Source organism: Microbulbifer sp. 2205BS26-8 (assembly GCF_030731025.1).
Lineage (GTDB): Bacteria > Pseudomonadota > Gammaproteobacteria > Pseudomonadales > Cellvibrionaceae > Microbulbifer > Microbulbifer spongiae.
This window is the reverse complement of record NZ_JAVAMR010000011.1, coordinates 1-57671: the sequence shown is the minus strand read 5'-3', so window position 1 is coordinate 57671 and position 57671 is coordinate 1. Positions and strand designations below refer to the sequence as shown.

The following is a 57671-nucleotide window of genomic DNA, read 5'->3' as shown; positions in this document are numbered from 1 at the left end:
TTGTTATCCGGCTGAAATCGAAAATTTATTATTGAGGAACCCATTTATTACAGAGGTCGCAGTAACAAGCATTAAGGATGACCGCCTAGGTAGCGTGGGTGTTGCACATATCGTGCTAAAGGAAGAGGGGAAACCGTCTCCCTATGAACTCCGCAACTGGTTTCGGGAACATATGGCCAATTACAAAGTACCGCGAGTAGTACACTTCGTTACATCGCTGCCGAGAAATGCCTCTGGAAAAGTACAAAAATTCCTTCTCGAGCAATAGGAAACGTTAAGGGTAGTTAACCTGAAAGTAATCGCATCAGTAGAGTCCCGCCGTACACGGATGTAGCTCACGCAGGGCTCTTACCATCTGAAACCCCACTACACGGTATTGGGGAATTATAAGCCGAAATGCATAGTTCAGGATAATTATACACTGGTGCATCGGCAGTACAATTTACGATTCCCTACGGATTTTGTTTTTTTAACGGTCTATGATGGACACATTGACAAAGGCAGCCCCAGCCCTTCGTTCAACACAAAACCTGGCTGGATATTAATGAAACCCATGTTTTCTGCATTCAGGTACCTATGTTATGAAAACACAAGAATTCCCAAGTGGTGCTGCATTGATTTATGGCGGAAGCGGCGGTCTCGGTAGCAGCTGCGCCAAACACATTGCCATATACGGTAGCGATATTGCCATTACCTATAAAAGCAGTATTGAAAAAGCATGTCAATTTTCTGAGCAAATCAAATCTATGGGTCGCCAGTGCTCGATTCATCGGGCCGATGTTTCCGATGCCGCCAGTATTAAAAGCGCCTTTGATTCCGCTGTTAAAACACACAACCGAGTTCATACTGTGGTTGTGGCCGCAGGATCGGACATTGCCCAGCCGTTTTTTAGCGACATCACTGATCAGCAGTGGGAGGAGGTGATCAACAACGATCTCAACGGTTTTTATCGGATAGCCAAAACAGCCATTCCTCATATGCGCGCTCAGGGTGGCGGCAGCTTTGTACACATCTCTTCCGCGGGTTTGATCCGAACCCCGCCCAAAGATGCGTTATCGGTTGCCCCGAAAGCCGGCATTGAAGCCATCATGCAACACATTGCCAAAGAGGAGGGTGTCCACAATATTCGTGCAAATTCGGTTGCAATCGGTGTGATTGAAGCTGGCATCTATCTGCGCCTTGAAAAAGAGGGCATCTTTGACGAACAGTGGAAGCAAGCTGTTAAAGCTTCACTTTGCCTGAAACGCTTCGGCAAAGCCAGGGATGTAGGCGAAGCTGCCGCTTACTTTGCCTCGAACCGCGCAAATTACGTCACGGGGCAGATGATCTGCGTTGACGGCGGCTACAGTGTCTGAGCAGTCCACTGACCTAAGCCTTTCCCTGTCCGAGCTTATTCCTGCAATTCCACCGCTAGCGCACTGGGTTTAGCGAGACCGTTTAGGTGGTGTTTGCCATTCACCCTAGCATGGAATTCTTTTGCTTTTTCAATGGGATTATAGAACTGTTGATACCATATCCTCCCCAACCGGAAATTGCGCTCTACCGGTAGCGCCATAATTTGTAATGCCGGCTTTTTATTCGCCCATATTTGCAAGTCCTGCGCAAAAGCGGCAAGCGCACCTTCTTGTGCCATTTTTGCATTTGCGATGTCTTGCTCTCCGGGATTGACACCCGGTGCCAGAGAAAGATTATTGTGCCAGGCTTTAACCATACCCTTATCAACCGGGGTATGGAAAATAAACTCATAACCGTTGTTGTCACCGAAACGCTGCCTAGACAACAAAAGACCCGGACCGGTATACCAGGTTAAAGTTGTTAGGTAAGCGCGGTACATCCGGTGGTATCCTCCCTGACGCTGGTAATATTTGTGGCCTATATATTCGTTCTCAAAATACTCACAGGGGGCACCATGAGTTGGGCCCAGATGATGCGCATCGGCCATATTATCGATAATCTCTTGCGGATGAATGGCTATATCACCCAGATGGTCGTAGCATCCATTGATCCATTGCGAGTCATGCCACGCTTTCAAATCCGGGGCCTGGTAATCTGGCTCACCCCCAGCAGGATCGTGCCACATCATAATTGCACCCAGTGTTTCAACAACAGGGTAGCTTTTAATTCTAGCCTTGGGACACGGGCCGTCAAAGTAGGGAATATCATCAACCTGGCCCTCCGGATTATAGCGCCAGCCGTGATATGGACAACGAATTGAGTCTCCCTCCAGCTGCTCATGATTGGTCACGATGGAGGCGCTGTTGCTTTTGGCCAGGTGTGTTCCCATATGCAGACAATAGGCATCCAGCAGCACTAACCGGCCGCTTTCGCCTCGATACAGCGCAAAGTCCTTTCCAAAAAACCGCACACCCTTGGGGCCATCATCCAGCTCACTTGCCTCAGCGATCATAAACCAACCACGCGGAAAGATGTATTCACCCAAATCAAATTCTTCTACGAGCGCCATATTTTTCTCCGATTGACTATTTACGAAACTGGTGATTACTTAGGTTCACTGCCATAGATCCGGAATTCCGGGATCTGTCTTCTGGATAAAACGCTTGAGAAAATCCCGCGTGTCCGCCACTTCTTCAGGAGAAAATCCATCCAGCAATTCCTCTTCAATCGCTTTCGACTTTGCCAGCAGGCTGACATAGAGTTTACGTCCTTTTACGGATAGGGAAAGTTTGATTTCGTCCAGAGTTCCCTTCATCGTCTCCACAATCAATCCGCGCTCCAACATATCCTGCAGCATCCCATGACTAGGGCTATATCCGGTATGCTCCATGCGATCATGCAAGTCCTGAAAAGAAAGACTACCGCCCATACCAAACAATGTCAGAGCAAGATATTCTTCTTTATTCAAATTACTTTTACACAAGTCTTTTTGCAGCTTATGGGCAGCCTGAAAATGTGAACGCGATAGCAAGTATAAAAAAAACTGATCCGAGAAGGTACCTGCCGCAATATTAACGGCTTCTCCGGGTTTCTCGTTGCTATTTTTGGTTTTAGCAAGGGCGTATTTACCGCCATGAAAAACTAGTGGCAATTCTTCAACCCGGTCACACTCCAACACCTCGCCCACAAAAATAATATGATCACCACCTTCGTATTGATAGCTTGTTTTACACTGGAAGCGTGCAGCGTACTTAGACAAAATAGGCAAGTTGCCTATCCCTCTCCTCCAGTCGATACCAGCAAACTTATCTGCCCCCCTGGAGGCAAACTGATTCGAGGTATCCTGCTGGCTGGCTGCAAGTATATGTACACAAAAATACCCGGCGTTTTGAAAAGAAGACAGCGACATTGCATTTTTCGCCAATGACCAAAGCACCAGTGGCGGATCAAGTGACACCGAGTTAAAGCTCGACGCCGTGACACCAACCGGATTATTTCCCTGATCAATAGAGGTAATTACCGTAACACCCGTAGCAAAACTGCCTAAAGCCTGACGAAATTCTAATGGATCTATTGTACCCATGGCTAATATTTCACAAATATTTGAGTAGTAGTTTATGCAAGCACTAAGTATACTTGTAATTAATGGTGAATCTTGTTTTTACAATCCGCAGCAGCGCCAACACAGCCATATTCTTAATCCGGCAATTATATAGTGTTGGTTGAGTACGACCATGCAAAAGAAAATGCACAAAAATCACCATCACTACATGGCCGCTGGGTGGGTATGAAAAGATATCAGTTTCCCGGAAAAACTGTGCTGATCACAGGAGGTTCACGGGGCCTCGGCAAGGGCATTGCCGAACAATTTCTCAACGCTGGCGCCAATGTAATCATCTGTGCCCGTAAAAAACCTGCCATGCTGCCATCCACCAGTGGTAGATCCGCTCTATTTCACTCCACCGATGTACGGGATCCTGAGTCAACACAAAGACTGATTGATTTCACCCTGAGTATGACCGAGCGGTTGGACATACTGATCAATAACGCCGGGGGCAGCCCCGAGATTGATGCAAAAAACGCTCCACCGCGATTTACGTCCGCAGTTATCACCCTCAACCTCACTGCGCCTGCAGTGCTAAGTCAGCAGGCATATATGGCAATGGTTGATACCGCAGAGCGTGGTTCTATTATCAATATTGCCAGTATATCCGCCGCTAGACCCTCCCCTGGTACTGCCGCCTATGGTGCCGCCAAAGCGGGCCTGGTAAACCTGACACAATCACTGGCTCAGGAATGGGCACCGGCTGTTCGCGTAAACGCGGTCATTGCAGGAATGGCAAAAACCGAAGCGGCCTTTGGGCACTATGGCGGCGCAGAGGGGATTACTAAAATTGAGGAGCATCTGCCAATGAAACGTATGGCTAGCGCAGATGATATTGGCAAAGCCTGCTTATACCTGGCATCGGATGATGCAGCTTATATTTCCGGCGCTTCGCTTGCAGTACATGGCGGCGGCGAGCCACCCGCGTTTTTATCTCTCCAAGGTGACCCTTAGCAGCACATGGAGAATTACTCCAACCCGAATGAATGTGCAGAAAAGTATGGGCAATTGAATCGTTACCGGGGGCCGCTGGCCACGAAGCAACAGATGCTTGAGAAGGTGTATTCCGTCGTCGCTGTGAACACCAAACATGGCGGCAACCACGCAGAGTGATCTACCGAGCAAACCGACAGCCCACCGCAGCCACAATCCCTGAACAGGGGACATCAAGCCGAGTTGGCCCTATTGCAGCACTCCGCTATGCGATCGTAAAAATCCCCAGCCGGCACCATCCGTTGAAAATCAGCCAGCCGTGGGGATATCCGCAAAGTCGGGCCGCGGAAACCCTGCCCACAAAGGTTTCACGGCGCAGTGAAAACCGCAGACAACGGAACGGCAAGGCGCTCCCAGGACAGCAGAGGCCTATGAGTGCAGGCCCAGTTTTATGCCCTGAACTCCGCTTCTACCTGCGGCTCGGTATCCGCATTGTAATCAATACCCTCCACCCCAAACCCGAACAGCTTGAGGAAGTCCTCCTGGTAGCCCTTGAAGTCGGTCAAGTCGAAAAGGTTTTCGGCAGTCACTGCTGGCCAGAGTTTCTCGATCTTGGCCTGGGTCTCCCGGCGCAGTTCCCTATCGTCCATGCGCAGGCGGTTATGCCCGTCCAGACGCGGTGTATCGGTATAGAGCCCTTCGGTAAAGAGGCGATACAGCTGCTCGATACAGCCCTCATGGGTCCCCTCCTCCTTCATCACTTTATAGATCAGGGAGATATACAAGGGCATGACCGGGATAGCAGAACTGGACTGGGTCACCAGGGCTTTGAGCACTGCCACATTGGCGGCGGCGCGGCCACTCGTGCTGATCGCCCTTGCCGCACGGTCCAGGTCCTCCTTGGCTTTGCCGATAGTGGCATGGCCGTAAATCGGCCAGGTGAGCTTGTCACCGATATAGGTGTAGGCCACCGTTTTGCAGTTCTCCGCCAGTACTCCGGCATCACCGAGGGCCTGCATCCACAGCTCCCAGTCCTCGCCACCCATCACTTTCACTGTAGAGGTGATCTCCTCCTCAGAGGCAGGCTCGACGGTGATATCGGAGATTTCCAGCTTGTCAGTATTGAGGTTTTTGGCGGTGTAGGATTTGCCAATAGGCTTTAGTACCGAACTGTACAGTGTACCGGTTTTGGGATCGGTACGGCGCGGCGAAGCCAGGCTGTAAACAACCAGGTCCACCTGCCCCAGGTCCTCTTTAATCGTCTCGATGGCCTGGGCCTTCACACTGTCGGAGAAGGCATCACCATTAATGCTCCTGGCATAGAGTCCCGCCTTGTGCGCCTCGGCCTCAAAAGCAGCGGCATTGTAATAGCCGGCGGAGGCAGTGCGTTTGTCTGTTGGTGGTTTCTCGAAGAAAACCCCCAGGGTTTTGGCGCCGCACGCAAAAGCGGCTGTAATTCGCGAGGCCAGCCCGTAGCCGGTGGAGGCACCGACAACCAATACCCGCTTGGGGCCCTTCTCAATGGCCGGCTGCGACTGGATATACGCAATCTGTTCGCGCACGTTGGCTGCACAGCCCTGTGGATGGGCATTGGTACAAATAAACCCGCGTACTTTCGGCTGGATGATCATCCTTACTGTCTCTCCCTTCGCAGTTGGGGAATCGTGGTTTTGTAACCGCAGATACGCCAATGGCGTACCGGGGCAACGATGACCGAAATACAAGCGTACCGACGCCTGGGCCATCTCGACGCGCCATTCTAATGGTTGTGGCTCGGGAGTCCCATAGCGGCGATTCACCGCAGGACCCCGGCTTGTCCAAAATATCCGGGCCACCGGCCAAAGCAGCCATCTGCCCTACCGCCCAACCCCGCACCAGGAGGCAGTCACAGTGTGTTCAGGGGCAACCCATTGCACACAATGGTGTATGCTGGCGCGTATTTAATTTTCTGCAGTGGGGTTTCCACCGGTATGCTCGCGCTCCGCCAACATGGGTTCCACCTGTCTTTACTGGCTGTTTTTGCCCTCACCTGGGGCTGGTCCGCCTGGCGGCCCCTGCATCCGGACGACTGGCTGCTGGAAAATTACCTGGTGTTCGCTGCGCTGCCGGTGATTTTGGTCAGCACGCGTGCTTTTCCGCTCTCCAGGGTGTCCTATACGCTGATTACCCTGTTTATGTGCCTGCATGTGATCGGCTCCCACTATACCTACGCGGAAGTGCCCTTCGGCTTTGCCCTGCAGGAATGGATCGAAGCCGAACGCAATATGTACGATCGACTGGTGCATTTCAGTTTTGGACTGTTACTGGCCTATCCGATACGGGAGATACTGGTGCGTCTGGCGGGCCTGCGCGGCTTTTGGACTTACTTCTTTCCAGTAGACGTGACCTTCGCCCTGTCTTCCATCTATGAAATCATCGAATGGCTGGCAGCCCGCACAGTCTCACCGGAACTGGGCATAGCTTACCTCGGCTCCCAGGGAGATATCTGGGATGCACAAAAAGATATGCTGCTGGCCGGACTGGGCTCCATGGTTGCGATGCTGGTGGTTCTGGCCCTGAACCTGTGGTGCAATGCCAGTGCCAGGAAACAGTGCAGCAACCGGTATATACCGGCGGACAACCAGGCCCCGGGCGAGGCAACACCGCGGCGATGAGCGCGCTGGTGCCTAAGTATCATTTGCCCATCGCATGTTTCAGTGGCAGGCGGGTTGTCTGCTTCATGGTTTCCATCACAAAACTGGAACTGACATCAAACAGGTCGGCCTTGATCAGTTCCTTGTACAGACGGTCATAGCCGGGCATATCGGTGACTACCGCCTTTAGCAGATAGTCCAGATCCCCACTCATGCGGTGGACCTCCAGAATCTCCGCAATCCCCTGCACCAATTCACCAAACCGCGTCGCCCATTGATCATTGTGCTGGTTGGTACGGATAGAGATGTATACCGTCAGCGGCAGGTTTAACTTGTGCTGGTTCAGAAGCGTCACCCGCTCCGCAATGACGCCGTCCGCCTCCATCCGGTGAATACGTCGCCAGCAGGCGGACTTGGACAACCCTACCCGCTCGGCGACCTCCCCCACAGAAAGGGTCGCATCCCGCTGCAGCCACTCCAGAATCTGTCGGTCCTGTTTACTTAATCCCATCACCCACCCCTTCACCGCCCACAACAGCCAAAACCTATACGTCTCATAATAGATAACAATTATATCTCATCGTTTCTGATAACAGACTTCTTTGGCACAACGTTTCGATTATCACCAAAAAGCAGGCACTTACAGACATATTGTTTCACCCCGAAAGCCCTAGAATAAGGTCGTTCAAACGGGGGCAATAGACTATGACGACGCTGATTAATCACATCCGCAATTCGGTGATCGGTGATATGCAACCGATCGATACCCCTTTTGGCCCGAAGCCACTGATCTATGCGGACTACACCGCTTCCGGGCGATCCCTGACTTTTATTGAGGACGCGATTCGCCAGTGGGTATTGCCCTACTACGCCAATACACACAGCGAGACCTCATATACAGGTGCACAGACCACCGCCCTGCGCGAAGAGGCGCGCGAGGAGATCCGGCGCACGATCAATGCCGGCTCCGAGCACAAGATCATTTTCTGTGGTTCCGGCGCCACCGCCGCAATCAACAAACTGATCGATATCCTCAATCTGCGCTTGCCTGCGGACCTGAACCGGCGGCACGGCCTGCAGGACAGTATCCCCGCGAAGCGACGGCCGGTGATCTTTATCGGCCCCTATGAGCACCACTCCAACGAATTGCCCTGGCGGGAGAGCATCGCCAAGCTGGTTTCCATTCCCCTGAACAATACCGGCACCCTGGATCTGGATGCCCTGGAGAGGCAGTTGCAGGCTCACGCCGGCCACTCTCTCAAGATCGGCAGCTTTTCTGCTGCCTCCAATGTGACAGGCATTGTGACCGATGTGGAAGCCGTGACCCGCCTGCTGCATCAATACGGTGCCCTGTCCTTTTGGGACTATGCTGCGGCCGCGCCTTATCTGGCCATCGATATGTGCGGGCGGCAGGATGCCCAGGGCAACAGCGGCAAGGACGCAGTATTTATTTCTCCCCACAAATTTGTCGGCGGGCCCGGCACCCCGGGGATACTCGTGGTGCATAAGCGGCTGCTGCAAAACGCCGTACCGGCGACACCGGGAGGGGGCACGGTACTCTACGTCACCCCTGAGGATCACCGCTACCTGACCGATCCCGAGCGCCGGGAGGAGGGAGGCACACCGGCCATCATTGAATCCATCCGCGCCGGCATGGTCTTCAAGCTGCAGCGCGCAGTGGGCATTGATGAGATTACCCGGCGTGAAAAAGCACTGGTAGATCGGGCCTTGGCGCATTGGTCCAGGGAGGAAAATATCGAGATTCTCGGCAATCCAGACGTACCGCGCCTCTCCATTGTCTCCCTGCGCATCAAATGGCGCGGTGGCGATTTGCACTACGGCTTTGTGGTGGCGCTACTCAACGATCTTTTCGGTATCCAGGCCCGCGGTGGATGTTCCTGCGCCGGTCCTTACGGCCACACATTGCTGGGTATCGATATGGCCTATAGTCGCGCGCTGGAAGAGCAGATACTCAAGGGGCAAAAGCTGATGCGCCCCGGTTGGGTACGCCTGAATTTCAACTACTTTATCAGTGAGGAGGTGTTTACCTACCTGCTGGAAGCCGTATCACTGGTGGCGCAGCACGGCTGGAAACTGCTGCCTTACTACTGCTACGATGAAGCCCAGGGCGTTTGGCGCTTCCAGGGCAAAAAACCCCTTTCCACCTCCTGTCTGGCGCAGCAGGACTTCAGCGACTTGGCAACAGTGCCAATAGAGACGAAACCGCCGCTGTGCGCCCTGGAAAAGTATCTGGCCCTTGCCGAGCGGGAACTGTGTCGCAAGCATCGCAAAGGGGAACACTACGATTTGTCACTTCCTGAAGACGCGGAAAAACTGCGCTGGTTTGTGAGCCCCGCGGAAGCCGCGCTAGTACTGTAAGGGGGAACCCCTATCGCAGCAGCAGCAGCGGCTGGCGGGTGTTCAGCAGCATTTTGGCGGTAATACTGCCCATCAGCAGGTCGCGCAGGCGGTTGTGGCTAAAGGCCCCCATGACCGTCAAATCGATCTGATATTCCATCTGGTAGGCGATCAGGGCCTCGACCGTATTGCCCTGCAGGTGGCTGGCACTCACAGCCAGGCCCCTCTCGTCCAGATGCGCACTGGCCTCCGCCAACAGCACTTCCGCCGTTTCCGCAGGCCCCACATTCACCAGGTGCAAAGACAGACTGTGGAAAAGCGCACTCCCGGCGACCAAAGACAGCGCTTTGCGCGCCGCTTCGCTACCATCGTAAGCGAGCATCACCCGATGTGGAGGTTGGAATTCCCGGTTCACCACCAGGATCGGTTTGTGTAGGGAGCGCACCACCGTTTCCAACTGCGCCCCCAGGCCCTGCTCGGAATCGCCATGCTCCTCGCCGCGAATACCCAGCACCAGAACGCGGATGCCATCCTCCAGGTCCACCACAGACTCCGCAAGACTGTCGTGGCGCTGGCAGGTCATGACCTGCTCGAGCCCGGCTTCCTCGACGCGCTTGCGTGCGGCCTGCAACATTAATTTGCCCTGTTTCACCAGCAGCTGCGCGCGCTCCTGCTCCAGCGCGGTCAGCTCTTCCAACAGCTCCTCCTGGCTGCCAAGGCCGATACTGCCAGTAAAGTCCGTCACCGCAGGGACATTGCTGCGCTCGATGTTGTGCAACAGCTTCAACGGTGCCTGCAGATTCCGCGCCAGCCAGGCCGAATAATCACACACCGCACCGGTGTAATGGGAACCGTCGATACAGGAGAGCACCAACGGTGGGGTGCCACCATTACAGGTTGTCTTATTGTTCTTCTCACTGCTGCTAACGGCCATCAATGTCCTCCAAGAACCCGTTCAATTTCCTCGGGTTTATCGTGTACGCCGAACCGGTCGACGATGGTTTCACTGGCTTCATTCAATCCCACCAGCGTCACTTGTGCGCCCTCGCGACGGAACTTCAGTACCACCTTGTCCAGCGCATACACGGCGGAAACATCCCAGAAATGCGCCCGGCTCAGATCGATCACCACCGTATCCACCACTTCTTTGAAATCAAAGGATGCACTGAATTTGTCTGCGGAATTGAAAAACACCTGCCCTATGACCTTATAGGTGCGACAGCTTTTCACCGCATCGAGCCTGCTGCTGACATACATAAAATGGCTGACCTTGTTGGCGAAGAACAAAGATGCCAGCAGCACGCCGACAAATACACCATAGGCCAGGTTGTGGGTCCACACTACCACAATCACTGTCGCCAGCATCACCAGGTTGGTGGACAGGGGGTGGCGCTTCAGGTTGCGGACGGAGTCCCAGTTAAACGTACCGACAGACACCATGATCATTACCGCAACCAGCGCCGCCATGGGAATCACCGCCACCCAGTCGCTGAGATAGACCACCAGTGCCAACAGGCCGATCCCCGCCACCAGAGTAGAGAGGCGGCCGCGGCCGCCGGACTTCACGTTGATCACCGATTGCCCGATCATCGCACAGCCGGCCATCCCACCCAGACTGCCCGCAGCAATATTGGCGATGCCCTGTCCCTTGCACTCGCGGTTTTTATCGCTCGGAGTGTCGGTGAGTTCATCGACAATGGTCGCTGTCATCAAAGATTCCAGCAGTCCCACCACCGCCAAACCGGCGGAATAGGGGAAAATAATCTGCAGGGTCTCGAAGTTCAGCGGCACCGCCGGCCAAAGGAACACTGGCAGGGTATCCGGCAGCGCGCCCATATCGCCCACGGTACGGATATCCAGGTCCATGATCACGGCAACAGCGGTCAGTAAGAGGATACATACCAGCGGTGAAGGCACAGCCTTGCCGATCACAGGTATATACGGAAACAGATAGATAATACCCAGGCCCGCAGCCGTCATGGCGTAGACCTCCCAGGAGCCCCCGGTCAGCTCGGGCATCTGCGCCAGGAAGATCAAAATGGCCAGGGCGTTCACAAACCCCGTAACCACCGCACGGGATACAAAGCTCATCAGACTGCCCAGCTTCAGATAACCGGCAATGACCTGTAATACCCCGGTGAGCAAAGTCGCTGCCAGCAGATACTGCAGGCCGTGCTCCTTCACCAAAGTGACCATCAACAGGGCCATGGCCCCGGTGGCCGCAGAGATCATCCCCGCACGCCCGCCCACAAAGGCGCTCACCACAGCAATACAGAAGGAAGCGTAGAGGCCGACCCGTGGGTCCACCCCGGCAATAATGGAGAAAGCGATGGCCTCGGGAATCAGTGCCAGTGCCACCACCAGGCCCGCAAGTACATCTCGACGGATATTGCCGAACCAATCGGCCCGGGAGGAAGAAAACAGCGAGGGGGGGAACATAAAATGCCGTACAGCTAAATGGAGCAGAAAAAGGCCGCGCACTTTACCACAAACCACCCGCCCCCGCATGATCCCCAAGTGGCCACCCGGGACTGTCGGCACCATTGAGGGCATCTGTCTCGGTTTGAAAAATCCTGTCCGCTCCCCGGACAGGGCGGACAGCGGACACCTTCGGCGGACACCCCGGCAGCTACAGAAAATAGCTGTTGACTTATCAACGCATTAAAAATCAATCAGTTATAGAAAATTCACAAGCTGGCATAGCGATTGCGTGCTCCCATGCAAAGCCGCTTTTACGGATTTGCATCCGAAGCAGAAATGCACTGCATCCAAATCCATAAAGCAGACACAACCCCGTAGAGCAATAACAAGCCGCAATGATCAGAGACACTTCCAGGCAAGATACAAAAATCGAAACCGCACCGTTTTGGAAAAACCCGAAAACCTATCGAGCTTCCACCCTGCTCGGTCTCACCGCAGCGTTTCTGGCCTGGGGTATTGGCGCCTGGCACAGCTCTGGCTCGGTGGATAACACCCTGTCCCTGTCACAGATCAATATTGCCCAGGTAGAGCGCGGCGACCTGATTCGCGACCTGGTCGTCCAGGGCAAAGTGGTTGCCGCCAACAGCCCCACCCTGTACAGCCCCGCCCAGGGCATTGTGAAGTTCGCGGTAAAAGCAGGGGACACCGTGGAGGCAGGCCAACTCCTCGCCTCGATTCACAGTCCGGAACTCTCCAATCAACTGGCCCAGGAGGAAGCGCAGTTCAACCAACTCACTGTGGAGTTACAGCGGCAAAAGATCCAGGCCAAACGCCAGCGGATGGAAAACCGGCAAAAGGCAGATCTCGCCAGGGTCAACCTCACCGCTGCCAAGCGGGAATTAAAACGCGCTGAGCTTTCCATGGAAAAGCAGATTATTTCCCTGCTCGATTTTGAAAAAAGCAAGGATGATATGGCCCGTGCTCAGTTGGAATATGAGCAGGCCGTACAAAATGCCGAATTGGAAAAAGAATCCCTGAATTTTGATACCCAGACACTCCAATTACAGGTCTCTCAGCAGAAGTTACAGGTAGAAGAATTGCAACGCCGCGTGCGTGAGTTGAGCATCCTCTCACCCGTGAGCGGCACCATCGGCAGCCTGGCCGTACCACAACGCAGTGCGGTTGCGGCCAATACTCCCTTGATCACAGTGGTGGATCTCACCAGTTTCGAACTGGAAGCCGCAGTCCCTGAGAACTATGCCGATGACCTTGGCCTGAATATGGCAGTCGCCATCAATCTCAGCGGCAAGGAATTACCCGGCGAGATTACCGCCATCTCACCCGAAGTCATCAATAACCAGGTCATCGCAAGGGTGCGTTTTACCCAAGGACAACCCGGGAACCTGCGTCAGAACCTGCGCCTCACCGCCCGTATCCTGCTGGAAAACCGCAACGGCGTATTGCTGGTAAAACGGGGAGGATTTCTCGACCAAAGTGGTGGCCGCCATGTCTTCCGCCTGAATAATCAGCAACAGGCGGAGCGGGTATCCATCCAGGTCGGTGCCCTGGGATTGAAACAAGTGGAGATTGTGTCCGGACTGCAGGAAGGGGATCAAATCATTATCTCCGCCGCCGAGGAACTGGAAAACGCACAGCTGGTTGCCTTGAAGGACTAACGCCGCGAAAAAATTTCACCGGTGGGCGGCCGCGCAAATGTGCAACCCCCCAAAGACCCAAAAAATTCTGTTATCAACAAGGAACATCGCCATGCTCAAAATGCATAACATCCGCAAAAGTTTCCGCACCGATACCATCGAAACCCACGCATTGCGAGACTTCAGCCTGCAAGTCAAAGAAGGGGAGTTTGTGTCCGTAACCGGTCCCAGTGGCTCCGGCAAGACCACCTTCCTGAATATCGCCGGACTGCTGGAAACCTCCACGGGTGGCCAATACCTGCTGGATGGCGAGGACGTGAGCAACCTCAATGATCGCCAGCGCTCGCGCCTGCGCAATGAAAAAATCGGCTTTATTTTCCAGGGTTTCAACCTGATTCCCGATCTGAATTTGTTCGACAATATCGATGTGCCGCTGCGCTACCGCGGATTTACTGCCAAAGAGCGCCGCAAGCGTATTGATAAAGTACTGGAGCAGGTGGGCCTGTCAGCCCGCGCCAGACACCTGCCGGCGCAGCTCTCCGGCGGACAGCAGCAGCGTATCGCCATCGCCCGCGCCCTGGCCGGCGAGCCGCGCTTTCTACTCGCGGATGAGCCCACCGGCAACCTCGACTCCCTGATGGCGCGCCAGGTGATGGAACTGCTGGAATTTATCAACGAATGGGGCACCACCATCGTCATGGTCACCCACGACCCGGATCTGGCCCGTCGCACCCACCGAAATATCCAGATTGTGGATGGACAGGTCTGCGATCTGCGCCCGGTCACCCAGCAATCCGACGCCGTCAGTGCTTAGGGAGCCCACAGAATGATTGTCTATTATCTTTCCCTGGCGCTGCGCAGCCTGCGCAGCACGCCGATTTTGAGCAGCCTGATGGTTGCCGCCATCGCCATCGGCGTGGGCGCCTCGATGACCGTGCTCACCCTCAACTATATGATGTCGCGAAATGCTCTGAAGCATAAAAACGATGTCCTTTACGCGGTGCAGCTGGACAGTTGGGACCCCAACGAAGAAGCCTTTGACACTGCCAATGAAATACCCTGGCAGCTGACCTACCGGGATGCCCAGGCACTGCTGCGCTCGGATATTCCCACCCGTCAGGTCGCCATGCATCGTTTCGGTTTTACTGTTGAATTGGAGGACTCGCAACTGCGCCCCTTTGTGGCCCAGGCACGGGTGAGCACACGGGATTTCTTCACCCTGTTCGATACCCCCTTTCTGTATGGCGGCACCTGGGACAGCGCGGCGGACCAGTCGCCTGAGCAGTTGGTGGTGCTGTCGAAAGCCACCAATGACAAACTCTTTGCCGGGGAAAACAGTGTGGGCAGAAGCATTACCCTGAATGGCGAACCTTTTACCGTGGTGGGGGTGATCGATCACTGGAACCCCGCTCCCAAGGTCTACGACCTCAACAACAGTCCCTTTGCGAATACGGAAGCCCTGTTTGTGCCTTTCGGTTTGCACCGACGGTTTGAAATAGACACCTGGGGCAATGACACCGGGTGGGCCAGTGGTCCCAGATCAGAGGGCTATGAGGGCTTTCTGCAAAGCGAATCCGTGTGGATTCAATACTGGGTGGAGCTGCGCGATGGTGAGCAAAAACAGCAATACGAGACATTCCTCACCGCCCATATCCAGGGTGAAAAAGCCCAGGGGCGCTTTCAGCGGCCACTGAAATTCGCCTTGAGCAGGCCCTCCGAATGGCTGCGGCTCAACAAAGTTCTCAGAGACGACAGCCGCGTGTTGGGGTGGGTCTCCCTGGCCTTTCTGTTGGTGTGCGTCATTAATGGGGTGGCCCTGCTGCTGGCCAAGTTCCTGCGCAAGGCCCCCGAGGCGGGTGTGCGCCGCGCTCTGGGGGCGAGCCGCAGCGCCCTGTTTATCCAGCACCTGATCGAGAGTGCCGCAATCGGAGTCATAGGCGGTATTGCCGGTATCCTTGTCGCTTTGGTCGGTATCCGCGCCAGTCGTCATCTGGCGATGGGATGGATCGACACTGTGGCTTCCATGGACTGGCTGATGATGCTCGCCGCTATTGGACTGGCATTATTCGCCAGCCTGCTCGCTGGTTTCTACCCGGCCTGGCGCATCAGCCACACCAATCCCGCCATTTACCTGAAAACCCAGTGAGGCCTGTCCATGTTCGAATTCAAACCGATATTATCGACCCTCTGGCACCACAAGGTCTCCGCGCTGTTGATTGCCCTGCAGCTGGCGCTAACCCTGGTCATCGTGAGCAATACCCTGCTGATCGTCACGGATCGCATAGAGAAAATGGCGCGCCCAACCGGCATGGATGTGGAGAATATTCTTACGGTGAATTTCCTCGCGATCCCGCAGGATTATGATATGGCCGGTGCGGTGCGCGCCGACCTGGACATGCTGCGCACCCTGCCCAGTGTGGTGGATGCCACCCCCAGTCACCAGATTCCGCTTTCCGGTTCCGGCTCCGCGAACGCATATCACACCCAGCCGAACCAGAAAACCGGGGGAGCAATTGCCAATTATTACAGGACCGACCTCCATTTTATCAAGTCGCTGGGCCTGGCCCTGGTGGCCGGGCGCAATTTTACCCAAACAGACATGCAGGTTTTTGCCCCCAATGAGCAACGGCAGGCTCCTGTTATTATTGTTACGCGGCAACTGGCGGAAACGCTGTTTCCTGGCGAAGATGCCCTGGGCAAGCCCCTGTACAACGGTAACAGTCCCATGGAGATTATCGGTATCGTGGAGCGCCACCTGGGCGCCTGGCCAGACTGGTCATCTGCCGGCAACGTGGTATTTTTCCCAGCCCTGCGAACCACTCAATCCATGAACTATCTGGTACGCACAGAGAGCGGTGAGCGCGACAGGGTCTTCAAGCTACTGGCCGACAAGCTCGCGGAGCGGGACCCGGAAAGGGTAATCAAGGTGAATACTTTGTCGAATCGTATGGCCCGTAGCTACGCCGGGGACAATATGATGGTCAAGGTCCTGTCCACGGTTGGCGCCATGCTCGGCTTTATCGTGGCGCTGGGCATAGTGGGGCTCACCAGTTTCTGGATAAACCAGCGCACCAAACAGATTGGGGTGCGGCGGGCCCTGGGGGCCACACGCACCAATATCAGCCGCTATTTCCTATTGGAAAACAGCCTGATTGCCGCTACCGGTATCGCTCTGGGCGCCGCCGCCGCCCTGATCGCCAACCAGTATCTGGTGCGGGATTATTCACAGCCGGTGCTGACACTGTTACCGCTGGCCGTCTGTGCACTGGTGATTTTATTGGTCAGCCTCTGCGCAGCCCTGGCACCGGCCCTGCGCGCCGCCAATATTTCCCCGGCAACCGCCACCAGAAGCGTGTAGCCCCGATACACTATGGCAGCGGCAGCCAAACAGGCTGTCGGAATATTGAAACAAGCAGTTGCCGACCACCCCAACCATCCCCTCTGAGAGGTTTGCCATGTTCGAACCCATGTCCACTTTTCCCACAGCAGAACGCGCTAGATGCTGTTTGCGCGGTGATACAGAACAAAACCCGATCATTGCCCAACCGCGATCCCCCAGGAGTTGACTGGAGAAAAAGACAATATGGACCGACACTTTTTCGAGACAGTTTTCAACCACGGCAACCCGGCGACATCCCGGAATCTGGCCAAAGTTCCCCACCCCTGTCCGCTCGTTGCATAATGGGCAGACTGCAGCCACAAGCTGACGCCTATGGATAAAATACTGATTATTGACGACAACAACGGTATCCTCTCCGCGCTGAGGATACTGATGTCCCTGCACAACCTGCAGCCCCTCTGTGCCATCACACCCCAGGCCGGCCTGCAGTTATTGCGCGAGAATCGGGATATCCGTCTGGTCATCCAGGATATGAACTTCACTGCCGATACCACTTCCGGCGAAGAGGGCCGCGCGCTGTTTTTCGCCATCCGGGAAATCAATCCGGATCTGCCGATTATCCTGCTCACTGCCTGGACACAGCTGGAGATGGCGGTGGCACTGGTGCGCTCGAGAGCGGCAGATTACCTGGGCAAACCCTGGGACGACAACAAGCTGATTGCCACCATCAACAACCTGTTGGAACTCGGCGAGTTGCAAAGGCGTCAGCAGGTGTCCCGGCAGCAGGCCCTGGATGCAAGAAACACGCTGGCGAAAACATTTGATCTCCAAGGCGTTATCTATCGCAGTGAAAAGATGCAGAAACTGCTGGAGATGACCACTCAGGTGGCCGGTTCCGAGGTACCGGTACTGATTTCCGGGCCCAATGGCGCCGGTAAGGAAAAGATCGCAGATATCCTACAAGCCAACTCCCGAGTGCAAGATGGCCCCTATATCAAGGTCAATGTGGGCGCCCTGCCGGAAGAGCTGATGGAGGCGGAACTGTTCGGCGCCGAGCCCGGCGCCTACACCGGAGCCGGCAACCGGGCCCGCGAGGGACGGTTTGAGGCCGCCGATGGCGGCACTCTGTTTCTCGACGAGATCGGCGAGCTCTCTGCCAGCGGACAGGTAAAGTTGTTGCGTGTACTGCAAACCGGGGAATTCCAGCGCCTCGGCAGCAGCCAGACCCGCAGGGTTAAGGTGCGGGTTATCAGTGCCACCAACAGCGACCTGCCCAAAGCCATTGTCGGGGGCAGCTTCCGACAGGACCTGTTTTACCGCCTGAATGTCATCGAGCTACGCTTGCCACCACTGTGTGAACGCCCCGAGGATATCGCTCCACTGGCAATGGGATTTTTAGCGGAAAACGACAACACCAGCAAACTCTCCCCGCAGGCGCTCACGGCAATGACCCGCTATAGGTGGCCGGGCAATGTGCGGGAGCTGCAGAATGTGATGCAGCGCGCCTCGGTTTTGTGCCCCGGGGACACCATCGACGAAACGGTGTTGGCACTACCTGCACAGCCGGCCATCGACCGGGTTGAGATCAGTTTTGAGCCCAGCCGCGAGCTGCTGCAACAGACCCTGGCCCGCTGTAACGGCGTTATCGCCCAGGCCGCCCGGGAACTGGGCATGAGTCGCCAGGCACTTTACCGCCGCCTGGAAAAACACGGTATCCCCTACTGATGCCGAAGTTGTTTTCCCTGGAAGGGCGCCTCGTCGCCACCGCACTACTGGGGCTGATGGTGGGCACTGCCATTCCCTGGCTGTTGTTGGCACTCGGCTTTGATCCGCGCTTTTCCTGGGCCCTCGGCCTGCTGCTGGGTATCCTTGTGCTTATCAGCCTTATACGCCTGGTCCTGCGCCCGTTGACCAGCACTCTCAAAGCCTTGCGAGGCGGGCTGCTCAATTTTCGCGATGGCGACTTCTCCATTTCCCTGGTGCCACCAAAAGACCGCGAGCTGGGTGAGATCACAAGCCTGTACAACGACATCAGTGAGCACCTTAGGCGCGAGCGCGCCCATATCTACCAGCGCGAACTGCTCCTTGATACCGTGATCCAGAGTTCCCCGCAGGCCCTGTTACTTGTGGACCAGAGCGATCATATTATTTACTCCAACAGCAGTGCGAGAACACTTTTGAACCGGGGCAGACCCATTCAGGGCCTGCTGTTACAGAAACTGCTCCCTAACAGCCCCAAAGAAATTGCCAGGGCCATTGAGCACTGGGAGAACGGCCTGTTTAATTACACCGATGACAATGGTATCCATTCCCTGCATATCGGTAACAGCACTTTTGTGCTCAACGCCCACAAGCACCGGCTGATTGTGTTGCGGGAAATGACCCGGGAATTAACCCGCGCGGAAGTGGCCGTGTGGAAAAAAGTGATCCGGCTTATCAGCCATGAACTGAATAATTCTCTGGCGCCAATATCATCTCTGTCACATTCCGGTAAATTGCTGACCACACAACCGGATAAGGCCGCTGCACTGGAAAAGGTCTTTGATATTATCGCCGAGCGCTGCGAACACCTCACCGAGTTTACCCAGGGCTATGCCAGCTTCGCCAAACTGCCAGCACCCAGTTGTGAAACTGTAGACTGGCTACAGTTAATAGGGCGTATAGCCCCCCTGCAACAATTTACGCTATCGGGCACACTGCCGGAGCGCCCCGGCTATTTTGATCCCATACAAATTGAACAAGCGCTGCTGAACCTTCTCAAGAATGCCCGTGAAGCCGGAAGCGATAACAAGGATATTGAACTGCACATTGCCACAGACGGGCTCGGCCAACGGTTGGTGATCGCAGACCGAGGCTGCGGTATGAGCGAAAAGATACTGCACCAAGCGCTACTTCCCTTTTTTTCCACCAAAGCGCATGGGGTTGGTCTGGGCTTAGCCCTGTGCCGGGAAATTGTCGATGCCCATGGCGGTTATATTCAACTTCTCAATCGCTCTGGCGGCGGTGTGCAGATCACCCTGTGGTTGCCCTGGGCAAAGCAAGAAAGCTGAGAGATCTTTCCCCTAGCGGTGCCCTTCGCGTGGGCTGATAAAGCTGAATGGAGTCATCAGTGCCAGGCTGTGACCGAGAATCAATGACCAGCAAGGGAACATCGCTTATAGGCTACTGTCCCGAACTTCTGCCTTGGCTTCCTGGCAATCGGCAGAGGAGAAAGAAGCGGGGAAGACATGAGGTCACAGTGGTTGTATAACAATCTCCCCCCCTTTTTAAGCATTGTATGACCAGTGTTCAGCTTGGTTTTCGGGAGAATAGCCAGGGCGCTGCCCCTTGCCCCGTGCACGTCTTTCCGGTACCCCTGCGACAGTGCTGCCTGCAGCGATCCAGCTTTGCGCAGCCACGGCGGCATCGGGATGGAACAGAACAACGCTGACCCGCCATCTCGGCTGCGCTTACCTCCCCGCTGTGACAGCACAGGAAGGTAAGCGTTGTCGGTGCTGCTTGGGGCTGTATCGACTTTCGAGGCGTTCACACTGCCGCTCAGCGCTCCGGCTTCTTATCGGAGCGCGGTTTGAATGGTCTGATAATGGCTGGGGGCTTTTCGATTGGCCCCTCCTCCAGCGCACGGGCTTCGTCCAGTGGGTAGGTTTCGTCCAACCATTGCAGGAGACACACGGCGCGCATCACCCGGTTGCCCCTGCCGGGCGCAATATGCAGGTCTATCGCGTTCTCTTTGATGGCGACCAGCGTGAAGGTGAAATAATCCCCCAGCTCCACCGGCTGAAACAATCGACAGGGTAATATAGGCATTTTTATAGGCTCCTTGAGTCGCCTGTGACGGAAAGGTGCAGAAAAAAAACAGCGCTTTGTGCGGTTTCTCCCGCCGCAGGCGTAGTCCATGTGGAAAAAAACAAAGGGAAATATGCAGGGCGCGCAGCCAGAGAGGCGGTGCGCGGCTGAAGTAAAAGACCACACCAATCATCACGCAACGCCACAGCACACTCCGCCGCCGGGGGCAGGAGTGACCCGGAATACATGCCTTCAAAAAGACCTTTATTGAAGACGAACGAGTGTATGGCGTATCATTCAAGACAGCCTCGCTAGATAGTTCTGTTATCTATTGGGGTTAGCCATCTCTCGGTGTTACTAGCACCGGGGGGTGGCGTTTTTCTATCATTTACGCGGTCATGATGGGTCCTTCTTTTTTGGTTTATTTGTGTATGGATTACCTGCGAGCGCTCCCGATATGGGGCGTTTCGCGGGATAAAAAATGATCGTAGCGGTATTGGTTATCTATTTATTATTCTTTTCTTGTGCCATTGAGGTCTTGCGCCATTGAGGTCTTGCGCCATTGAGGTCTTGCGCCATTGAGGTCTTGCGCCATTGAGGTCTTGCGCCATTGAGGTCTTGCGCCATTGAGGTCTTGCGCCATTGAGGCGGCTGGGCGCTAGGGCAGCAGGCCTACGGTATGTGTTTTTTGCAAAGAATTCAATCGAGTTGAAGCTTTAGGCGACACTCAGTGACGTTCTCCCGGCAGGTAACCATTAACCGGAGCTCCAGGCTGCTTATGTCCACAGCGCCAGAGCGTACTTCCAAGCCTGGTGATGGGCACTTGCGCAAGTGCACCTGTTACGCTCTCTACCCTAGCTGGAGCCCATCTTCTCAATAGTAGATCTACCATTAATGGCAGCATCAAAACTATGAAAAAAGCTCAGCCCAACATTAGAGTCATGCATAAAACAGCGCTACAGTGCCAGGTGTTATTGCGACCATTGTGACTCACCATTTGGACTCAACAGCTGGCAAGCTATTGAAGAGCCTTATGCTACTCAACTGCAAGAAAATCCACCACAACAACCTGCAGCATCTATAACCTAAACAGCATTTACGAAACCAATAACAGAAGTGGTCCTCCCCCCTTGAAGTGGTCCACCCGTATAATTAGGAGACGGAGGACTAAACATGGGAATCAAACATTATAAGCCGGAAAAAATTGTCACGAAGTTGCAGCAGATTGAGGTGCTCTGCGGTCAGGGAATGTCGCGTTTGAATGCGATACGTCAGATGCAAATAACTGAGCAGACGTTCTATCGCAGGCGTAAGCAGTATGGCGGGATGGGAGCCTACCAACTGAAGTATAGTGGTCAACTATTTCCGGACAGTAAGTTAAGTTTTTCTTCCGCCTTTGCGGCAGGCACACCATCGTTATGCGAGTTATAACCGAATCTGGTGTTTAAGTGTTTGAAAGAAAGCAGCGTATCTGGTTGATTTGTTGTCGCCAAACAATGAAACCAATCAGGAATACGCCGCTATGAATAAGAATACCGTTGTTGAGTTTACAGGTCGAAAAGCTCCGGGGCTTTGACTACCTTGCCAAGGTCATCACCGGAGTGAAATTCAAAGATGGAGAAGAGGTATCAACCGTTGACCAAAGCGCTGCATGATCAAGCCTGTTGAACACCAGAATTGACAATAACTCGAGAAACCCGGGGTGATTCAGTTGCCAATCGACAAATATAGAGGACAGGATACAATGGGACTATAGACGCCTTTGGCAACCTTGAGGCTTCAGCTTAGATTTTAAAAAACTCTTTAAAATCATGCAGTTATGACTGAATTCAACTCCCACCGCTTCTGCACTGCGCCACTTTTGGAGTGGAGTGACCGCCATTGCAGGTATCTGTGGCGCCTGCTCAGCAAGCGCGCGCGTCTCTACACCGAAATGGTCACCACCGGCGCAATACTGCACGGTGACCGGGAGCGGCATCTACAGTTTGATGTTGCTGAACAACCCCTGGCCTTGCAACTTGGCGGCAGCGACCCCCGAGAACTGGCGGAGTGTGCCCGTATCGCCGAGGGGCGGGGTTATTCCGAAATCAATCTCAATTGTGGCTGCCCCAGTGACCGGGTCCAGTCCGGCAGGTTTGGCGCCAGCCTCATGGCAGAGCCGGGTGCGGTGGCGACCGGGCTCGCCGCTATGCGCGCAGCCGTCTCTATTCCCGTGACAGTAAAGCACCGTATCGGGATAGACGATATGGAAGACTACGTTGGCCTGGCCCGCTTTGTGGAAGCCCAGGCGGCGGTGGGTATCAACACCTTTATCGTGCATGCCCGCAAAGCCTGGCTGCGTGGTCTGAGCCCCAAGGAGAACCGGGAGATACCCCCACTGAATTACGATTTAGTCTATCAACTGAAAAAGGACTACCCGGATTTGCAGGTTATCATCAACGGTGGTATCCAGTCCCTGGAAGCATGCCAGCACCATTTACAATACGTAGATGGTGTGATGCTGGGACGCGCCGCCTACCAAAATCCCACTTTATTGGCACGAGTAGACAAGCAACTGTTTGGGGAAAAAGCGGGGCCAAATGCAACCCAAGTCGTCGAGCAGATTCTGCCCTATATCGAACGGGAACTGGGCCGCGGCCAGCGACTCAATTATATTACCCGCCATATGCTCGGACTCTTTCAGGGCCTGCCAGGCGCAAAACGTTTTCGGCGGCACCTCAGCGAAAATGCCCACAGGAAAGGAGCTGGAACGGAAGTCGTGTCCGAGGCTTTGGCACTGGTCGCCCATGCCATATAGTCTTTGCGGCCAACAGTTGGCACTGTTGCAAGGGGAGGCTGATCAACAAACAAGGGAAATGCGATGAATAAACTGGAACAGCTCAAAAAACGCAGTCAGGTTGTGGCCGATACCGGCGACATTGAGGCCATTCGCCGATATCGGCCCCAAGATGCCACCACCAACCCTTCCCTGCTGTACAAGGCTGCCCAGCTTCCACAGTACAAGGGGCTTATCGGTGATTCTCTGAACTGGGTGCAACGTCACCAGGGGCACAAAAACCCGGCTGAAACCGCACGGCTGGCCGCCATTAAGCTGGCCGTGGATATCGGAGCAGAGATCTTACAGCTGGTTCCGGGCGTGGTTTCCACAGAGGTGGACGCGCGCCTCTCCTTTGATACCCGTGCTACCATCGACTATGCGCGCCACCTCGCCACCCTCTACGAGCGTGTGGGGGTACCACGAGAGCGGGTTTTGATAAAAATCGCCGCCACCTGGGAAGGTATAGCTGCGGCGGAAATACTGGAACGCGAGGATATCCGCTGCAACCTAACTTTGCTGTTTAGTCTGTGTCAGGCTATCGCCTGCGCCGAGGCGAATACCAGTTTGATATCTCCCTTTGTGGGCCGCATACTGGACTGGCATCTGGCCAACGGGGAACGCAAGGCATACCCTGGGGAAGAGGACCCCGGAGTTGTCTCGGTGCGCAACATTTACCACTACTACAAGTCCCGCGACTACGATACCATCGTGATGGGCGCGAGCTTTCGCAACAGCGGAGAGATTGAAGCCCTGGCCGGTTGCGACCGCTTGACCATCAGTCCTCAATTGCTGCAGGCATTGGAGGAGAATACAGGGAAACTTGAAAGCGGACTGCCCACCAATATCCAGCCTCAGCCGCGCCCCACCCGAAAACTGAGCGAGGCGGAATTCCGCTACCAGCTAAACAGTGACACCATGGCGACAGAAAAACTCGCCCAAGGTATTCGCAATTTTGCCAAAGATCAGCAGCGCCTTGAAATGCTGTTACAGAGCCAAGTAATAGGACACCAGAAAACCGATGCTGCAACAAATCCGTAAGTTGTTTAAACAGATTGGCAGCAGTGCCGATGTAGAAACGCACAGTACAGTAGACATGCGCATGATCAGTGCTGCACTTCTGGTTGAGGTGGCCACTGTTGATCAGGAGCTGGAACAGCGCGAGCGCGACACCCTTACCCAACTGTTGCGCCAGCATTACGCGCTGGATGCCGACAGTGCTAACGTCATTATCGATGAAGCCATAGCGAAGAGGGATCAGTCCACCTCGCTATTTGAATTTACCCAGGCGGTAAACGATCAGTTCAGCGAGCGGGACAAGTACCTGCTGGTGCTTCAGATGTGGCAGGTGGCCTTTTCCGACAATGTCATCGAAGCCTTCGAGGAGTACCTGATTCGTCGGGTTTCCGAACTGATCTACCTGCCCCATGGGCTATTTACCAAAGCGCGGGCCGAAGCTCGGGATATGAGGAAAGACTGACTGAATTGCAGCATGGGCCCGACAGGATCCAGCCGGCTTTTGCAAGATCACTGCGGATGTGTGGAAGTGTTGCCGAGCCGTTCACACTCCTGCTCCAGGGTATGTACCAGGTCGTGAAATGTCTCCGCGTTACGTTCATTCATGCTCATCAATACGCGGTGGGCCTCCAATACCTTCTCCCGCGCCGCATGCTCACTCGGGATCCTGCACTCCAAAGGAATGGTTTGCGCGGAGGGTTCATACTGCTCATCGCTGATTTCCACCAACGCATTGAAACCCATTGCATCAAACAGGTGTCGGATGCCCTGGTCCGAACAAAACACCAGAGGTTTTTGACACCCCCGTTCCAGTGTGCAGATTGCAATCTTGGCGATCAAACCCAGGGTGGTGCTGTCGATTCCGTGCGCTTCGTGTAAATCAAAAGCCACCCCGACAAAATCATCCTGCCCGATCATATCTTCGGTAAAGCTATCGAAACTGGTACAGAGGTCAAGCCGAACATCGCCGATCAGCTTGATAATGTAAACACCCTCGTGGGTTCCAACCATGATATGCCCGGACTGCATAACAACCCCCGGCTCACCCGTATGCACAGTAAAGTCGATGTGCTGGCGGATAGCAAAATTCACTGGCAGAGAACACAATCGCCCTCGGCGATTCTGCCACTTCATACCAATTTGTGTAGAAAGTGAGCGGAGCTTACTCCCCGCTGCCCGGACTGACAAGGGGGTTACGGCTAGAAAATTGACTTATTGGTCACAAAAATACTGTTCCTATTTGTGCCCCAGTGTGAGGATAGTAATATCGTCTGGGAGGGCGCCAAAAGTATCCACTTTCAGACTTTTGCGCAATTGTTCCAGTTCGCCCTCACTCTCTTCGATCAGCTGCAAGAGTCGCGCCTCTTTTTCCAGCAGATTTCCCTGAAGCAGCTCCAGCACTCCGTCGGAACAGGCCACCAGTTGCCAGCTGGACGGGAGTTCAACGCACATAACCTGCCAGTCACCCCGTTCGAAGATTCCCAAAGGCCTCCCCTTGCCAGCCAGCCATTCGGCATCACCGGCACTGACAAGAGCTGGCATGGGGATTTGGCCTGCTACCGAATAGAGTAACTGATTCTCCGCTGTATCGATCACGCCGACAAACATGCTGGCATGCTTGCCCATGGGTGTGGATAAAAGCTCACGATTTATCAGCTCGAGCATTTCAAGCAAGTCTGTATTGAGGAATTCGGGATGGGTAAACAGCGGCCGCTCGCGCAGGCAATGCATAATGCTGTGCTTGACCAAGGCGGTGACCAGTGCCGAAGAAACACCATGCCCGGACACATCCACCAGATAGAAAGCCACAAAGCGCTCACCGAAAAGACCGTAATCAACAAAGTCGCCACTGAGATACAGAGAGGGAATCAGAAAATAGGCAGCCTCAACACCACCGGGGTAGCGATAGGGCGTGCGCGGCAGCAGGTGTTGTTGCAACAGGCGGCCCGCTTCCTGGTCGCGTCTAAGCAACTCCAAATGATCAGATAACTCCCGATTGCGACACTCCAGCGCCTGTCGGTACTCCCGGTTCTGCTGGGCGAGGTTTTCTGCCTCGAAAATGCGGCAGATAGCCCGGTCTATCAGGGTTTCCTGCTCAATGGGTTTGTGGAAGTAATCGCAGGCGCCCAGGCGAATGATCTGCAGTACTTCGTCCACTTCTACGCTGTCAGAGATCATGATCACCGCCGTTTCCGGCGATAATCGCTTGACCTTACGCAAAACCTCCAGCCCGCTGATATCTGCCAACTGGAGATCCACCACGACCAGTTGAAAAAGGCCCGGGGAAAACTGCTCCATACCCCCGTGCCCGTTAGAGGCCAGGGTCACCTGAAAACCATGCTTGGAGAGCACCCCGCGCAAAAAATCGCGGGCCTGCTCGTCTTCAGTCATTAACAGACTACTCGGTCTGGCCATCAGTGGCCCTGGGGGGATCGGGTGTAACTACGGGGTGATCAGTAGTCACTGGACTCCTCAACTTCAGCCTCGTCAATCGCTTCGGCAGCTTCGACCTCACTGTCCACGTCGACCTCGCCATCCACGATCAGGAAATCCCGGCGCTGTAGGTAGGCGTCGCGCAGCAAGACATAGCGATCGCCCTGTAACAGGGATTCCGCTTCCAGCAGACTGGCTCGGTCCTGGATGATATCAGTCGCCCTGAGTGTGTAACGGGTGGGGTCGTGGTCCACGTAGGTAATTGGGTTGGTATAGTAATCTACCACCCTCGCTGGTGTATCCCTCACCGTGGAGGGCCCCAGTAATGGCAAGACCAGGTAGGGTCCCGAGGGTACGCCCCACACTGCCAGTGTCTGGCCGAAGTCTTCACCATCGCCCTCTTCCAGCCCCATATACTGTGCTACGTCCAGAATACCGACAATACCCACCGTGCTGTTAATCAAGAAGCGACCGGCATCATTACCCGCCTGACCCAACTTGCCCTGAAGCAAACTGTTAAACGTATTGCTCACCTCTCTCAGATTACTGAAGAAATTGCTGATCCCGTGTTGCATAAATATCGGGGTTATCTGTCGATAACTTACCGCAGCGGGTTTCAACACATAGCGATCAGCCCCATCGTTAAAAACAAATATGGCACGGTTGAAGCCCTCCCAGGGATCGCGCAGGGAAAAGTCCGCACCGTCCGCATCACCATACTCGTCCGCGGGATCAAAACCGTATTCTTCTTCCAGCGATCCACTGTTGTCACCCGCATTATTCGTCTGCCCGGTGGAATCCGGCTGTCCACTGATACCGGTTTCGATGGCGGTATCCGCTGACACAGCCCCGAATGGGTCATTTTGTGCCAAAGCGGCCACTGGAAAAATCGACAGGATTGCAGCGATCAACCCGGGCGAAAATGCTGTACGTCCCAGCAAAACCTCGCTCCTCTTCTATCAAACACACAGGCCAAGGATTCTAATGGCCCCGCGTAGCATAAGCCACCCTCGCTGGCACAGCTACTGGGATTCGTCAACGATACCCCAGTTTCAGGCAAGCGCTAGGCTTTCAAGCCGGCGATAACGCCATTGTCCAGCAGTTTCTGCAATAACATGACACCAAATGTGCGCAGGGAACCACTGTCCACTTGAGGCAATTCCCCGGCAATCTGTGCCAACAGTTGCGCGCCTGTGGCGTCCTCCTCGGAGGCCAGCTGCAACAGGCGAGCTGTAACAGCATTGATCTCCATAAAATGGACCTTGTCATCTCTCCCGCGGTACACCAGCAAAAAGGTAGGGGTTTCCGGGGGCTCCTGGGGCTGAAAGGCCGGCCCGATACGGTGCACGGGATATCGATAGCTGAGACTCCACACCAGCGGCGACACCACCGGCACAGATTCGAGCAGATCGCCCGCTCGGCGCAAGCCGGGCGGTATTTCTGCAACATTGACATCAAGTGCCAACTCCACCCATTCGTAGTGGGCCAGCTCCGACAAAAAAGGCGGATCTTCTTCCCGCTGGTCGCGCTCATGCTGCAGGTAGGAGAGGAACTCTTCACTAATCTGCAAAAAGTAAGGACTGGTTGACGTATGCTGGTGAATAAAATCGCGCACCATATTGTGCCAGCGTTCCTCACTGTACAAACTGCGCAGTACCGGGAAACCACTCGCAATAAAGGATTCGATATTGTTGTAAATCAGGTCACGGTAAATTGCCAGTCTGCGCGCCTCAATGTTCGCGGGCGGGGCATTGATATCCGGGGCGCGCAAATGAGCGGCAAACTCCCTCTGCAGGCTCTGGAATCCGCAGGGCTTATCGGCTACTGAGGACATAGTGTTCTTCTATCAGATGAGCGGCCTGAATCGTCTTGATCTGCCCCACTTCTTCAAGCAATTGCGGCAGGGGCGGAATATTGAAATCGCGCTCCAGCAGGGTCGGTAGCACACCGTGGATCTCATAGGCCTTGTCCAGCAGTTGCCACACGGGGTCAATCACTGGAGCGCCGTGCGTATCCACTTTCAGGTCATCCGCTTCATCATAGTGACCAGCAACATGGATATAACGCACTCTTTTTGTGGGAAGTTCCCGCAGAAATTCGAGGGGATCGTAACGGTGGTTGATGGCATTCACATAGATATTGTTCACGTCCAGCAAAAGATCGCAGTCTGCCTCCGCCAGTACCGCCTTGAGAAAAGCCAGTTCGCTCATCTCCTGACCCGGGGCTGCATAATAGGAAACGTTTTCCATCGCAACCCGCTCCCCCAGCACGTCCTGCACGATACGAATGCGCTCGGCGACGTGCATCACCGCTTCTGAGGTAAAGGGTATCGGCAGCAGGTCGTAAAGGTGACCCCGATCTGAACAGTAGCTGAGATGTTCGCTGTAACAATGGATACCGTGTTCACGAATAAATTGCTTGATTGATCCAACCAGTTCCATATCCAGAGGCTCTGATGCCCCAATCGACAGAGACAGGCCATGCAGCATAAATGGAAAGCGCTCGGTGTATTCGCGAAACCACCGCCCGTAGCGACCACCCACACCAATCCAGTTTTCCGGAGCCACTTCGAGGAAGTCCACTGCACCGGATTGCAATACCTCGCCCATCATCGAGCGACGCAGTCCGAGCCCGGCTCCTTCAACTGGATACTTGCGCACCACTTTTTGCCTCGCACTGTTGTTTGCTTGTTAACCCAGCCACCAGGTGCGCTGCCGGGTCAATAGGGCAGAGCCGCCATCGGCCGGGCAGCGGCGACGAACTCCTGGAATACACACAGCACCAAAAAACAGTACCTGTATGTCAGGTCCGGCAATGAAATAGGGCATAGGAGACCGCTTTGACTGCCGTATCAAGAGAGAGAATGAGTGCCGAGGCAAAACACAAGCGCGGTTCTACCCCGGACGAGTGGGCAGCCTAATTAGCCGCCACACTTACCCTCACCGCATTTCCCTTCTTTCTTCTTTTTACCTTCGCCACACTTGCCTTCGCCACACTTACCTTCTTTCTTTTTTCCCTCGCCGCACTTACCTTCTTTCTTTTTTCCCTCGCCGCACTTACCTTCCTTCTTTTTATCGCCGTGTTCATCGGCAAGTGCCAGATTGTAACCGGAAGTCAGATCCTGGGCGGCAAACGGGTTGGCAGTACTGCTGGCAGCAGAGACACTCATCGCTGCCGAGGCAATAAACGCCGCGCCAACGGCAGCCGCTACCGGGGAAAGATGCTTCTTGTTCATAACGAATCTCCTAGCTAATACCATAAGTAATAAAAAAGCACTCAAGACTCTCTTTTCTCCCGCGTTAGTATAGTGCCGTGGAGAAAAAAGTTAGGTGACAAGACCAGCCCGAAAACGGCGAAATTGACCCCACCCTGTCAGGGGCTTAGCCTGTTTTCTGTGTTTTTGTCGGGCTGGCGGACAGAATATTACACGATACGCTATTTTTTTCGTGACCGCCTGCCGAGAGTCGGCATCAACCAGGCAATCCTTTTCGTTCAATTTCCACCCAGACCCTGTGGAGGCGCTTTACAGACACGGGCATCAACGTTTTCAGACTCTGGGCAAACAGGGAAACCCGAAACTCCTCCAGCATCCAGCGGTATTCCACCAATGGAGCCACAGCCGCCAGCGCCCTCCTCGAATGCCTTTCCTCCTGACTGCTATAGGGCTCGGCAGCTGTGTGGTACTCCGCCTGCAACTTGCGGTCGCGATTGGGGTCCCGTTCGGCCTTCTCCAGGCGCAGGGCCACCGCTTTCAGGTAGCGGCCATACTGGCGCAGCCAGGCCAGGGGGGTATCGAACAGGAAACCGCGATAGAATAGCCCTGCCAGTTGCTGCCGGATATCACCCACCGCCATGGCTACTGCCAGGGTTTTCTGTTGCTTGATCTGCTTGCGCAGCGGTATCAGTAGTGCCAGAGCCTTGACCAGCAGGTCCCCGACTTCCCGGGCCACCCCTACGAATTCGCTATCCTCCCGCAGGGCAGACAGGAATTCAGCTTCAGTACGCGGCCACTGCTCTTTAGGCCAAAAAACCTCGCGCACGGCAGCCATGAGGATATCGTCCGCCACTTCCTCGCGCCTGCCCAGGTCTGCGGCCGAAAGCCCCAACTCCTGGCCGCGCAGCAGCTCCTTACGCAGGTATTTCACCTTTTCGGGCAGGTGCAACAGGGCCAGACGGCAGATACCCGCGCGGCTCACCCGCTGTGCTTCACCGAGGTTATCCAGCAGCTTCAGGGACACACTGTCTCCCGCCTCCACCAGGGCCGGATAGGCCCGCACTTTAAGGCCACCCTGATTGAGGGTATAGGTTTCCGGCAGTTCGCCGAAATCCCAGCGGGTGATGCCGGTGCGTTCAAAACGATCACTTGCACTCGCCAGCCCCCGCTGTACCCGGTCGCGATAACGGGCCTGCAGCACCGGGAGATCGCGGTCCTGATCGAGCAGCTTGCCCGCCTCATCCAAAACCTGGATATTGAAGCGGTAATAGTCCTCCAGGGCGCCTTCGGCGGATTCCCAGGCACTCTCGGGCAGTTGCTGGGCGGTCTGCCGCTGCAGCGCCAGCGCCAGCGCCTGCCACAGGGGTGTGTTATCCGCACGCAGTGCCGGCAAGGCCTTGTCTACTGCCGCCGGTACCGGCACAAAAGACTTGCGCCACTGTTTGGGCAGTGCCTTCACCAGGGCGATGCATTTGTCGCGCAGGATACCCGGCACCAGCCAAGACAGGCGCGCCGTTGGTACCTGGTGCAAAGCGGACACTGGCACCTGGATACTGACGCCGTCATCCACACTGCCCGGCTCGAAGTGATAGCTGAGCGGATAGACAATACCGCCAGCCTGCAGTTCATCGGGGAATTGCACCTCGCCCACATGGTCTGCACTCTGCTGCATCAAGAGATCACGGGGAATCAACAGCAACTGTGGATCACTGGATTCGGCTTTCTTGCGCCAGTGCTCAAATCCGGCCAGGTTGACAATAGCTGCTGGTATACGCTCGTCGAAAAAGTGGTAGATCACTGCATCATCCACCAAAATATCGCGACGGCGGGACTTGGCTTCCAACCCCTCCAGTGTTTGCAGCAGATCTGTGTAGTGCTTGTAGAAGCGGCCCTTGCCGCGGTAGCGCTGCTCCACCAATGCCTGGCGAATGAATACTGCACGGGCAGTTTTTGGATCCAGCTTACCGTAGGGGATACGGCGCTTTTCCACCAGGACCAAACCGTACAGGGAGACCTTTTCAAAGGCCATCACCTGACCGGAACGGACATCGTAGTGGGGTTCGAAATAGGTGCGCTTTACCAGGTGCTGCGCTGCGGCCAACGCCCAATCTGGCTCTATTTTTGCCACCGTATGGGCAAACAGGCGACTGGTTTCCAGCAGCTGGGCAGCCACTATCCACGGCGGTGGCTTTTTGAATTGTCCGGAGCCGGGGAAAATATGGTAGCGGCGATTGCGGCAACCATTGAATTCTTTGTTTTCATCCCGCGCGCCAATATTACCAAGCAGACCCGTCACTATGGCCCGGTGCACCGCCTCATACTCCGCCGGCTCTTTATTTTCTTTCACTTCCAGTTCCCGACAGGCCACCCGCAACTGATGGTGGATGTCTCTCCATTCGCGCATGCGCAGCCAGGACAGAAAATTCTTCTGGCACCACTTGCGCAACTGATTCTGGCTAAGTGCCTGGCGCTGGGCCTCGAAGGTATCCCACAGTTGCACAAAAGAGAGAAAGTCTGATTGCGCGTGCTGCCACTGACGGTGCTTCTCATCCGCGGCCTGGCGCTTCTCCGCCGGGCGTTCGCGCGGGTCCTGCACGGCCAGGGCGGCGACAATAATCAGTACTTCACGCGCGCTGCCATTTTCCGCCCCAGCCAATAGTATGCGACCCAGGCGCGGGTCCAGTGGCAATTGCGACAGGGCACGACCCAGCTTGGTCACCCTGCCCTCGGCATCCACCGCCTGCAACTCCTGCAGCAACTTATAGCCATCATTGATCAGGCGCGGGTCCGGTGGATCGATAAAGGGAAATTCGCGGATATCCCCGATACGCAGCTGCAGCATCTGAAGGATTACCGCGGCCAGGTTGGTGCGCAGGATTTCCGCATCGGTAAATTGCGGGCGCTGCTCCAAATCGCACGCTTTATATAAACGCACGCAGACACCGGCGCTCACACGGCCACAGCGACCGGCGCGCTGATTGGCACTGGCCTGGGAAACCGGCTCCACCGGCAGGCGCTGGATCTTGCTGCGATAGCTATAGCGACTGATGCGGGCGGTACCCGGGTCGATCACATAGCGAATGCCCGGCACAGTGATGGACGTCTCCGCCACATTGGTGGCAAGCACTACCCGGCGACCTTTATGGCCGTGAAACACCCTAGCCTGCTCAGCCAGGCTCAGGCGGGCGTACAGGGGCAGAACCTCCAGCTGTGCGATCCGAGCATCCCGCAGGGCCTTGGCACACTCGCGGATTTCCCGCTCACCGCTCATAAAGACCAGAATGTCACCACCGCGCCGGAGGCTGGACTTTTCCTCGTGCAACAGCGCCTCCACCGCAGCAACCACTTGCCCGTTAAGCCCCAGGTCACTGTCGGTCACGGGGCGATAGTGAATGTCCACCGGATAGGTACGGCCGGAAACCTCAATGATCGGTGCACCACCAAAATGCCGGGAGAATTTTTCCAGATCGATGGTGGCGGAGGTGATAATCAGTTTGAGGTCGGGGCGTTTGGGCAGAATGGTTTTCAAATAACCCAGCAGGAAGTCGATATTCAGACTGCGCTCATGGGCCTCATCAATAATCAGCGTATCGTATTGGTTCAGCAAGGGGTCGCGCTGGATTTCCGCCAGTAAAATACCGTCAGTCATCAGCTTCACATGGGTATGCTCCGTGCTGTGATCGGTAAAACGCACCTGGTAGCCAACAGACTCCCCCAGTGGTTGCTGCAGTTCCTCGGCAATACGATGGGCAACGGTGCGCGCAGCAATCCTGCGCGGTTGGGTATGGCCAATCTGTCCGTAGATACCGCGCCCCAGGGACAGACAAATTTTTGGCAACTGGGTGGTTTTCCCGGAACCCGTCTCACCGGCGACCACCACGACCGGATGCTTCTCAATCAGCTCGGCAATTTCCTCGCGTCGCGCCACCACCGGCAATGTCTCCGGCCACTGCACCTCGGGCAGCTTGCGTCGGCGCGCCTCCACCAGCACCTCAGATGTCTGCAACTGCTGCTCCAGTTGGAGCAGCATGCGGTCCACCGGCTTGCCCTCTCCCAGGCGTCGGCGCACATGCTTAACCGTCCGCCGCAGTGGGTAGCGGTCCCGTCCCATACAGGCGGAGATACGGGCCTGCAGTGCCCACAGTGTTTTTTCCGCTTCGCTGTGACTCATGATTCGTACTGCATTGGCAAACGCAGGATTATACCCCCAGTTGGAAGCAGGGTTAAAAACCCCCCTGGTGACGCTTAACTATACTGGAGCGGATAGCGACATTTCCAAAGGCACCATCGCACCTGCAGTTCACCCCTTGCGAGCGGTAGTATGCAAGAGATCAAACCCAAGCCCCCCGCCGGCGCCGGCCAGCTGTTTGGCCACCCCAAAGGCCTGTACCTGCTGTTTGGTACTGAAATGTGGGAACGACTCAGCTACTACGGCATGCGCGGTATTTTCGTCTTCTACCTGACCTCCACTGCGACCGTCGCAGTATTCGGCTGGGAGCAGCTCACAGAGACCGAACTGCAATCCAAGGCCCTCAGTTACTTGGGCTGGTATGCGATGCTGGTGTATCTGACGCCCATTATCGGTGGTTGGATGGCGGACAACCGTTGGGGCCAGCGCCGCTGCATTATGTTTGGCGGCACTCTGATGATGCTGGGACAATTTTCCCTGGGCTTTCCCCACGCCTGGCTGCCGGCAGGTAGCGAGATTTATATGTTGTGGCTGGGCCTGGCACTGTTGATTATCGGCAATGGTTTCTTCAAGCCAAATATCTCCACCCTGGTCGGGGATCTCTACGAAGAGGGCGATCACCGTCGCGACACCGCTTTTACCATTTTCTATATGGGCATCAACCTGGGCTCCATTCTCGGTTATCTCGTCGTGGGCTGGATCGGGGAGAAAGTGGATTATCAACTGGCATTTTTCGTTGCGGGACTCGGCATGTTGGCGGGACTGATACTGCAATTGACCCAGGCCAAACGCTATCTTGGAGCAATCGGCATCGAACCCTCCGCCCTTCTCGGCCAGAAAAAGGAGGAGAGAGTCGATCGGCACCGCCCTCTCACCCAAGAGGAGCGAGACCGTATCAAGGTGATTCTGGTGCTGGGGGTTTTTATCATTATTTTCTGGGCTGGCTTCGAACAGGCTGCCGGTTCCATGAATCTGTTTGCCAAATACCGCACCAACCTGAACGTGTTTGGCTGGGAAATCCCCGCCAGTTGGCTACAGATGGTCAATCCTGTGTTCATTATTATCCTGGCCCCATTGATGGCCAGTATCTGGGTAAGCATGGGTGATCGGGAGCCCGGATCACCAGCAAAATTCAGCCTGGGCCTGGTTTTCCTCGGCATTGGCTTTTTGTCCATGTGCGGCGCAGGGCTGCAGATCGGCGATTCCGAGACTGTCAAAGCCAGTATTTGGTGGCTGGTCTTTGCCTACATATTCCATACCATCGGCGAGTTGTGCCTGTCACCAATTGGGCTTTCAGTAGTCACCAAACTGGCGCCGCTGCGCTATTTATCCCTGATGATGGGCCTCTGGTTTGCATTTATCGGCATTGCCAACAAAGGTGCTGCAGAAATCGGAAAGCTGGTCGGGGTTTCCGGTCCTCTGGCTACTTTTGGCGGCGTGGCCCTGGTTGCAATGGTTGCGGGGGTTATCCTGTATCTCATTCGCGAGAAACTGGTGGATTGGATGCACGGTGCAGAAGAGATCCGCGTCGCAGTGGGAGAAACCACCAAGGAAGAACTGCGTATCACCGCCGATCACGACGGTGTACCGCCAACGCATTTTAGTGGCAATGACCACTAAAGAAAAATATCCGGAGGCTCAGCGCCCTTTCACCAGGCAGGCAATCGCCCTGTCCAGCCCCTCCAGGGTCATCGGGTACATATGCCCACCAACCAGGCGCTGGGTTATCCCAATGCTGGGCGTGTGCTGCCAGTGTGCTTCATCCACCGGGTTTAGCCAGATCAAATGACCGTAGGTACTGGTGACCCGCTCCATCCAGGCCGCACCGGGCTCGTCGTTCATATGTTCGACGCTGCCGTAGCGGCCGGTAATTTCGTAGGGAGCCATAGATGCATCCCCGACAAAAATAACCTTGTAGTCCTTGCCGTAGGTGCGCAGTATTTCCAGCAGGGAAGTGTTTTCTCTGAAGCGCCGCTGGTTGTTTCTCCACACATGTTCATAGACAAAGTTGTGGAAGTAAAAATATTCCAGGTGCTTGAACTCGGAACGACAAGCGGAGAACAGCGCTTCACACACCCTGACATAGGGGTCCATGGAGCCGCCCACATCGAAAAAGAGCAGCACTTTTATCGCGTTGTGCCGTTCGGGCACCATCTGGATATCCAGCAGACCCCCATTGCGCGCAGTAGAGGAGATGGTGTTGTCCAGATCCAACTCCTCAGCGGCACCGGTACGGGCAAATTTGCGCAGCTTGCGCAGGGCCACCTGAATATTGCGGGTGCCCAGGCCAATGCTGTCATCCAGGTCCCTGAACTGTCGTTTCTCCCATACTTTGGATGCCGAGCGGTGGCGCCCTTTGCCTCCGACCCGGATTCCGCCGGGATGATAACCACTATTGCCGAAGGGGCTGGTACCGCCGGTGCCGATCCAGCGGTTGCCACCACTGTGGCGCTTCTTCTGCTCCCCCAGGCGCTTTTTGAATTCCTCCAACAGTTTTTCCAATCCACCCAGACTCCGGACTTTCGCTTTTTCCTCTTCCGTGAGCTGCTTGAGGAATTCAGCCCGCAGCCACTCCTCGGGGATCACTCGCTCGACGAGAGCCTCAACGGTGTCCAGATTCTTGAAATAGGCAGCGAAAGCGCGATCAAACTTGTCGAAGTACTTTTCATCCTTCACCAGGCAGACGCGGGCGAGGCAATAAAAATCATCCATATCCGCGAATACCAGTCGCTGTTGCAATGCCTCGAGCAGTGTCAGCAACTCGGTGATAGACACGGGCAGCTTATAGCGGCGCAAATTCAGGAAAAAGCCAATCAGCATAATAATTCGCAATCATCATGGCCAAAATTTTGAACATGATTCGCCCCTTTGAGTGGGGTCGGTAATAATATACGCTTCTGCGGTTTCATGACATGACGTTGCACAATTACCGGTTTTCGCGGCGCGCCATAAATGCCAGACGCTCGAGCATATGGACATCCTGCTCATTTTTCAGCAGAGCACCGTAGAGTGGAGGAATGGCGTTGCTGTTATCGCGATCTCTCAGTACTTCCTCGGGAATCTCATCTGCCATCAGCAACTTGAGCCAATCAATCAACTCTGAAGTTGAGGGCTTTTTCTTCAGGCCCGGCACATCGCGCAACTGGAAGAAAATATCCATGGCCTCTGTCACCAACTGGCCTTTCATTCCCGGGTAGTGCACATCGATAATTCTGTGCATGGTGTCGCGACTGGGAAAGCTGATGTAGTGGAAAAAACAACGGCGCAGGAAAGCATCCGGCAGTTCTTTTTCATTGTTGGAAGTGATAATCACGATGGGACGCTGCTCGGCCCGGATCGTTTCGCCAGTTTCATAGACAAAGAACTCCATGCGGTCCAGCTCCACCAACAGATCGTTGGGAAATTCAATATCCGCCTTGTCGATCTCATCAATCAGCAGTACCACGCGCTCTTTAGCAGCAAAGGCCTCCCACAACTTGCCACGCTTGATGTAGTTGCCAATATCGTGCACCTTGTCCACCCCCAGTTGGGAATCGCGAAGGCGCGACACTGCATCGTATTCATACAGTCCCTGCTGCGCCTTGGTGGTGGACTTAATATGCCACTGGATCAGCTTCAGTCCGAGACTCTGTGCTACCTGCTCTGCCAGCAGTGTCTTGCCTGTGCCCGGCTCTCCCTTGATCAACAGGGGGCGTTGAAGAGTGACTGCCGCATTGACCGCCATCTGCAAGTCTTCGGTAGCCACATAGCTATCAGTACCGGTAAATTTCATTGCAATTCCAATCCTGTATTCGCCGCTGTCTGTCTGACTTAGCGAATGATAATTGATCAACAGGCCGGGAAGCGAGGCGGGAACGATCAAATTGAATGACCAGCCCGAGTAGGCGGGACTGGGAAAGGGAAGATAGGTAGGAGATCAGGCCGTCTGGGTACTGCGGCGGTGTACCACCTGGCGCCCCTTGCCGGTGATATACCAGCGGATACCCAGGTGACTGTGTATCTTGCCTACCATTTCCAGAACCAACAGGCTGCTCAGGGCGCGGGCAATGGTATTGGTCTCCATACCGCTGTCCTTTACCATGCCGGACAGTGAGCGGAATACACACTCGCCTCCGTTAAGCTGGCTGAGTACCTGCAGGGCATTATCGTCCAGCTTGCGGATCTGATTGAAGTCGAGTGCCGGACCTCGCTCTGGGTCCCCCTCGATCTCATACTCCAGCAGCGGCATCATCTCCAGTTGCATGGTGCGCAACTCCTGCTCCAGATGTTCCACCCGTGCCCGCGCGATACTGGCATCATGCAATTGCCGGCGCGCAGCATTAAATACAAACATGCGCGAGGCAATAGCAGCCAGCAGGCAGTAGCCGGTAAAGAGCAATAAACGCGACGGGTCACCCTGAATCTCAATGAGCAGGTCACTCTGGGTAAACTTGAGAAAAATAGGCACCAAGAGCGCGCCACAGAGGCCCAAAATCAGGCAGCGGGCAAGGCCGGCGGGGTCCTCTTCGGTAAATAACATCTGATAGTAATTCACCAGTCCACCGAGAATACCCGAAACCAGCATGACCGCGGTGAGAATAAGCAGGTGATCGAGCATCAGAGTTCCTCAGCCATCTAGGGGGTCACCGCTCATTTGCGACAGCGGGAAATACACACGCCAAAGGCGCCCTGCCGGCAGTCTTGCTGTGCATCCATCAGCTGAATATATTGGCAAAAACTGACTGGGCTGCACCTAAAAGTACCCGCTAATAATAAAGATAGCGATTTCCCGGGAATTACCCCAACATGCCTTACTCAATTGTGACACTTTGTCGGTACGTTTGGCCTCACGCCAAGCACGGAAGCAGCCTAATAGATATAGCAGCTGCTAACAGCGACAGCGGCCAACGAGAAAGGAAGGGACGCCTTTGATACAGAGTGGAGGTCAGCTCATGTCCGGGGTTCCAGCAGCCTGGGAAAAGCTCAACACCCCATAACATCTGTTGGGAAAAGATATCCCCACAGCCTGCTACCAATGCTGTTGGGACATCAGCCTAGAGCGCCGTCACTGCTCGTTGAAGTAGGGATCTTCATCAAAGCGACTGCGGCGCTCGCGGCGATACTTCAACAACAGAGTGACAATCCCCCAAATGACCATAACAGCCAGGGCCCCACCGGCAGCAAACACCAGATTAGCTGTGACTTCCGGCGCCGCACCATGCTCTTCAAACAGTGTCTGGTACACAAATAAGGGCAGTGCGGGCATAGCCACCAATTCTGCACTCGGTGTCCTGGCCGGTACCAGCAATACTGCCGCAGCAACCAGCAGCAGGGTACGACGCAACCAGCTCCAGTGCCAACTGCGCATAAACCACCAACCTGCCAGCAGCACAACCAGTGTTGCAACAGCATAAACCATCCAGGCGTATTGAAAATCTTCTGACATGTGTTATTCGCTCTGATTTTCGCTGCACTCCGAGACATTCCGCGGCAGCCTATCACTCACCGGTCTGCACCCAGGTAACAATATGCGCTTCCATATCCTCCGGGTGCACCAGCGCCTCACTGATCACACAATCCCGTACCGACACCCCAGCCCTGTGTACCGATTCCACATCCCCGGTAATCAGGGGATGCCAATCCGGCAGCCCACGCCCTTCCGCCAGGCAGCGGTAGGCGCAAGTAATCGGCAACCAGCGGAACGCTTTAATATCCTGCACCCTCAACTGGCTACACTCCGGCACAAGTGTCTTTCGACGGCTGTAATACCTGCAGCGACACGTTCGGGTATCCAGCAGATGGCAAGCGAAATTGGTGCTGTATACCATCCCTGTCTCCTCATCCTCGAAACTGCGCAAGCAGCAGCGACCGCAACCATCACACAGTGCTTCCCATTCGGGCTCACTCATCTGTTCGAGCGATTTCCGCTGCCAGAAAGGTTTTTCTGTCACCGTTTTGCCTCAGTATTGCAGCTTGCTGTTTTTCAGTGCGATCCGATGCATCTCCGAGTCTGCAACAGGGGGCATCTGCAGGTAGTAGCCGCACTTGTGGAGTTCCCGCAAAACCTTGTCGGCATCTGCGCGCGCCAGGTTCCGGTCTGGCGTTATCAACAGAGTTGTCACATGTCGGGGGCTGCCAAACAGCTCCAGTAAATTTCCCGGTATCCGCTCAATCCCTGCGCGCTTGTCGACATACAGATACATTTCCTCTTTCTTTGCGCTGCGATAGATATCGCATAACACTTTCACTGTATTTCCTCTTCGCGCAGTTGTCGCAGCAGTTTCAGTAGTGGACAGCCAATGATTTCAGCCCGCCAGCCACGCAGTCGCCCCCGCAACTCGGGGCTGCTGGCCTGCACCAGCGCTTCCAGCTCCTTTTTACGTATCAGAATTTCAGAAGGCAAGGTTTCGCGCGCAGCAATGGCTGCAAGCTGCCGGCGCAGTTGTTTGAAAATCTCTCCCTGCTGCCGGTTGAGCGGCTGGGGCAGACATGGCGGTGTTTCCTGTCGCTGGATCGACCGGGAGGTGATTTGCAGCAATGTATCACCGTGTTGACGCAGTACTCGTCCCTCCAAACCAAGCTGACTCAGTGCCCCCTTATGTCGCGGCATCTGCTGGGCCAGGGCCATACAGAGACTTTCCTTGAGCAGGTGATTACGCGGCATATCGAGCGCGCGCGCTTCGCGTTCGCGCCAGGCACACAGGTCCTGCAGCGCGGCAAGCTGTTTGCCGCGCAGACGCCAGGCTCCTTTCACCTTTTGGTAGTAGAGCTCTGGAGGCTGCGGGTTGCGCGCTGCTGCAACCAGGGCAGCACAGTCCTCCTGCAGCCACTCCAGTCGACCCCGCTCACGCAAGCGTTTGCTCAGCGCAACGTAAAGTGCCGGCAACCAGGCCACATCCAGTGCCGCATACTTTTTCTGCGCATCACTCAAAGGGCGTTGCAACCAGTCGGAGCGCGTCTCGCTTTTTGGCAGCTCGACATTCAACAGTGAACGCACAGCGGCAGCATATCCCAGGCTTGCATGCATACCACTCATCGCCGCAGCTATCTGGGTATCGAAAATGGGCTCGGGAATCACGCCCAGCAGGCGCTCCAGAGTCTCCAAGTCCTCGCTGCAACTGTGCATGATCTTGGTAACAGCAGTATGCAGCAACAAGTCTCGCAGAGGTTGCAAGTCATCGATGGCCAGATTGTCAATGAGGTAACAGTGCTTTCCGTCCCCTATCTGCACCAGGGCAGGTTGGGGGTAGAAAGTACGGCTGCGCATAAATTCGGTATCCAGCGCCACGGCGCGCTGATGGCGCCAAACATCACACAAATCTGCTAACTGTGTCTTGGTATCCACCCAGCGCGGAGTGGCATCCATATCGATCATCGTCATTACTCAGCCGCCGGAAAGAAGGCCGTTCGGCTGTGAAAGGCGTGTGCCAGAGTGCCGCCATCGATATATTCGAGTTCCCCGCCAATAGGCACCCCATGGGCAATACGACTCACGGCAACGCCGTGCGCCCTGGCGCACTCTGCAATATAATGGGCTGTCGCCTCCCCCTCTACCGTGGGATTGGTGGCGACAATCAGTTCCTGCAGGGGCTCATTGGCAAGCCGCTGCTCCAGTAGGCTGATCCCCAGGTCCTCAGGGCCGATACCATCGATGGGGGAAAGATGCCCGTGCAACACAAAATAGCGACCGTGGTAATTGCCGGCCTGTTCTATCGCCAGCACATCTGCCGGGGTTTCCACCACACAGAGGAAAGCCTGCTCGCGGCGACTGTTATTGCATAGAGCGCAAACCACTTCCTCCGTCAAAATGCGGCACTGGTTACAACGGCCGACCTTTTCCACGGCCTGGGTCAAGCTGCGTGCCAGCAGTACCGCAGCGTCGGGGTCTTTCTCCAGCAGGTGCATGGCCATGCGCTGTGCCGATTTGGGCCCCACACTGGGCAGGCAGCGTAGTGCGCGAATCAACTCTTCGATCAGGGGACTAAACATAGTATTCCAAAACGGCGGGTATTCACCCCTTAAAACGGGAATTTGAAACCTTCCGGCAGATTGATGCCAGAGGCGAGATCACCCACTCGTTGCTTTTGCAGTTCCTGGGCTTTCTCCTCTGCCCGGCGCACTGCATCGTTGACTGCTGCAGCGAGCAGATCCTCTAGCATTTCCTTATCTTCAGTGAGCAGGGACGGGTCGATATGCACCGAGGTGACATCGTGGCGCCCATTCATTGTGACTGTGACCATACCGGCACCGGATTCGCCACACACCCGCAGTTCATTTAACTCCTGTTGCAGCTTTTGCATTTTTTCCTGCATATCGGCCTGCAGTTTCTGGGCCTGCTGCATCAAATCGCCCAAACCTTTCATAGATAACCTCTATCTCTGTGATGTGGCTGCCCGGGATATCACCGGACAGTCAAAACAAATCCCGTAAACCCGGCACGGAAATGTGCCGCCACAGGCCACAAGCAAATCCGAATTCAGGAAAACCACGCCCACCAGCATACCTTGCCGGGCTAATCCTCTGTCCCAACCAGAGACTCGATGGAATCCGGCAGCAGCTCTGCGCTCAATTCTGTCTGTAGTTCCCGGACCAGTGGGTCAGCATGCAATGCCTCACGGGCCGCGGCCACACGAGTTTCCCGAGTAGCGGCTGCCAGGCGTGCGGGGGTATTGCCCCCTATCTGCCCCACCTGAATCTGCACTACAACCGGCCGCTGGAAAAAATCTCCGAGCAGATCCCCCAGGCGTCGCTGGTGCACCTCGTCGTAGAGACTGCTGTAGGATTCATCCAGGGTAAAAGAGAGTATATGGTCCCGCAGGCCCACAAGCTCGAGATGTTGGGCGATGGAGTGCAGTATGCCGCTGATTCCCAACTGCCGGTATAAAACCGGCCAACTGCCCGGTGTCAGAGCATCGAGATGGGCCTTGGGTGCATCTGCACTGGCCACCTGTTGCCGCTGTGGTGCAGGCGATGACTCCACCTCTGCTACCCGCTGGCGCAGTTCTGCCAAAACGGTTTCCTGCGGAGCCTGCGCCGCGGGCGTCGAGGCCTGCTCTTCCGGTGCGGCCTCCTGCCGCCCCCCTTTTGTCCCCCGTTCCCCCCCAACGACTCCAGGCTGGGACCCACGCACCTCAACTTCAGGCCGGAAGAGGGGCCCCTGTACAGTTTCCGGCGCCGGGTGACGATTTGGATCGCCCTGTTCGCCCTTATCCGACAATTCGGGGTTGATAGTGGCCGCCACATCGAGTTGCTGCGATACTACATCAGGCTTTTTTCCCCCAGGCACCCCCTGCTCATCAACCGGCGACTCACCTTGTACAATGTGGGCCTGCGTCCCCCCGGAAGCGTCGGGCAGAGCAACCCGGGGAATATCCGCCACGCCCTGTGGGCGGAATGCCAGCATACGCAGCAGAGCCATCTCAAAACCACTGCGCGGGTTTGGCGCAAAAGGCAAATCGCGCCGGGCGAGCAGAGCCATCTGGTAAAAGAGCTGTATATTTTCCGGCGCTAGACGCCTTACAAGCGCTCTCAGCTGCTCCCCGTTCCCTTGGGCGTTACCCACCGACTGGGGCAATACCTGGGCAACCGCCAGGCGATGCAGGGTATCGGCAAGTTCAGCCAGAGCGGCACTGTAGTCCGGAGCCTGTTGAGCAAGCTCTCCTACAGTAGCAAACAACGCAGTGGCATCCTCGTCAGCCAGGGCGCTTAGCAGCCGCCATACAAGCCCGGTATCAATACTACCGAGCATGTCCCGCACCTCCGCCTCACTGATCTTGCCGCCACCGAAGGCAATCGCCTGATCGGTAAGGCTCATACCATCGCGCATACTGCCATCGGCAGCGCGCCCCAGATGCCAGAGCGCTTCCATTTCAAAGGGCACCCTTTCCTGCTCCAGGACGAACCGTAGATGCTCGACAATCCGCTCCGGGCTCATATTCTTCAAGTTGAACTGCAAGCAGCGGGACAATACGGTTACCGGGAGCTTTTGCGGATCTGTTGTAGCCAATAGAAACTTAACATGGGGTGGCGGCTCTTCCAGGGTTTTCAACAGGGCGTTAAAGGAACTGTTTGACAGCATGTGCACTTCGTCGATCAGATAGACCTTGTAGCGCCCTGTGGTCGGAGCGTACTGGACGTTTTCCAGTAGCTCACGGGTATCCTCCACCTTGGTGCGCGACGCAGCATCCACTTCGATCAGGTCGACAAAGCGGCCATCGGCAATCCCTGTACAGGCGTTGCAGTGTCCACAGGGCTCTGAGCTAACACCTTCTTCACAGTTCAGACACTTGGCTAAAATCCGCGCTATGGTGGTCTTACCCACCCCCCGGGTACCGGCAAACAGATAGGCATGATGCAACCGGCCGCTGTCCAGAGCATTGATCAGGGCCTGGAGCACATGCTTCTGCCCTACCATTTCCCGAAACAGCCGCGGACGCCATTTGCGCGCCAATACTTGATAGCTCATCCAGTCTCCGGTGCTCGACTCTCTCTGAAAATCATCTCTCACGCGCCACCGGCGCGGGCGCCATTATACCGGCATAGACGGCGACGCATAGCGGATACCGGACACCAGTCCAATTAGGCCTATCGCGCCACTCGTCGCCAAGCCAAGGCTTATGATATAACTATGCGCCAGCTGGCACTTATAACAATCAGATCATAACTATCTACGGCAAGCTTGGTACGGGGAACGCAACAGGTAATGAATAAGGCCAGGAAGCTTCTTCTGGAAAGGCTATTTGCCGATCACGGCCAAGCTCTGCTGCGCTTTGTAGCACGTATCGTGAAAAGCCCTGAGGACGCCGAAGACATCACCCAGCACGCTTACCTGCGCCTGCAAAAGCTCAGTGACGAGAAGGAACTGGATAATCCCCGGGCCTATCTTTACCAGATTGCCAACAACCTCGCAGTCGATCAGCTGCGCCGGGGCAAACTGCACGTCGATTATATTAGCCAGCAGCTTCCCGTGGATGGCGGGTCCGACAGCGCTGAGCATATCGACCACCAGTCCCCGGAGCGGGTGCTCGCCGCTCGCCAGCAACTTCAGTCCATCTACGAAACCATGGACAAGCTGCCAGTCAAGTGCCGCCAGGCATTTCTTTTGCACAGAGCCCGCGGACTATCGTACAGTGAGATTGCCCGGGAAATGAACATTTCCGTGAGCAGTGTTGAAAAATATATCCTGCAGGCCCTCAAAGCCTGCCGGCGAAAGGTTGTTTGGAACCCCTATTGACACGGCAACCATAACGGGCTCTAACGACAGCCATTGCCACCCTTGTACAATTGACGCGATAGCTGGGACGGCTTGTATAAAAGGTCCCGTATCGACCTGGGGCCAGTGGCAGTGACGTCTCCGGAAGCCACAGTAACCGGATATCCCACCGGGTTGTAGGGCTGATCGCCAGTGTCTTCTTCAAATTTAGTTGAGGGAGGCATCTACTCGGCCGTCTTAGCATTCAGGGATGGCGCTCGTCATTGGAGGCCAGGGCAATAAATCAGTCTCAGCGCGAACGCGGTGAAAATTACCTGCTGTCAACTGTGATGAAAGTAGTAAAAAGTTTTACACAAGCAGCACATGTATTGTTAACGTCTCACAAATTGGGATAATTCGTGTAAGACACACTCAGTTTAACTGCCGATATCCCAGTTAAACAACAGACTCAAGGCACTGGAGTAAGCATGAATACCAACGCACGGCAGGTAACCTGCGAAGAGAGCCTGGATCAGGCTTGCGCTTGGGTTGCGCGTTTACGCTCTGACGCCATGAGCCCTAAAGAAAAGCGCGACTTTGCGGCATGGTTATCTATGTCTGAGAAAAACCGCTGCGCCTTCCAGGACATTACAGCGTTGTGGGGCGATCTCGGCGCTCTTTCCTATATGCCATTAGATCAGCTCCTCCCCAAAAGCGAACCCTCTGCAACCAGGCGCGAGTTCGCAAAAGTAAGTCCCTCCATGGAGACACCTGCCAACAAAGTGCCCAAACGTGGCGTTTGGGACTTGCCCCAGTGGATCCTGAGCGGAGGACTGGCAACCTGTACTGTATTATTTGCGGCCTGGATCGGTTTTCAGTGGATGGACTCGGAGAAGCCCAATGCACTGGTCTTTATCACCCAAACCGGTGAAATTCGCACCGTTAACCTTAGCGATGGCTCTGAAATAAAGCTGAATTCCAATAGCGAACTGCACGTAAACTACAGCCGTGAGGAAAGGCGTACCCAGCTGGTTCGCGGCGAGGCCTTCTTCGAAGTTGCCAGACAGACTGCCCGCCCATTTTCTGTTGCTGCCGGTAGTGCCAAAATCCGCGTACTTGGAACAGAGTTTAATGTTGAACTCAATCCGAAAAGCACCCGGGTGTCTGTTACTGAGGGAACGGTTTCTGTGAGCGAGGCGGATAGCGCTCCAGGGCTCGCACCAGAATCCGTTAAATTGGGCAAAAATCAAAAGGTCAGCGTCTTCAAGCGCGGCTTGAGCGATGTCCGCCGCACCTCTTTAGAGGAGGCGAAAGATTGGACTCGTGGTCTCCTGGTTTTCGAAAAAACCCCACTAAAGGAGGCCCTGCTGGAACTGAATCGCTATCTCAAGGTACCAGCAGTTGCCACCCCACAAGTGGAAGGGCGACTGGTATCCGGCACCTTCGCCGTATCCGACCCGGACAACACTCTGGAAGCCATAGCAACTGTGTTACATCTGCAGCAGGATCGTACTAATTCCAACCTGACTATCTTGTCTCCCAAGCACAAGTAGGTTATAACCACCCCCTGGCGGTTATTTATTGTGCGCGCTTCAATATTCTGCTCATAAATCCACAATAGCAATAAAAGTATCCGGGGATATTTCGGCTCCGGACCTGTAAAAATGCGCATACTTTTGACAGTAAAGTACTGGGCCTTACTCACTTTAGCGCTTCTGTTGCCCTCTTTTGGGACAGCCGCCGCCCTGTGTCCCAGGCCCAGCATTCAACTGCCCGCGGGCACCCTGTCCCAAGCCCTTATATTCTTGGGACAGCAGTGTAATATTTCGGTGTTGGTGGAGGCTTCCGCTGCCTCTCATTATGTACTAGCGGAGCAGACCCTGCGCAGTGACAGCGGTCAATTTGAGGCTGCCTTGCAGCAGTTGTTATTCGAATTACCGTTCAAATACGAGCGTATAAGCCCGACCTCTGTCGCTGTCATCACAGCCGATAAGAGAAAACACTCCGCAGTAAAACCCAGCATCCACTCTACTGAGGAGGTCACTGTTACTGGGCAGCGTCTCACCGGCAGTCATTTACATCACTCCCATCTGGATAGGTATCCGCCTGTCGACGCACTCACCCGCAAGCAATTGGAGATGACAGGGGCTCAAACAGTCGCCGACTTGCTAAAATTCCTGCCAGCAATCTCTGGCAACTTCACCAGCACCTCGGTCAGCCAAGAGGGAGACGGCACGGCAACTGTCTCCTTGCGCGGTCTACCCGCCAGTAATACGCTCGTCCTCTTAAACGGTCGACGTATTATCAGTGACGGATTTAAAGGGGAGGCCACGGATCTTAACTCCATACCTTTGCCTATGGTTGAACGGATAGAAATTCTGAAGGATGGGGCATTTGCAATTTACGGCTCAGACGCAATTGCCGGCGTAGTAAACATCATCTTACAACGCGATTTTGAAGGTCTAAAAACAAGTAGTTACTACGGCCAATCCCAAGAGAACGACCGGCAAACGAAATCCCATCACTTAACCTGGGGGTGGCAGGGGGACAGAAGTCACTTACTGTTAAGCTTGGCTCAATACCAGCAAGAGGCGGTGATGAGCCGCGATCGCAGTGTCTCCGATTCAGCCGATAGCCGCCCCAACGGTGGCCTGGATCAGCGCTCATCAGCAATTCCCGGAGGATTTATTGCACTGAGTGATAGCACTGTCATTACTAATACCATAACAGGGGATTACCAAGACTGGATTAGCGAAGATCGCTTTAACTACAGCGAGTTTACTTCAGCTATAGCGCCTTTGGATAACAACTCCCTGTACCTCACAGGGGATGTTGATATAGGAGATAATGCGTTTCTATTTGCTGAAATTATGGGAGTTCACACCCTGGCAGAGTCCATAATGGCACCCACCCCGGTATTCACCCGCTTCGATAACGACAACTTCACCATTACCTCTGAAAACATCTACAACGCCTTTAGCCAAGACATCACGGATTTACGAAGACGATTGATAGAAATTGGGCCGCGCAAACAAACCAATCGGATTACTACCTGGCGATTCAATTCCGGACTCAAGGGGCTTTGGCAGGACTGGCAATGGGAATTGGGCGCGGCCTATCAATACACAGAAAAAACTGAGACACTCAGTAACCTGGTTGATCCATCGGCCCTTGCTCTGGGTCTAAAAGGGCCAGACCAGTGCAATCCGGATGTAGGCTGCATTGCTATCAATCTCCTCGGCCCCAGCGGCAGCATTAGCACTGAGCAACAGGATTTTATACGCGGAGATAGTGTCAACAACAGCGACTCACAAATGACTGCGGTCACCCTCGTTGCCGATGCTACCCTTGCGCACTTGACATCCGGGAAAATAGGCGCAGCCGCGGGAATTGAACTTCGACGAGAAGCAATAGACTCCCTGTCAGATAGCAGCGAGGCGGTGTCTTTTATCGGAGGCCATGCTCCCGGCACTACAAAAGGCTCGCGCATTATTAGAGAGGCATTTACCGAAGTCTCTATTCCATTAACTGAACAACTTTGGCTGGATGGTGCTTTGCGCCTGTCGCACTACAATGACTTCGGCAGTACCAGCAATCCCAAATTGGCACTGCGCTGGAAACCGTTTTCCGCTCTGATGATACGGGGGAGCTTTGCAACTGGATTTAGAGCCCCAACCCTCACAGATGTTAAACAGCAAAGCTACCTAAGCCAGGTAACGATCATTGATCCCTGTTCATACAATCCCCCCGACTTCCTTCCAGGTTGCACAAAACAAGCCGACAGCTCACTGATTGAGCACCTGACCGAATTTGGGGGCAACCCGAATCTGAAGCCGGAAACATCGAAAAATCTATCTTTGGGTATTACATGGACCCCCGCCTCTCTCAAGGGGTTGAAGGCAACTTTCGATTTATACGATATCCAGCAAGAAAACGTCATTGGGTCTGACCCTAAGCTTCTTGTTGAACAAAATGCCCGCTCAGGCTTATTCGATGACAAGGTGATTAGAGATGAAAACGGCGATATCAGCAGGATCTTTGCCACCCGGCTAAATCAGGGAAACCGTGAGGTGCAGGGGTATGACATAGCTCTGCGCTATAATGCACAACACGGGCATGCAGGCCATTTTCGCCTCGCATTTAATATCAGTCATATACTGCATCACCTCAAACAAGTCACACCCGAATCACAAAAAGAAGACCTTTCCGGCACCTTTGTCGGGGGTACGAGTGGCGAGGCTGGATCTCTCCCTAAATGGAAAGCAAATGCTGGTATCTACTGGAACAAAAGCCCCTGGAAAGCTGCCTATACCATGCACTATGTAGGTCCAGTGGAAGAAACATTTACTCAAGGCAGGTCCCTCACCTCACGAGATATTGAGGACTGGTCCACCCACGATCTTCAATTTGCGGTCACCCCCCACAAAAAACTGCGACTTGCCATAGGGGTCAACAACCTGCTAAACCAATCCCCCCCATTAGCGGCCACTGCCACTCACCATAATTACGATTATCGGACCTACGACATTACCGGCCGCTTCTGGTATGGCAGTTTCTCTCTCAAACTGTGATCTGAAAACCCATTTATTGTCCACTGCTGTCATCTCCATACCAATGCTCAATATGGCACCAATAAGCACTTTCACCGAACTGCTCAGTAAAGAACCAATCCCATCACTGAGCTGAGGTAAGACCAGGACAGAGGTACAAAACACACATTCAGCGATTCCTGCAAGACATTGCCTGAGCATCTCTGAGTTACGCAATCGGTTTAGAGATACTTGTGTGTTGCCTATCAGATCACCCAGCCATTTTTTAAATCTGTGTCACCCTCAGCCTACACTCTAAATAGTCCCCCAAACTCCGTAGTTTATTTCAGGTCAACCAGCTATTAGAGAGGCCAATACTTTAACCAGCAGCCTCCGTCCTGGGGATTAAAAATCACCTGCTCCGCTGATGCCAAACAAACCTGTAAGAGAACACTTCAAAACGGACAATCGGGCGACGATCCATTCACGGGAAGGAAAAATATGCGGCTAATCACACTGATATTGGCGCTCAGCACATCCTTTACATTTTGGCTGGAGGATACAAATGCTCTGTTAGCGGATACGGATTCAGGGATACTGGAAGATGCAATCCATGGATTCTACATAGACCGCACAGTAACGCAAACCGGACAGGACTTTGTTCGCTATATCAGCGAGTACAGAAAGCTCAATTATCCAGATGCCACTTACATGCTGACGATCTACGAGCGCCCCTCATCTCTGTGGGGAAATCTCATCTGGGTAACCTATAACGGCAGAATTATATTCAGACGATTCATTATTCCAAGCACAAGCGGCATATACCCCCTGGCTATTGAGGCCGCTCAATATATCCACGAAACTATACTGCAGGAGCGTATCCGAAGCCCACTCATCCACAAAACATTGATTCCAGTGCACAAGGATACATTCATTCCCATCCTGGAAGAAAACCACCGCCTTCTTCATTCGTGAATCTACGTCCCTGCTTATTGTTTACCCGGCAATCGACTGGATCGTCAAGTTAATAGTGCGGTCTATAGCTGAGGACAAATGGAGAATAGGGTCCCGCACACCATTCACCAGTATCCAATTGATAGCAATGTAATTGCGCACGACTACAGTTATCCAGCGCCCCCATGTAGGGATCTCCAGCCAGGCAAAATCGGGGAAAGGCCGTAATTTCATCCGGTGGCACCGGGCTGCGCTTGTAGGTGTAGTACATTGGGTCACCACACAGATCTTGCCAAAAGCCGTCGGCACAGCCGCCTAGCAGATGTGCCGCGATCAGCACCAGTACAACTCTACTCGTCATAGGAAATACAGCGCCTGCCGCCGGAAATATCATAGCAGCGAGCACTGGGGGGGCAAATCGAACCCGGTGCCAGCTCCTCGGAATCACCGGGGCAACCAGAAGGCTTGGTTTCGCGCACAGGCGGCGGCGCAGGTACATGAGAAGAGGGGTAGGAGCGGTATTCAGCATGTCGTGGTATTGGCGAGCTGTGAGGGTACACGACCTGATTGCGAGAATTGGGTGTCCCGCAGGCTGTCAGTAACAGGCTCATAAAGAGCGCGAAAATAACTATCGGGGAGTTTTGCATGGGTATTTCTCCGTATCGGTACCTCGCGAAGCGGTCTTCACGTACTTCGGTTAAAGATCGGGTTATGCTCCCATATTCAGGCGCACTGCATTTCCACAAACACTAATAAACCCTCATAATCGGAAAGAACCAGGTCACGGAGTTATACATGCTGTCGGCACACTCCGTTACGCATTGGAAACTGGCCGGTGAGGGTTGCAGATATTTGGAATCATAACTGCCCATTTCGGCAAAGCTGGTACTCTGTCCATCAGTGCCTGTCTCGAAATAAAATGGGTCTTCACCCTCCACATCTTCAGCAGGCACAAACAAGCAACCTTGCATCATCAACACCAACAGGAACGGTAAGGCGAACCTCCCTGAAAGTCTCATGATTCGACTCCCCCACAGTTTCAGTGTTGCGCTAATAGCTGTCTTCATAGAGTCTAGCTGCGGGAGATTCGCGAGTAATTGACGCCGAGGCATTTATACGCATAATTCATTTTTATGTTGCTTTTAGCGTCATTGGTTCACAGTGGAACCTGTGGACCAGGATGAAACCCAAATAAGAAAATGGCGCCAAGAGTCAATACTTACTCATTGGACCTCGGCACTTTTCGATCTTGGTGAAGAACCTCCGAGTCAGGCTGATCTACAGTATCCGGCTTGTATTATCCCGTGGTCCTTCATCCTTTTCGAGATCCTTTTCCTGGTCAAATCGCGATTGGTCTAAAAAAACCGGCAAGTCGCTCAAGGCCATTAACCGCCGTGTTGAAAAATGCCCAGGTATATGTGTGGGTAACAGTGTTGAGGCAACACCCAGCCAAGAGCGACAAAGATTCGAAAACCATCAACCTTCCCACCCACTGCGACGGTTACATCTCCCAGCAGCAGACTGTGAGCCGCTCTCTTTATCATCTGCTGGCACAGGGAGCGTTGGCCCCCATTATTCGGCCCTGCGGAAATCCAGCATTCTCTGCAGCGCAATCATCGCCTTGCGCCCCAATTCCTCGTCCACAAAGATTTCATTGGCGCCCAGCTCCAAAACCCCGTACAGATTCTCCAGCGAGTTCATTGCCATCCATGGGCAGTTGGCACAGCTGCGACAGGTGGCGCCAGCACCGGCAGTTGGAGCAATTATCAGCTCTTTATCCGGACATTCTCGCTGCATTTTGTAAAAAATGCCCTGGTCAGTCGCTACAATAAAGCGTTTCTCTGCGCGGGTTTTAGCAGCATTGATGATCTGCGAAGTGGAACCCACAACATCTGCCAGCGCAACCACCGGTGCCGGTGATTCAGGATGTACCAGTACTGCCGCATCTGGATATAAAGCTTTAAGATCCCTCACCCCCTTTGCTTTGAATTCCTCATGCACGATACAGGCGCCATCCCACAGCAACACATCCGCGCCAGTCTCACGCCGCACATAGCTCCCCAAGTGTTTGTCCGGAGCCCACAGGATTTTCTCACCCTTGGCGTCCAGATAATCCACCACATCGAGAGCGATACTGGAGGTTACCACCCAGTCGGCACGGGCCTTCACCGCCGCAGATGTGTTGGCATAAACCACTACTGTGCGATCGGGGTGCTGATCGCAAAATGCCGAGAAGGCCTCTGAAGGGCAACCCAAGTCCAGGGAACATGTAGCCTCCAAAGTAGGCATCAGTACACGCTTGCTAGGGGTTAGTATCTTGGCGGTCTCCCCCATAAACTTAACCCCGGCGACCACCAGCGTATCGGCCGAGTGCCGGGCACCAAAACGAGCCATTTCCAGGGAGTCCGAGACACAGCCACCGGTCTCTTCGGCCAGTGCCTGAATCATGGGATCGGTATAATAATGCGCCACCAGCACAGCATTTTGCGCTTTCAGTAAGCACTTGATACGTTCACGCCAAATCCGCAATGCCTCTTCACCATACTGGGACACAACTGACCCCGCCGAATGGGCCTCCACCAAGGAGGGGGCATCAAGCGTGCCTGCGACATTGGACTTATGAGTCATTGCTAGCCACCATCAGGGAAAAGGGCGCATTATAGCGCAATGGAAGGCCACCCAAATGGGTTGACTGCACCCTCAGGATCTGGCTGGAAACTGGCAACATAGTGCATCTGCTCTATCCCCACAATACCAAAATGGGTGCCATAGGGTGATTCTGGTGTGAGAATACGCGAGGACCCGGCCAGCCGCGGTTCTCAGCCTTTATCTCCTTGAACAGGCAACCTAGACTCCGGCTTGCGCAATTGGGCCGGACACTCATTGAGCATTAGCGGATAGGGTCCCGACATATTGCGTTTGGTGAAGGGGAACTACTGCAAGGGCGCTTTGACCAGTCCAGTTATATGGGGCGTAAACTGATCCAAGTAGAGCCCAGAATCTGTTGTTCCGGCCAGAAGAGTGACAACTGATGGGCAGGGTAGACTAGCAAATGACCTCCATCACCGACCAGGATGGCGGCAGTCTTCACTGCAGCGGTCCCGGGATATCGATCCCGACCCGTACAACCAAGGGACTATTCTCGCGAACATCATTGACCCTGCCAACATAGAGTAGCGTATACAAGGCTCAGGCTATTGAGCCCAATGCCGACAACCACTACCTGCGCGGATATCCTCTGCTGTATCGGCGGACACAAGCCTCAGATCACCGCTTTGGAGAAATGTCGTAATCACTACCTCACCGCCACGCACCAAGGAGTCTATACCTTGGCAGATGGCATTTTCCATCAGAGACGGCAGAGATCTGTTTTCGGGGCCTGGTTATTTTCGATATCAGTGCGGTATTCCAGCCGATTCCACATACGAATCACCCGAATTTCGAAGTAACCGTACAGGATTTCCATTTCCTTCAGGGGCACTCATTATGCACAGGGCAGTGCCTAGTAGCATTGAAAAGTTGAGAAGGGCTTTGTCGACCACTCTCAGACCGTCAGCTACCGTGCCTATCACAGTGGAAAGCAAACAGAAAAGCAGTGAGGTCTGATCTGGATCTGCAACCGCCTACGTTCAGTGAGCAGAATTCCTGTTGATAGGGCCTGTTCACACTAATTAAAGTATCGGCAATAAGCGCAAAGTGAATAAAAAACGTGAAAACAACATCCAGTTTATCAAAGCGAGAGAAAATTCTTCTGAAGCCCTTCAGGCATCGAAACAGTCTCTCCACTTCATTTCGCTTTTTGTACGCCTCTACGTCGTATTTCCAGGTGCTCAATCGGTTACTCTTCGGTGGCACGACAGGTTCCATGCCCAGATCGAATACCAACTGCCGGGGTTCATTACCTTCGTAGGCCTTGTCCATGATCACTTTGGCTCCATCCCAACCGCAGTTCTCATGGCTTTTCAGCAGCTTTCGGCCCTCTGAACGTCTCCAGCCTGCCCCGGCGACAGAGAAAATACTACGGCGCGGTTGTGGCCGGCTGCAACCATATGAATCTTGGTGGTCCAGCCTGCTCGTGATTTGCGATAGATTGAGGACCGTTTTTTAGAGCGCCAGTGCCGTCTGGATGAAGTTTAACAGCCGTAGAATCAAGAGAGATATGATCGACCTGGATATTGATCACATTATTTTCCTGGAGGGCCAGAAAGCCCCTATCCAGTACACCTTGCTTGGCCCAACGATTCGCCTGCATGTAGACGCTGTGCCAACGGCGGAATTTCTTCGGCAGGCCTCGCCATTTGCAGCCATGCTCGGCTATGTAAAGAATGGCTGTCAGCACCTGTAAGCTGGATATTTTCACGTTGCCGCGCTAGATGGGCAGAAAACCTTCGATAATTTTGTATTGTTGCGCTGTAATTTCCATGCAGGGATTATACAGGATTTAGCACAACTGCAGACCTTTGACATATCATCTGCAACTGATTGACACGCCTGATCCCCATAATAGTTATTGGAGTAGTTACAATCCACACAAGGGGTTTGATGATATCTGGCCCCTCTGAAAAGCTTATCTATCAATGCGATAATAGTTTTCATATTCTCCTCCCGTGCTCTGAGTAACCGGTAGACTAACGCAGCAGAGAAAATGTAATAAAATAGTCTTTTTCACTAATCTTCATAGCCTGGTTCTATGGAGTTACCTCTTCACTTATTCCGGCCATAGTGCCGCTTGTTTTTTAGTCAGGAAAAGGAAATAGATCTGTGAATACGGCACTGTACCTGCTCAAAAATATCAACGCAAAGAGCTGCACTAATAGTGCATGGTAACGTGGACAACAACTCCCGTAATGTCTTGGTTTGAACTTCTGGTTTGTTAGTAGCTCATAGGCTCCACAAGATAAAAAAAGCCCCGGGATTGCCAGGGCTTTCGTCAATATACAGGTTCAACAACACTGAGGATTAATTATTAACCGACATACACCATCCTCAGTTATTGGGATTTTGGTATTGTTCAAACTTAACGCCACACTCCCCACTGTCCGGTTGTGCCTGGCTCTTCACCTCTTGTCCACCACCCTGCTGTCCATGTTTTTTCATTATGAGTCACCACATCGCCGGCAGTATAGACCTGGCTCCTATCCCACTTTTGAACCGTAGGGTCTGTGGGGTCTGTGGGGTCTGTTATAGTTGATGGTTCTACGACAAACGAATACACCTCTTCATCAATGGCAGCGTCGCTACTGATCGTCAATCTAAAGGTTAATTCCTGACGTATATTCGGCAGGCTTGACGTGTCGATGATTAGGGCATTATCAGGGCCGGCCGAAGTTTGCACCTGGCTGCCACTGACTTGTGACCATTGTGCATGCGTGATATCACCTTTGCTTTCCCCTTGTGTAAGCACCATATAGTCCCCGTGCCTCACTTTTGCATTAACAGGGGGCGTTAACACTCTGGGGGTAATCACCGCCATTAATTCGCTCCCATTATCGATAATGGTGAATTGGCCAGAAGCTCTCGAATCCTTTGAGTTAAAATAATTTCCATGCAAATCATTTCGGAAATACATGTAATGATTCATTTCTTCATGCCAGCGACCAATAAAAACGTTTCCATTATGATTCGACTCGTACCAGCCGGTAACTTGAGAAGCCAAGAGTCTGTCCCAATCATTTTTGTTGTCCTCTGTGATGGACAATGAAAATGAGGAGTGCTCTTCACCATTTTTATTGAACACCGTATACTTGACTGTATCGCCAACACTCACTGAGTTTAAATTAATTTCTTGCGGAAGAAAGGTATTACCCTGGACAAGGTACGGTTGCGTTGTATCTGGATTGGGTTCTTCGGGCGGATCAACATCATTATTTGTAATAGTAATATCGCTACAATTATAGAAACCTTCACCAGCTGGATCTACACGCTGCCAGCGCACAAATAAAACGGCATTTCCCACCCTGTCTTCGGGAATAGTGACATTCATACGGTATTTACCGTTAGCAGCCGGCACATTATCTACTTCTTGAATAAGATCAAGATCATTCCAAGTCAGTGGCTTTGATAAATCCGCATTGGGCTTGGTTAAGTAAAACTGCCAAAATGAAGGATTATGCGGCGCTGTTGCATTGAAAACGTATTCAAAGGTTCCAGCCTTGAGCTCGACACGACTCCAGGCGTCCGTTCCCGCACCCATACCTCTTTTTTGGGGGTCATTGGCATAACATAAGGTGCCGTCAGGGACCGCTCTTCTTACAGAGGCAATATTGTTATAATCAGGGATATTAATAGAAAACTCATTGCGTTGTTGAAATGGATATGAACCTGAAATACTCTTAGCTAGAGCACACCCAGCATTTGGTGGCGTCCCGGACCAAATATTGCCTTGTTCATAGCAGATTTGTTGTCTGGCCTTGGGGTATTCGGACCAGCCATGGGCCTGTGTCTGCAGGCTATATGGCAACAACAATATTGATGCAATGACAAACTTTGTTCTTAATAACATGAAATTACTCTTTATTAATCAATACTCTTTGGTGGGCCCACCGCCTGGGTCGCCACCTGAAAAATTTAAGACACGGCAACAGCTAAAATGTTCCCACATAAAGTTTTTGGCTGAAATATCCAGTAATCCAGAAACTCGTACAGCCTGATCAGCATTGTAAATTCAAGCTTCCAGCCGAATCTGTGAATTCGGTTGGTTTTTTGACATCTTTTCCTGAATTCAT

Annotated in this window: 47 protein-coding genes and 2 pseudogenes (1 of these 49 running past the window's edge); 20 read left to right on the top strand and 29 right to left on the bottom strand. The window is 54.1% G+C overall.

Annotation, left to right across the window (positions count from 1 at the left end):
- On the top strand, positions 1-268 hold the 3' portion of the coding sequence (locus Q5Y71_RS05840; protein ID WP_306040841.1) for an AMP-binding protein. Its footprint begins 1295 nt before the window's first position; 268 of the gene's 1563 nt are visible here — the last part of the coding sequence; the start codon falls outside the window, past its left edge; it ends in the stop codon at positions 266-268.
- A gap of 313 nt (positions 269-581) precedes the next feature.
- Positions 582-1355 (top strand): SDR family NAD(P)-dependent oxidoreductase, encoded by a 774-nt coding sequence (locus Q5Y71_RS05835; protein WP_306040838.1) that lies wholly within the window; start codon positions 582-584, stop codon positions 1353-1355.
- A 35-nt stretch (positions 1356-1390) separates the two neighbouring features.
- Here the strand turns inward: Q5Y71_RS05835 and Q5Y71_RS05830 are convergent, their stop codons facing one another.
- The gene (locus Q5Y71_RS05830) at positions 1391-2464 is read right to left on the bottom strand and encodes a Rieske 2Fe-2S domain-containing protein (RefSeq protein ID WP_306040837.1); all 1074 of its coding nucleotides are present in this window, start codon (positions 2462-2464) and stop codon (positions 1391-1393) included.
- 45 nt (positions 2465-2509) lie between these two features.
- Positions 2510-3478 (bottom strand): flavin reductase, encoded by a 969-nt coding sequence (locus Q5Y71_RS05825; protein WP_306040835.1) that lies wholly within the window; start codon positions 3476-3478, stop codon positions 2510-2512.
- A 204-nt stretch (positions 3479-3682) separates the two neighbouring features.
- On the opposite strand from Q5Y71_RS05825, the gene Q5Y71_RS05820 reads away from it, so the two are divergent.
- Complete coding sequence (locus Q5Y71_RS05820) at positions 3683-4453, top strand: SDR family oxidoreductase (RefSeq protein ID WP_306040833.1); 771 nt, start codon at positions 3683-3685, stop codon at positions 4451-4453.
- A 428-nt stretch (positions 4454-4881) separates the two neighbouring features.
- Here the strand turns inward: Q5Y71_RS05820 and fabV are convergent, their stop codons facing one another.
- On the bottom strand, positions 4882-6063 hold the full coding sequence (gene fabV, locus Q5Y71_RS05815) for an enoyl-ACP reductase FabV (RefSeq protein WP_306040894.1): 1182 nt from the start codon (positions 6061-6063) through the stop codon (positions 4882-4884).
- Between the two features lie 339 nt (positions 6064-6402).
- On the opposite strand from fabV, the gene Q5Y71_RS05810 reads away from it, so the two are divergent.
- Positions 6403-7086, top strand: a complete 684-nt coding sequence (locus Q5Y71_RS05810; protein WP_306040831.1) for a DUF2238 domain-containing protein — start codon at positions 6403-6405, stop codon at positions 7084-7086.
- Positions 7087-7105: 19 nt separating this feature from the next.
- On the opposite strand, the gene Q5Y71_RS05805 is transcribed toward Q5Y71_RS05810, so the two are convergent.
- Positions 7106-7576, bottom strand: coding sequence for an Lrp/AsnC family transcriptional regulator (locus Q5Y71_RS05805; protein WP_306040829.1), 471 nt, complete (start codon positions 7574-7576; stop codon positions 7106-7108).
- Between the two features lie 194 nt (positions 7577-7770).
- Between Q5Y71_RS05805 and Q5Y71_RS05800 the strand changes: the two genes are divergently transcribed.
- A complete protein-coding gene (locus tag Q5Y71_RS05800) occupies positions 7771-9444 on the top strand; it encodes an aminotransferase class V-fold PLP-dependent enzyme (RefSeq protein ID WP_306040827.1) in 1674 nt (557 codons plus the stop codon).
- Between the two features lie 10 nt (positions 9445-9454).
- On the opposite strand, the gene Q5Y71_RS05795 is transcribed toward Q5Y71_RS05800, so the two are convergent.
- Both Q5Y71_RS05795 and Q5Y71_RS05790 read right to left on the bottom strand, forming a co-directional pair.
- Positions 9455-10357: a universal stress protein gene (locus Q5Y71_RS05795; protein ID WP_306040825.1), complete on the bottom strand. Its 903-nt coding sequence runs from the start codon at positions 10355-10357 to the stop codon at positions 9455-9457.
- On the bottom strand, positions 10357-11862 hold the full coding sequence (locus Q5Y71_RS05790) for a SulP family inorganic anion transporter (RefSeq protein WP_306040892.1): 1506 nt from the start codon (positions 11860-11862) through the stop codon (positions 10357-10359). The genes Q5Y71_RS05795 and Q5Y71_RS05790 overlap by 1 nt, the downstream gene beginning before the upstream one ends.
- A 377-nt stretch (positions 11863-12239) precedes the next feature.
- Between Q5Y71_RS05790 and Q5Y71_RS05785 the strand changes: the two genes are divergently transcribed.
- The 6 genes from Q5Y71_RS05785 (at position 12240) to Q5Y71_RS05760 (ending at position 19889) form a co-directional block, all read left to right on the top strand.
- Complete coding sequence (locus Q5Y71_RS05785) at positions 12240-13520, top strand: efflux RND transporter periplasmic adaptor subunit (RefSeq protein ID WP_306040823.1); 1281 nt, start codon at positions 12240-12242, stop codon at positions 13518-13520.
- A 91-nt stretch (positions 13521-13611) separates the two neighbouring features.
- Positions 13612-14313, top strand: a complete 702-nt coding sequence (locus Q5Y71_RS05780; protein WP_306040821.1) for an ABC transporter ATP-binding protein — start codon at positions 13612-13614, stop codon at positions 14311-14313.
- Positions 14314-14325: 12 nt separating this feature from the next.
- Positions 14326-15645, top strand: a complete 1320-nt coding sequence (locus Q5Y71_RS05775; protein ID WP_306040818.1) for an ABC transporter permease — start codon at positions 14326-14328, stop codon at positions 15643-15645.
- 9 nt (positions 15646-15654) lie between these two features.
- On the top strand, positions 15655-16857 hold the full coding sequence (locus Q5Y71_RS05770) for an FtsX-like permease family protein (protein ID WP_306040816.1): 1203 nt from the start codon (positions 15655-15657) through the stop codon (positions 16855-16857).
- 354 nt (positions 16858-17211) lie between these two features.
- A complete protein-coding gene (locus Q5Y71_RS05765; protein ID WP_306040814.1) occupies positions 17212-18564 on the top strand; it encodes a sigma-54 dependent transcriptional regulator in 1353 nt (450 codons plus the stop codon).
- Entirely contained in the window at positions 18564-19889 is a 1326-nt protein-coding gene (locus Q5Y71_RS05760; protein ID WP_306040812.1) for a PAS domain-containing sensor histidine kinase, read from the top strand. The genes Q5Y71_RS05765 and Q5Y71_RS05760 overlap by 1 nt, the downstream gene beginning before the upstream one ends.
- Positions 19890-20376: 487 nt before the next feature.
- Here Q5Y71_RS05760 and Q5Y71_RS05755 read toward each other — a convergent pair whose 3' ends face one another.
- Complete coding sequence (locus Q5Y71_RS05755) at positions 20377-20646, bottom strand: hypothetical protein (RefSeq protein WP_306040810.1); 270 nt, start codon at positions 20644-20646, stop codon at positions 20377-20379.
- Positions 20647-21798: 1152 nt separating this feature from the next.
- Between Q5Y71_RS05755 and Q5Y71_RS05750 the strand changes: the two are divergent.
- From Q5Y71_RS05750 to Q5Y71_RS05735, 4 genes and pseudogenes are all read left to right on the top strand, one after another.
- Positions 21799-21972: pseudogene (locus Q5Y71_RS05750) on the top strand (IS3 family transposase); the annotation flags it as partial.
- Between the two features lie 472 nt (positions 21973-22444).
- The gene (gene dusA, locus Q5Y71_RS05745; RefSeq protein WP_306040808.1) at positions 22445-23422 is read left to right on the top strand and encodes a tRNA dihydrouridine(20/20a) synthase DusA; all 978 of its coding nucleotides are present in this window, start codon (positions 22445-22447) and stop codon (positions 23420-23422) included.
- A gap of 63 nt (positions 23423-23485) precedes the next feature.
- Positions 23486-24481, top strand: a complete 996-nt coding sequence (gene tal, locus Q5Y71_RS05740) for a transaldolase (protein ID WP_306040807.1) — start codon at positions 23486-23488, stop codon at positions 24479-24481.
- A complete protein-coding gene (locus Q5Y71_RS05735) occupies positions 24462-24920 on the top strand; it encodes a TerB family tellurite resistance protein (RefSeq protein ID WP_306040805.1) in 459 nt (152 codons plus the stop codon). The genes tal and Q5Y71_RS05735 overlap by 20 nt, the downstream gene beginning before the upstream one ends.
- 47 nt (positions 24921-24967) lie before the next feature.
- On the opposite strand, the gene Q5Y71_RS05730 is transcribed toward Q5Y71_RS05735, so the two are convergent.
- The 8 genes from Q5Y71_RS05730 to hrpA form a co-directional block, all read right to left on the bottom strand.
- Complete coding sequence (locus tag Q5Y71_RS05730) at positions 24968-25591, bottom strand: STAS domain-containing protein (protein ID WP_306040803.1); 624 nt, start codon at positions 25589-25591, stop codon at positions 24968-24970.
- A gap of 102 nt (positions 25592-25693) precedes the next feature.
- Positions 25694-26872: a PP2C family protein-serine/threonine phosphatase gene (locus tag Q5Y71_RS05725; protein WP_306040802.1), complete on the bottom strand. Its 1179-nt coding sequence runs from the start codon at positions 26870-26872 to the stop codon at positions 25694-25696.
- A 38-nt stretch (positions 26873-26910) separates the two neighbouring features.
- A complete protein-coding gene (locus Q5Y71_RS05720) occupies positions 26911-27831 on the bottom strand; it encodes a VacJ family lipoprotein (RefSeq protein WP_306040799.1) in 921 nt (306 codons plus the stop codon).
- 122 nt (positions 27832-27953) lie between these two features.
- Positions 27954-28724 (bottom strand): DUF2063 domain-containing protein, encoded by a 771-nt coding sequence (locus Q5Y71_RS05715; RefSeq protein WP_306040797.1) that lies wholly within the window; start codon positions 28722-28724, stop codon positions 27954-27956.
- Positions 28705-29550, bottom strand: coding sequence for a DUF692 domain-containing protein (locus Q5Y71_RS05710; RefSeq protein WP_306040795.1), 846 nt, complete (start codon positions 29548-29550; stop codon positions 28705-28707). The genes Q5Y71_RS05715 and Q5Y71_RS05710 overlap by 20 nt, the downstream gene beginning before the upstream one ends.
- 30 nt (positions 29551-29580) lie before the next feature.
- Positions 29581-29718 (bottom strand): hypothetical protein, encoded by a 138-nt coding sequence (locus tag Q5Y71_RS05705; RefSeq protein ID WP_306040793.1) that lies wholly within the window; start codon positions 29716-29718, stop codon positions 29581-29583.
- A gap of 92 nt (positions 29719-29810) precedes the next feature.
- The gene (locus Q5Y71_RS05700; RefSeq protein WP_306040791.1) at positions 29811-30125 is read right to left on the bottom strand and encodes a hypothetical protein; all 315 of its coding nucleotides are present in this window, start codon (positions 30123-30125) and stop codon (positions 29811-29813) included.
- 235 nt (positions 30126-30360) lie between these two features.
- Positions 30361-34275 (bottom strand): ATP-dependent RNA helicase HrpA, encoded by a 3915-nt coding sequence (hrpA, locus tag Q5Y71_RS05695; protein ID WP_306040789.1) that lies wholly within the window; start codon positions 34273-34275, stop codon positions 30361-30363.
- Between the two features lie 150 nt (positions 34276-34425).
- Between hrpA and Q5Y71_RS05690 the strand changes: the two genes are divergently transcribed.
- Entirely contained in the window at positions 34426-35913 is a 1488-nt protein-coding gene (locus tag Q5Y71_RS05690) for a peptide MFS transporter (protein WP_306040787.1), read from the top strand.
- Between the two features lie 18 nt (positions 35914-35931).
- On the opposite strand, the gene Q5Y71_RS05685 is transcribed toward Q5Y71_RS05690, so the two are convergent.
- From Q5Y71_RS05685 to dnaX, 10 genes are all read right to left on the bottom strand, one after another.
- Positions 35932-37113: a VWA domain-containing protein gene (locus tag Q5Y71_RS05685; protein ID WP_306040784.1), complete on the bottom strand. Its 1182-nt coding sequence runs from the start codon at positions 37111-37113 to the stop codon at positions 35932-35934.
- Positions 37114-37219: 106 nt separating this feature from the next.
- Entirely contained in the window at positions 37220-38065 is an 846-nt protein-coding gene (locus Q5Y71_RS05680; RefSeq protein WP_306040783.1) for a MoxR family ATPase, read from the bottom strand.
- A gap of 144 nt (positions 38066-38209) precedes the next feature.
- A complete protein-coding gene (locus tag Q5Y71_RS05675) occupies positions 38210-38890 on the bottom strand; it encodes a YEATS-associated helix-containing protein (RefSeq protein ID WP_306040781.1) in 681 nt (226 codons plus the stop codon).
- Between the two features lie 447 nt (positions 38891-39337).
- Complete coding sequence (locus Q5Y71_RS05670; RefSeq protein ID WP_306040779.1) at positions 39338-39718, bottom strand: hypothetical protein; 381 nt, start codon at positions 39716-39718, stop codon at positions 39338-39340.
- Positions 39719-39770: 52 nt separating this feature from the next.
- Entirely contained in the window at positions 39771-40223 is a 453-nt protein-coding gene (locus Q5Y71_RS05665; RefSeq protein WP_306040777.1) for a YcgN family cysteine cluster protein, read from the bottom strand.
- Between the two features lie 9 nt (positions 40224-40232).
- The gene (locus Q5Y71_RS05660) at positions 40233-40520 is read right to left on the bottom strand and encodes a YcgL domain-containing protein (RefSeq protein ID WP_306040775.1); all 288 of its coding nucleotides are present in this window, start codon (positions 40518-40520) and stop codon (positions 40233-40235) included.
- Complete coding sequence (gene rnd / locus Q5Y71_RS05655) at positions 40517-41653, bottom strand: ribonuclease D (protein WP_306040773.1); 1137 nt, start codon at positions 41651-41653, stop codon at positions 40517-40519. The genes Q5Y71_RS05660 and rnd overlap by 4 nt, the downstream gene beginning before the upstream one ends.
- On the bottom strand, positions 41653-42261 hold the full coding sequence (gene recR, locus Q5Y71_RS05650) for a recombination mediator RecR (RefSeq protein ID WP_306040771.1): 609 nt from the start codon (positions 42259-42261) through the stop codon (positions 41653-41655). The genes rnd and recR overlap by 1 nt, the downstream gene beginning before the upstream one ends.
- Before the next feature lie 29 nt (positions 42262-42290).
- Positions 42291-42635 carry a YbaB/EbfC family nucleoid-associated protein gene (locus Q5Y71_RS05645; protein ID WP_301414911.1) on the bottom strand — a complete coding sequence of 115 codons (345 nt, stop codon included), beginning with the start codon at positions 42633-42635 and terminating at the stop codon, positions 42291-42293.
- Between the two features lie 149 nt (positions 42636-42784).
- Positions 42785-44737, bottom strand: a complete 1953-nt coding sequence (gene dnaX / locus Q5Y71_RS05640; RefSeq protein WP_306040767.1) for a DNA polymerase III subunit gamma/tau — start codon at positions 44735-44737, stop codon at positions 42785-42787.
- A gap of 237 nt (positions 44738-44974) precedes the next feature.
- Between dnaX and Q5Y71_RS05635 the strand changes: the two genes are divergently transcribed.
- The 4 genes from Q5Y71_RS05635 (at position 44975) to Q5Y71_RS05620 (ending at position 50967) form a co-directional block, all read left to right on the top strand.
- Entirely contained in the window at positions 44975-45505 is a 531-nt protein-coding gene (locus tag Q5Y71_RS05635; RefSeq protein WP_301414914.1) for an RNA polymerase sigma factor, read from the top strand.
- A gap of 446 nt (positions 45506-45951) precedes the next feature.
- Positions 45952-47016, top strand: coding sequence for a FecR domain-containing protein (locus tag Q5Y71_RS05630; protein WP_306040765.1), 1065 nt, complete (start codon positions 45952-45954; stop codon positions 47014-47016).
- 111 nt (positions 47017-47127) lie between these two features.
- Positions 47128-50034, top strand: coding sequence for a TonB-dependent receptor (locus Q5Y71_RS05625; RefSeq protein WP_306040762.1), 2907 nt, complete (start codon positions 47128-47130; stop codon positions 50032-50034).
- A 459-nt stretch (positions 50035-50493) separates the two neighbouring features.
- On the top strand, positions 50494-50967 hold the full coding sequence (locus Q5Y71_RS05620; RefSeq protein WP_306040760.1) for a CsgE family curli-type amyloid fiber assembly protein: 474 nt from the start codon (positions 50494-50496) through the stop codon (positions 50965-50967).
- Positions 50968-51016: 49 nt separating this feature from the next.
- Here the strand turns inward: Q5Y71_RS05620 and Q5Y71_RS05615 are convergent, their stop codons facing one another.
- The 4 genes and pseudogenes from Q5Y71_RS05615 to Q5Y71_RS05600 form a co-directional block, all read right to left on the bottom strand.
- Positions 51017-51307, bottom strand: a complete 291-nt coding sequence (locus Q5Y71_RS05615; RefSeq protein ID WP_301414918.1) for a hypothetical protein — start codon at positions 51305-51307, stop codon at positions 51017-51019.
- A gap of 1211 nt (positions 51308-52518) precedes the next feature.
- Complete coding sequence (gene nadA, locus Q5Y71_RS05610) at positions 52519-53574, bottom strand: quinolinate synthase NadA (protein ID WP_306040756.1); 1056 nt, start codon at positions 53572-53574, stop codon at positions 52519-52521.
- Between the two features lie 1041 nt (positions 53575-54615).
- A pseudogene (locus Q5Y71_RS05605) lies at positions 54616-55369 on the bottom strand (IS5 family transposase); the annotation flags it as partial.
- Positions 55370-55963: 594 nt separating this feature from the next.
- Positions 55964-57448, bottom strand: a complete 1485-nt coding sequence (locus Q5Y71_RS05600; protein ID WP_306040754.1) for a lytic polysaccharide monooxygenase — start codon at positions 57446-57448, stop codon at positions 55964-55966.
- Between the last annotated feature and the right edge of the window lie 223 nt (positions 57449-57671).

Excerpts from the sequence above, each read along its gene's own strand:
- Q5Y71_RS05835 (WP_306040838.1), top strand. The coding sequence starts at position 582 with ATGAAAACACAAGAATTCCCAAGTGGTGCTGCATTGATTTATGGCGGA.
- Q5Y71_RS05830 (WP_306040837.1), bottom strand. The coding sequence starts at position 2,464 with ATGGCGCTCGTAGAAGAATTTGATTTGGGTGAATACATCTTTCCGCGT.
- Q5Y71_RS05825 (WP_306040835.1), bottom strand. The coding sequence starts at position 3,478 with ATGGGTACAATAGATCCATTAGAATTTCGTCAGGCTTTAGGCAGTTTT.
- Q5Y71_RS05820 (WP_306040833.1), top strand. The coding sequence starts at position 3,683 with ATGAAAAGATATCAGTTTCCCGGAAAAACTGTGCTGATCACAGGAGGT.
- fabV (WP_306040894.1), bottom strand. The coding sequence starts at position 6,063 with ATGATCATCCAGCCGAAAGTACGCGGGTTTATTTGTACCAATGCCCAT.
- Q5Y71_RS05810 (WP_306040831.1), top strand. The coding sequence starts at position 6,403 with ATGCTCGCGCTCCGCCAACATGGGTTCCACCTGTCTTTACTGGCTGTT.
- Q5Y71_RS05805 (WP_306040829.1), bottom strand. The coding sequence starts at position 7,576 with ATGGGATTAAGTAAACAGGACCGACAGATTCTGGAGTGGCTGCAGCGG.
- Q5Y71_RS05800 (WP_306040827.1), top strand. The coding sequence starts at position 7,771 with ATGACGACGCTGATTAATCACATCCGCAATTCGGTGATCGGTGATATG.
- Q5Y71_RS05795 (WP_306040825.1), bottom strand. The coding sequence starts at position 10,357 with ATGGCCGTTAGCAGCAGTGAGAAGAACAATAAGACAACCTGTAATGGT.
- Q5Y71_RS05790 (WP_306040892.1), bottom strand. The coding sequence starts at position 11,862 with ATGTTCCCCCCCTCGCTGTTTTCTTCCTCCCGGGCCGATTGGTTCGGC.
- Q5Y71_RS05785 (WP_306040823.1), top strand. The coding sequence starts at position 12,240 with ATGATCAGAGACACTTCCAGGCAAGATACAAAAATCGAAACCGCACCG.
- Q5Y71_RS05780 (WP_306040821.1), top strand. The coding sequence starts at position 13,612 with ATGCTCAAAATGCATAACATCCGCAAAAGTTTCCGCACCGATACCATC.
- Q5Y71_RS05775 (WP_306040818.1), top strand. The coding sequence starts at position 14,326 with ATGATTGTCTATTATCTTTCCCTGGCGCTGCGCAGCCTGCGCAGCACG.
- Q5Y71_RS05770 (WP_306040816.1), top strand. The coding sequence starts at position 15,655 with ATGTTCGAATTCAAACCGATATTATCGACCCTCTGGCACCACAAGGTC.
- Q5Y71_RS05765 (WP_306040814.1), top strand. The coding sequence starts at position 17,212 with ATGGATAAAATACTGATTATTGACGACAACAACGGTATCCTCTCCGCG.
- Q5Y71_RS05760 (WP_306040812.1), top strand. The coding sequence starts at position 18,564 with ATGCCGAAGTTGTTTTCCCTGGAAGGGCGCCTCGTCGCCACCGCACTA.
- Q5Y71_RS05755 (WP_306040810.1), bottom strand. The coding sequence starts at position 20,646 with ATGCCTATATTACCCTGTCGATTGTTTCAGCCGGTGGAGCTGGGGGAT.
- dusA (WP_306040808.1), top strand. The coding sequence starts at position 22,445 with ATGACTGAATTCAACTCCCACCGCTTCTGCACTGCGCCACTTTTGGAG.
- tal (WP_306040807.1), top strand. The coding sequence starts at position 23,486 with ATGAATAAACTGGAACAGCTCAAAAAACGCAGTCAGGTTGTGGCCGAT.
- Q5Y71_RS05735 (WP_306040805.1), top strand. The coding sequence starts at position 24,462 with ATGCTGCAACAAATCCGTAAGTTGTTTAAACAGATTGGCAGCAGTGCC.
- Q5Y71_RS05730 (WP_306040803.1), bottom strand. The coding sequence starts at position 25,591 with ATGAAGTGGCAGAATCGCCGAGGGCGATTGTGTTCTCTGCCAGTGAAT.
- Q5Y71_RS05725 (WP_306040802.1), bottom strand. The coding sequence starts at position 26,872 with ATGGCCAGACCGAGTAGTCTGTTAATGACTGAAGACGAGCAGGCCCGC.
- Q5Y71_RS05715 (WP_306040797.1), bottom strand. The coding sequence starts at position 28,724 with ATGTCCTCAGTAGCCGATAAGCCCTGCGGATTCCAGAGCCTGCAGAGG.
- Q5Y71_RS05705 (WP_306040793.1), bottom strand. The coding sequence starts at position 29,718 with ATGCCCTATTTCATTGCCGGACCTGACATACAGGTACTGTTTTTTGGT.
- Q5Y71_RS05700 (WP_306040791.1), bottom strand. The coding sequence starts at position 30,125 with ATGAACAAGAAGCATCTTTCCCCGGTAGCGGCTGCCGTTGGCGCGGCG.
- hrpA (WP_306040789.1), bottom strand. The coding sequence starts at position 34,275 with ATGAGTCACAGCGAAGCGGAAAAAACACTGTGGGCACTGCAGGCCCGT.
- Q5Y71_RS05690 (WP_306040787.1), top strand. The coding sequence starts at position 34,426 with ATGCAAGAGATCAAACCCAAGCCCCCCGCCGGCGCCGGCCAGCTGTTT.
- Q5Y71_RS05685 (WP_306040784.1), bottom strand. The coding sequence starts at position 37,113 with ATGCTGATTGGCTTTTTCCTGAATTTGCGCCGCTATAAGCTGCCCGTG.
- Q5Y71_RS05680 (WP_306040783.1), bottom strand. The coding sequence starts at position 38,065 with ATGAAATTTACCGGTACTGATAGCTATGTGGCTACCGAAGACTTGCAG.
- Q5Y71_RS05675 (WP_306040781.1), bottom strand. The coding sequence starts at position 38,890 with ATGCTCGATCACCTGCTTATTCTCACCGCGGTCATGCTGGTTTCGGGT.
- Q5Y71_RS05670 (WP_306040779.1), bottom strand. The coding sequence starts at position 39,718 with ATGTCAGAAGATTTTCAATACGCCTGGATGGTTTATGCTGTTGCAACA.
- rnd (WP_306040773.1), bottom strand. The coding sequence starts at position 41,653 with ATGACGATGATCGATATGGATGCCACTCCGCGCTGGGTGGATACCAAG.
- recR (WP_306040771.1), bottom strand. The coding sequence starts at position 42,261 with ATGTTTAGTCCCCTGATCGAAGAGTTGATTCGCGCACTACGCTGCCTG.
- Q5Y71_RS05645 (WP_301414911.1), bottom strand. The coding sequence starts at position 42,635 with ATGAAAGGTTTGGGCGATTTGATGCAGCAGGCCCAGAAACTGCAGGCC.
- dnaX (WP_306040767.1), bottom strand. The coding sequence starts at position 44,737 with ATGAGCTATCAAGTATTGGCGCGCAAATGGCGTCCGCGGCTGTTTCGG.
- Q5Y71_RS05635 (WP_301414914.1), top strand. The coding sequence starts at position 44,975 with ATGAATAAGGCCAGGAAGCTTCTTCTGGAAAGGCTATTTGCCGATCAC.
- Q5Y71_RS05630 (WP_306040765.1), top strand. The coding sequence starts at position 45,952 with ATGAATACCAACGCACGGCAGGTAACCTGCGAAGAGAGCCTGGATCAG.
- Q5Y71_RS05625 (WP_306040762.1), top strand. The coding sequence starts at position 47,128 with ATGCGCATACTTTTGACAGTAAAGTACTGGGCCTTACTCACTTTAGCG.
- Q5Y71_RS05620 (WP_306040760.1), top strand. The coding sequence starts at position 50,494 with ATGCGGCTAATCACACTGATATTGGCGCTCAGCACATCCTTTACATTT.
- Q5Y71_RS05615 (WP_301414918.1), bottom strand. The coding sequence starts at position 51,307 with ATGACGAGTAGAGTTGTACTGGTGCTGATCGCGGCACATCTGCTAGGC.
- nadA (WP_306040756.1), bottom strand. The coding sequence starts at position 53,574 with ATGACTCATAAGTCCAATGTCGCAGGCACGCTTGATGCCCCCTCCTTG.
- Q5Y71_RS05600 (WP_306040754.1), bottom strand. The coding sequence starts at position 57,448 with ATGTTATTAAGAACAAAGTTTGTCATTGCATCAATATTGTTGTTGCCA.